Here is a 56,986-nt window from a genome sequence, read left to right on the forward strand (position 1 = left end):
CGGTCGGGGAGGGTGACCTCGCCGGGGCGGTGGTCGAAGGTGTCCATCGTGAACCACTCGTCGAGTTCCGGGTCGAAGAGGTTCTGCAGGCCGAACTGCAACACCTGCCACCACCGGCTCGGGTCCCGCTGGTCGACGTAGATGTCGCCGAGCGCGATCGGGAACCGGAAGAACTCCCCCGGCACGGTGGAGCCGCCGACGACCCCGACCCGCCAGTGGTCGACGTGCCGGTCCGGGTCGCCCTGCAGGATCTCCGGCCCCACGTAGCGGGCGGTCTTCAGCTTGTCGTTGAAGATCTGGCGGTTGAAGAACCCCGGCACCTTGCTGCACGCACGCGGTGGGAACAGCGGGATGTTCGGCCACCTGTAGGTGAGCGTGTAGAGGGTGTTCTCGTAGATCAGGTTCGTGAACCAGATCGGATACTCCGGGCCACCGGCGATCATCTGGCTGTTGCCGTCGCGGCCCTGCCACGAGAACGGCACGTCGATGCCGAGGTCGCGCACGATGTACCGGCCGGTGCCCTGAAAGTCCGCGGGGAGCTGCGGCGGGCGCGGCTCGCGCGCTTCGGGGGCCACCGAACCGTCGGCCTGGGCCGCCCGGGGCAGCGGCGCCGCCGCCGGACCAGGCGCGATCACCCCAAGGGCGAACAGCCCGCCGGCCACGGCCGACACCACCATCCGACGTGTACGCCTCGACGCCACCATTGCCCTCCGCCGGGTGTGAGAGTGCCACCTGCCTTCGGCGCAGCGTATGAGCAGGAAAACGTGAGAGATGGCGAAACGGGTCGGCTCCACCGGACGGGTGAGGCAACGCGCACGGGTCCGGAACCGAAACGGTCCCCGGCCGGCGTCACGCGAACCTGATTACCTGATCAGCTTCCAGGGCGGTGGCGAACAGCGTCAGGGTGAACGCCACCGACGTGAGGAGGCTCGCCGCGACACGGCGGGGCCACCATGCGCTTGAGGGCATGCCAGCGCTCCGGTCTAGGGGTGCTGTGGCACGCCGGTGGGCGCCGCCGTTCAGTGACCCTGCCGGCTGTCGGCGAACTCGCCAGGCGAGCTTGATGAGAACGGGCGCAGCGGGATGAACAGTTAGTTGATCAACTGCGCTCTCCAGCGCGCCATGAGCTGCCCGACCGCTCAGGCGGCGCTGAGCTTCCGTAGGACGTACTGGTTGAGGCTCATGCCATCCTCGGCGGCGTGGATGGCAAGCTCGCGGTGCAGGCTCTCGCCGACGCGCAGGTTGAACTTGCCCGAGTAGCTGCGCTCGGCGAACGGCTGCGGCACCGCCTCGCCCTGCTCCTCCATGTCCGCGATCACTTCACGCAGTAGGTCCTGGAGCCCCTGCAGAGCCTCGATCTGCGAAGGGGCCAGCCAAGAGAGGGACGGGAACTCGGCGCAGGTGGCGACGAACTCGCGGTCCTCGACCGACCACGTAACGCGGTAGGTGTAGTGGGACACCTCAGGATGGGGATCGGTCTGCATCACATGGCCTCCTTCTTGTCGATCGCCTTGAGCACTTGCCGTACCTGGTACGCCTTGGCCTTGCCCTTGTCGTTCTGGATGTTGACGCGTGGGTCGCCCGCCCAGGGCATCTTGAAAACCGCATGGGAGGTGCCGGCCTGCCGCGGCTTCCCGAAGTAGTGCTCGCACACCCCGTAGAGATCGTTGTAGGCGATGTTCTGCTGGCTCTTCCGCATCGCTTCAACGAGCTTGTCTATGGATGGCACGCGTTGATAGTACTGCTAGCGGTACCACCGTCACAACGCTTCGCCGGCTGGGCCTCATGGCGACTCTGGTACGCGAGGACGGCCGAGAGGGGGACGTGTTCAGTCTCATCGACCCGAAGCGGTACGACGCTCCGTGAAGGGACATCGAGTCGCAGGGCTGGATCGCCCCGGCCGAGTGCGTCGAGGTCCGCGTGACGTTGACCGACGCGGAGCGGATGTCGTACGCGACGGCCGAGGCCGAGGAGCGCTACCGGATGGGGCCACCGCCCGAACCAGGCTGCCGGTGGTCAAGGCGCTGGTCGACCGGCACGCGGACGACCAGGTGTTGGTGATCGGCGCGTACATCGACCAGCTGCACCAGCTCGGGGATACCTCGACGCACCGATCGTGCAGGGCTCCACCACCAACAAGGAACGGGAACGGCACTTCGACGCGTCCGCACCGGCGAGATCCGCACGCTGGTGATCTCCAAGGTCGGCAACTTCTCGATCGACCTGCCGGACCCAGGTGTCGAGGACGTTCGGGTCGCGGCAGGAGGCACAGTGGCCGGGGCGGCGCTCAGCGAATAGCTACGCCTGCTCTCCCTGCTCCGTCATGTCAACCCGGGTGCTGGCCCGGCTCAGCGCCCGCGTCGAGCCGGGCGGGGTGACCGTGTCGGCCGAAGACCAGCAGGGCGTACGCCACTGGGTGTTCTGCGAGCTCTCCTCACACAGCGGCGGGGCCGGTCCCGGTAAGGGATCCGGCCCCGCCGAAGTGACGCAGTGGTTACTTGACCACGACGATGTGGTCGGCCCGCGCCGGCAGGAAGGTGGCATCCCCGTCCCAGCGCGCGGTGTACGTGTAGCTGCCCGACGCACCCGGCGTGTCGGTGAAGCGGAAGGTTCCGTCCGAGGCAGGGAACACCGCGGGCAGGATGACCATGGTGGTCTCGTCGCCGTTGAGGGTGCGGTACACCGTCAGCGAGGTGCCGGGGGTGAGGGCCCGGCCCGGGGTGGTCAGCGTCCCGCTGAACCGGAGGTTCCGGGCGAGGTTCGCCGTGGTCGGGCCGGTCAGGCTCAGCGTGGCCGGCTGCCGGGCCACCTCGACGGTCGCGGTGGCCTGGCTCCAGCGGAAGGCCGAGTTGCCGTCCCAGAGCACGTCGTAGTGGACGGTCCCGCCGACCGGCGGCGTGTCGGTGAGACTGAAGGTGCCGTCGGTGGCGGTCGTCACCGGGGCGAGCGTGGCACTGGTGCCGTCCGGGTGCCGGCGCGTCACCACCACCGGCTGCGCACCAGGCACCGACCCGTCGGACAGGGTGAGCCGGCCGGTCACGGTGAGCGGCACGAGCGCGGTCCCGGTGGCCGGGGCGGTCACGGCCACCGAGGACGGCGCCAGGGCGGCACCCCGCAGCCGCCACAGGGTGTAGCGCCCGGTGGACATCTCATACAGGACAGTGAAGGCGTCGGTGCCGGAGAAGGTAAGTGCGCCCTCCACCACCTGTCCGGCCGGGTTGTCGGCGTTGTGCAGCTTCGTGGTGGTCGCCGCGTCGTACACCCCGATGCGGGGGCCGGCGAGCTCGATCCGGTCACGGGAGGATCGGGTGCCGATCACCCGGGTGCCGTCCGCGCTGAGGGCGACGGCGTTCGGGAAGCCGACGAACGTCGGTTCCTCGCCGTACGCGCCGACCCTGGTCAAGCTGGCGGTGTCCCAGATGTCGTAGCGGTACGGCGAGTCGAACGCCGTGATCGCTCTCGAACCGTCCGCCGTGATGGTGATGTCCTTCAGGTACATGACGTTGATGTCGTGGCCGTCGAGCACCCCGCGCAGGGTGGCGGGGGTGGTGCTGACGTCGTACACGAACAGGTCGGCGGGGCTGCTTCCGGTCTCGCCGGCCACCACCGTGGACCCCCCGGCGGCGATCTTCGGCGGGCCGAACAGGCCGCTGGCGATGCGGACCGGCTCCGGCGTCGCCGCGGACAGGTCCAGGCCGACGACGCCGCCGCTCCAGCTGTTGGTGGGGCCGTGCCCGACCCAGAGGCGGTTGCCCGCCAGCGACACGTACGCCGGGTTCGGGTATGCGGTCAGGTCGAACCGTCGGGTGACGGTGAGGGCGGCGGTGTCGATCTCGACGATCTCGTTCGAGGCGTTGAGCGCCGCGTAGAGGCGGCTGCCGTCCGGCGTGACGGCCAGGCCCTGCGGTTCGGCGAGCCCGGTGACGGCGCCGACCGTGCTGCCACTCTCGTCGGTGACGAGGATCTGATTGCTGGCGGAGATGAACAGCCGGCCGTTGGCGGCGGCGATGTCCTTGACGAACTTCACCCCCTGCAGAGCGGTGCTGGTGTCCGCGGCCCGGGCGGGTGCGACGGCGGCGACGAGTCCGGTCGCCGCGATCAGTGTCGATGCCAGGGCCGAGCGGGCCATTCTGCGGAACCGCATACGCGGTCTCCCTTCGGTTGATACCCCGTGGTGCCCGGCGGCCGGCGGCGTGTGCCCGGAGGCCGGTGCCGGGTCGGCGACAAGATCGTCGCTCCTTGGTAGACGGCGATGTCACCGTCCACGGTGTTACGTGGGCCGGCTGAACACGCTTCCGGTGGCGCTTCTGTCTGCGTACACGAAGGGGGTTGGCGGGCCGCTGAGCGCGGCCCGCCAACCCCCGTGGCAGAGCGTGGTTATCCGGCCCCGCCGGCGCGGAACGCCACCCAGGCGTCGCTCATCCGGTCGGCCTGACCCACTGTGAACATGTTCATGCAGGAGTCCTGCGTGTAGTCCATGAAGTTGTGGATCGGGTCGAGCCCGGGCGCGGTGCAGGTGTCCGCACCCACCGGGCAGTTGAACTGCGGAGCCGCCTCGCGCGGGGTGTCCGCGACGAAGTCGCCGGACGCGGAGCAGCCGTGCGCGAAGGTGTGCTCCAGCATCAGCCAGTGCCCGACCTCGTGCGTCAGGGTGTCACCCAGGGCGTACTTGCCGGCCGTGCCGCCCGGCATCGACTCGTCGAGCATCACCACGCCGTCGATGTAGTCGCGGCCGTTGTTGTAGCCCTTCGGGAAGTACGCCCAGCCGAGCAGTCCGCCGCCGATGTTGGCCGCGTACACGTTGAGGGTCTCCGAGTCGCCGGTGTACAGCGCCTTCTTCATGTCCCGCTCGTTCTTGCCGGGCTCGACCCTGTACCAGGCGCTGTTCACCGTCCACGTGGTGTCGACGAGCGAGAACCGGAACGGCGTGTTGGAGGCGTCCGACGCGGTGCGGCCCGCGAACGAGTCGTTGAGCACCGTCATCTGCGCGGCGATCAGGTTGTTCCACCTGGTCGTCTCGGCCGCGGTGAGCGGGTGGTCGGAGATCATGTGGAAGACCGTCGGGATGGTGACGCTGCCGTTCGGCAGGCGCGGCGCGTCCTTGATCACGCCGTAGGCGTTGGCTTCGTTCTTGGAGTACAGCTCCGGCTCCTGGGCGGTGGCGCCCTCGGCGACCCGGGCGGCGCCGTGCGCGTCGGCGCCCGGCTCACACGCGGCGACGCCCGGGGAGGCGGTCGCGGGGGCGGCCGTGGCGAGCGCCCCGGAGGCGCCGCCGGACGCCAGGAACGTGGCGGCGGTGGCGGTGAGGACCGCCAGTCGGAAGGTCGGTCTTCTGCGCATCGGTGCACCTTTCGGTGAGGGAGGCGGTGCGGGGTCGATGACGTCGCTGTTCGGTATGAGAACACGTCGACGGCATCGGCAAAAGACCCTCTGAGCAGGACAGACTGCGATGTAACAGAACCGGATCGGCCAGCGCTGTTGGGGCCGCTCCGGCAGAGTTCAGAGGATGCGGGTGACCTGTTCGGCGGCGACTACCTGTTCCCGCCGCGCCGGGTCGAGGTTCGCGCTGATGACCACTGACGCGCCGGCGGAGAGCGGTGCCAGCAACCACTTCAGAGGCTGCTCGTGCTCGGCGGCGTCGACCAGCAGCCGGTCACCGGCGCGCAGGTCCAGCATCCCGGCGAACTCCTGGGCGAGCGCTCCCCACTGACCGTAGGTGGTGCCGTCCGCGCTGGCCGGATCCGACGGATGGATGGCGGTGTGGTCGGGCGTGACGTCCGGGTGGCGGAGCACCTCGGCGGACCAGTCCAGCCAGCCCAGCGGCACGTCGGTCAGCGGCCCCGGGCCGGTGCCGACGAGGTAGCGGTGCGGGGCGTCCGGCACGTCCTCCAGCCAGTCGTCCTGCCGCTCCGGCGTCACGAACACCGCGTCGAACGGCCGGTCGCCGCCGGATTCGAGCACCGGCAGGCCCGCCGTGGCGCGCGGTCGGAACGACACCGCCAGGCCGCAGGCCCAGGCGCCCAACAACACCGCGGCGGTACGCCAGTGCGGCGGCAGCAGGACCGCTACGCGGCTGCCGGGGCCGAGCCCGCAGCCGTCCCGCAGCAGGCTCGCGCTGCGCGCCGACCAGGCGCCGACCTGCTGTGCGGTCAGGTCGACGCGCTCACCGGTCGCCTCGTCGCGGTAACTGAGCAGCGGGCTCTCGGCGGCGGCCGGCGGGACCATCGGGTCGGCCGTGGCATGTGGCTGCATCTGCGTGCTCCCGGGTGACGACGTCGGCACCACCCTACGCAACGACTTTGGTCGCACCACTCGTCGGCCGATGGCCGTAGCGGCTGGCCGGGTGGCCCGCGCACGGTGACAGGCGACCCCCGCAGCGCCGTCGAGGAGTGCCCATGCCGACCGAACCCGACCCCGCCGACAGCACCGCGACCATCGACCGTGCCGCCAACCGTCTGCCACTGCGTCGGCGACTCCTGCCGGTGATCGCGTTGCTGCTGCTCGCGCCGTGGGCGGCCGAGTGCTCGTGGGGTGGCTTCGCCATCGACGACTTCCCGCTGGTGCTGATCTTCCTGGGCCCGATGTACGGCGGCGCGGCGATCCTCATCCGGGAGACCGCCCGGCACCTCGGCGGGGGCTGGCCGACCATCGTGCTGCTCGCCGCCGTGTTCGGCGTACTCCAGGCCGGCCTGGTCGACCAGTCGCTGTTCAACCCCGACTACCTCGACGACACGCAGTACGCCGACACCCGTGCCGCCGCCGAGGCGTCGCTGGTGCCGGGACTCGGCTTCAGCCTCCGGCAGGCCTTCGACTACGTGGGCAACCACATCGTGCTGACCATCTGCGCTCCGATCGTGCTGATCGAGTCGTTCCTCGGTGCGGACCGCCGGCTGCGGCCATGGCTGGGCCGGCCCGGTCTCGCCGTGGTGGGCGTGATCTACCTGCTCGGCAGCCTGCTGATCTTCTCCGACAGCAGCGGCCGGAAGGGCTTCCTGGCCAGCCCGCTCCAACTGGCCTTCGCCGCCGTCGTGGTCCTCGCCCTGGTCGCGACAGCCCTGCTGCCCCGCTGGCGCCGCACCCGCCCGCGCCGCGTCCGTCGGGTGCCGCATCCGCTCTGGGTGGCTCTGCTGGTCGTCCTCGTCCGTTTCGGCGGCGACCTGGCGCCCGGCTGGGCGGGAGTGACTGTCGCACTGACGCTTGCCGCTGCCGCCGGAGGACTGATCGCGTACTTGTCGTCGGGCAGCGGTTGGGGGCAGCGGCACGTGCTCGCCGCGGGCTCGGCGGGCCTGGTCAGCGCCGCCGCGTTCGCGTACCTGGTGCCGCCGTACTCCCCCGCGAGCCCGGCGGCGGCCCTGGCCGGCGACGTCGCGGTCACCATCATCACCGTGGCCCTGGTCGTTGGCGCCTGGTGGCGTCTGCGCCGCGCTTCGCCCGCTGTTCACGTCGCCGCACGCTGATGCTCTCCGGCGGTGTCGGCCCGGTGCCGACGAGGTAGCGGGTCGGGGCGCGGCCGTTTGCCAGCGCGGCGGCGGCAGCACCGCTACGCGGCTGCCAGCAGCGGACGATGCTCAGGGACTGGTCGCCGGCAGCAGGGCCGGCCGCTTCAACGTGCGCTGCGGCGGGCCCGCCATGTCGATGTGCTGTTGAGCGGTATACCTCAGCGGTATGAATATGACTCTGAGGTATACCGCTCACTGGCGCATCCGCGACGAGGGTGGCCGACGGTCACCTTCGACCTCCGACTGCGCCCACAGCACCAGCCAGGGGATCAGCTCTTGGCCGGCAGTTCCGGGCCGCCGTCGAGCAGTGCGGCCAGCAGGTCGCCGTACTCCTCGACCCGGTCCAGGACCTCGGCGGCGGTGAACTGGCGGACGGCGGGCCTCCGACCGCGCGCGCCGGCCTCGACCTCGTCCCAGGTCAACGGCGTCGACACCGACGGCACCGACTGGGCCCGCAGCGAGTACGGCGCGACTGTGGTCTTCGCCGCGTTGTTCTGACTCCAGTCGATGAAGACCTTGCCCGGGCGCAGGTTCTTCGCCATCTTCGACACGATCAGTTTCGGGTGCGCCTTCTCCAACTCCTGCGCGATCCGCTTGGCGTAGTCGGAGACGACATCGGACGGCTGGTTGCCGGCGATCGGGCAGCAGAGCTGCATGCCCTTCTTGCCGGACGTCTTCGGGTACGAGTCGATGCCGTCGTCGGCGAGCCGGTCGCGCATCAGCACCGCCACCGGGCAGCACTCGGCGAGCCCGGCCGGCGGGCCCGGGTCCAGGTCGACGACCATCATGTCGGGGTGCTCGCCGACCTTCCACTGGGGCGTGTGCAGCTCCAACGCGGCCAGGTTGGCCAGCCAGACCAGGGTGGGCAGGTCGTCGGCGACCACGTAGTCGATGGTCTCCCGGCCCTTCGTCGAGCCGGGCGCGGGCAGCGTCTCCACCCGCACCCAGTCCGGGGTCGCGGCCGGCTTGTTCTTCTCGAAGAAGGACTTGTCGTCCACCCCGTTGGGGAAACGGATCCGGGTGACCGGCCGGTCCCGCAGGTGCGGCAGCAGCACCGGCGAGATCCGGGTGTAGTAGTCGATCACCTCGCCCTTGGTGAAGCCGACCGCCGGATAGAGCACCTTGTCCAGGTTGGAGAGCTCCAGTGGGCGGCCCTCGACGTCCACCCGTAGCCGCTCACCCGGCATCGTCGACCTCCTCCGGCGGCTTGTCCGGGCGCAGCCGCAGCACCCGGGGGAAGCGCAGCCGGCCGTCGGGGGTGCGCTGGCCGTACTTCACCTCCACCACCACCCGGGGTTCTACCCAGATGGCGCCCCGGGCATCCTCGCGCGGCACACCCGCCGCGAACGGCGACGCGCCGGAGCGCAGCGGCTCCAGCTCGGCGAGGAGCGCCCGTTCGATGGCCGCGCCGATCCCGCCGCCGACCCGCCCCCGGTAGACCAACCGGCCGTCCGGCCCGGGCACCCCGACCAGCAGGCCGCCGATCCGGCGCGCTCCCGGCCGCCAGCCGCCCACCACGAAATCGCCTGTCACCTCCAACTTGACCTTCACCCAGTCCGGCGAGCGCACCCCGGGGCGGTAGACGGAGCCGACCCGCTTCGCCATCACCCCCTCCAGGCCGTGCTCACCTGCCGCCTCGTAGGTGGCCGGGCCGTCGGAGAAGACCGGCGGCACCGCCCACCGGGCACCGCCGAGGGCGAGCGCGTCCAGTGCCTCGCGGCGGCGCTCGTACGGCCAGCCGGTCAGGTCGTCGCCGTTCCACCGCAGCAGGTCGAAGATCATGTACGTCACCGGCATGACCGCCGCCAACCGGGCCGCCTTGTTCCGGTCCCGCACGTGCATCCGCTCGGCGAGGGCCGTGAACGACGGCTGCCCACCCTCGCCGAGCAGCACGACCTCGCCGTCGAACACCGCGTCGTCGACCTGCTCGTGCAGCGTGGCCAGCTCCGGGTACGCGGCGGTGATCTCCGCGCCGGAGCGGGCGTACAGGCGCTGAGCACTGTCGGAGATGTCGGCGAGGGCACGGATGCCGTCCCATTTGAACTCGTACACCCAGCCGTCACCGGCCGGGAGCGACCCGGTCATCGCGAGCATCGGCTTGAGCGGCGCGCCGGGCACGACCCGACTGTAGTAGCAGGCCGAACACCTCGCGTCCGGTTCTTTCGGATGCGAGCATGGTCGATACCGGGGAAGGGAGCGCAGGATGCGTGCCATCTGGAAGGGAGCCGTGTCGTTCGGGCTCGTCTCGATCGGGGTGAAGTTGTACTCCGCGACCGAGGAGAAGGACATCCGGTTCCATCAGGTGCACCGCGAGGACGGCGGGCGGATCCGCTACAAGCGCACCTGCTCGGTCTGCGGCGAGGAGGTCACCTACGACGACATCGCCAAGGGCTACGACATCGGCGGCGGCGAGATGGTGATTCTCACCGACGAGGACTTCGCCGACCTGCCGCTGACCAGCTCCCGCGCGATCGACGTGCTGGAGTTCGTCCCCGCCGAGCAGGTCGACCCGATCCTCTACAACAAGGCGTACTTCCTGGAGCCCGAGGGCACGGCCACCAAGCCGTACGTGCTGCTGCGCGACGCGCTAATCGACTCGGAGCGGGTGGCCATCGTCAAGGTGGCGCTGCGCCAGCGGGAGCAGCTCGCCACGCTGCGCGTGCGTGAGGGTGTGCTGCTGCTCAATACGATGCTCTGGCCGGACGAGATCCGTACCCCCGACTTCGGGTTCCTCGACGAGGACCTCAAGGTGCGCCCGCCCGAGCTGGCGATGGCCAGTTCGCTTATCGACTCGATGACCGGCGAGTTCGAGCCGGACGTCTTCACCGACGACTACCGGGCGGCGTTGCAGGAGGTCATCGACGCCAAGGTGGAGGGTCGGGAGGTCGTGCAGCCCGAGGAGGTCGAGGAGGCCCCGGCCGCGGCGGTCGACCTGATGGCCGCGCTGAAGGCATCGGTGGACCGGGCCCGGGCGGCCCGCGGCGAGCAGCCCGCGCGTGCCGGCGGCGGTGGCGAGCCGACGCCCATCTCGTCGGCCCGCTCGGCGCAGAAGACGGCCGAGAAGAAGGCGACCAGGGCGCCCGCGAAGAAGGCCGCCGCGAAGAAGACGGCGGAGAAGAAGACGGCCGAGCCGGCGAAGAAGACCGCCGCCAAGAAGACCCCCGCGAAGAAGGCGGAGCCGGCGAAGAAGACGGCCGCGCGCAAGACCGCACCCCGCAAGAGCGCCTGACCGTACGCCGCACCGGCGGTGTCCGCCGGACCGGGTACGCTCCGCCGGCCAGTGGCCACCGGAGGAGCCCCCATGCCGTACACCCCTGATCTCGGTCGGTTGTTGACGCCCGGCGCCCGTTTCACGGACCAGCACGGCGCGTACCTGATCGAGGTCCATTCGGTGGGCGACATCGCGCTGCCGACCGGCCAGGTGGTCGGGTGTGACCCGCTGGTCCGCCCGGACGCCGAGCCGTTCACGGTGACCGTGCCCCCGGGGCGGCATCCGGCCCGGGCCTGGGTGGCCGCGGTGCTCCGGGAGGACGCCGAGGTGGACCGGCGGGTCGCCGCGCTGGAGCTGGTGATCTCCGACGGGCCGACGGTCCGCTGGGAGCCGGCCGTCGTCGGCGACCAGGACGTCGCAGGCCTCGGCGCCGACGACTACTTCGGGTACGGGGTGGACGCGGGCGCCGGCACCCTGGCCGACCCGACGGCGCTCGCCGTCCTGGAGACCTGGGAAGAGGAGCAGGTCGAGGACGTGTTCATCCCGGCGGAGCTGCCCTCGTCGCCGGTCCCTGGGCTGATCACCGCCGTCCTGGACGAGGCCACCGGCGCGAACGTCGTAACCGTCGCCACCGGCTGGGGTGACGGTTGCTACGGCACCTGGATCGGCCGGGCCGCCGACGGGCGGGTCACCTCGTTCGTGACCGACTTCATGGTCGTCCCGGGATAACCGCCTCCGACGGCGTCCCTGGGCGATCCGTGCCGTCCGGGGCGGGCACGGTGGGCCGCCGGGCGGGTACCGTGTGCGTCGGCTTTCCCCCCGGCACCGGGTGCCGGCCACACCTTCGCAGCAGGGAGTCGACGACGTGAGCGAGCGGACGCAGCAGAACCGGTCGGAGGGCCAGAGCCCGGCGACGAAGGCGGGGCGGCGGCTGGCCGCCCAGCTGGCGGAGCAGAAGGCCGCCGAGGCGAAGCGCCGCCGCAACGCGTGGGCGGGCGGCCTCGCCGGCATCGCCGTGATGGCGCTGCTGATCGGCGGTTTCGTGTGGATCGACAAGACGCGGGGCGACGACGACAAGTCCGCGAACCAGGCCGCCGCGACCCCGACCGCCTCCGCCGCGGCTCCGGACGCGCCCACCGCGCCGCCCGCCCCGCAGCTGCCCGAGGGCGCCGACCCGGCGCTGGGCAGCAAGCCGGCGGTGAAGGCGGGCACCGGCGAGCTGAAGAAGCTCACGGTCACCCCGGTGATCAAGGGGACCGGCCCGGCGGTGAAGCAGGGTCAGACGATCACTACCAACTACGTGGGCGTGTTCTACAAGGACGGCAAGGAGTTCGACTCGTCCTGGAACGCCGGGCAGCCGGCCTCCTTCCCGATCGGCGTCGGTCAGGTCATCCCCGGCTGGGACCAGGGCCTGGTCGGCGTGACCGTGGGCAGCCGGGTGCAGCTCGACATTCCGGGCGAGCTGGCGTACGGCAACGACGAGGCCGCCGCCGGTGGACGCCCGACCGGCCCGCTGCGCTTCGTGGTGGACGTGCTCGCCGCCCAGTGACCTGCCCGGATCGTCCCGGTTGTCGCCGGGACGCGATGGAGTTGTTCACATGGGGCTTCCGGCCCGTCACCCTCCGGCAGTAGGTTCGGCGTCACCCCGGGCGGCCCACCGTCCGGGGTGACCATGCGGACGCGGGACGCGGAGGTGCACGTGACGGACGAGCCTGGGCGCACGGCCCGGTTGATGTGGACGCACTTCGAGCCGGTGCACGCGGTCACCTACTTCCACCCCCGGGCGCGGGCCGCGTACGAGGCGGTCGGGCTGCGCGGCTACTGGCGGGGTTACTTCGCCGGGCGGGCCGCCCCGCTGGGTGCCACCGAGGCAGCGCCGGTGATCTCCGCGTTCTTCACCTTCGCACCGCCGATGGTGACCCGGGCACTGCCGGCGGTGTGGCGGTTGGCCACTCCGCAGGAGGCGCTGCGTGCCCGGCTGACCGGCGCGGTGCAGGCCCTCGCCGAGCTGACGTACGAGCTGCCGGAGACCCATCTGGCGGAGGCCGCCGACCTGTTGGAACGGGCCGCCGCCGCGGCGCAGACGGCCGGGCGGCTGCTCGGCGCGGTAAACGCGGCGCTGCCGATCGGGGAGTACCCCCTGGCCCGGATGTGGCAGGCCGCCACCACGCTGCGCGAACATCGGGGCGACGGGCACGTGGCGGCGCTGGTGGCCGCCGGCCTGGACCCGGTGGAGACGCTGGCCTGGCGGGTCGCCGTGGACATGTCGCCGCAGAACCTGCTGGGCCGGGGCTGGTCCGAGGAGCAGTGGCGGGCCGCCCGCGAGCGGTTGGCGCAGCGGGGCTGGTTGACACCGGACGGCACGGCCACCGAGCACGGCCGGGCCGGCTTCCAGGCGGTCGAGGACGCCACCGACCTGGCCGCCGCCCACCCGTGGCAGGCCCTCGGCCCCGACGACACGGACCGGCTCCGGGAGCTGCTGGAGCCGATCGCCAGGTCCTGCCACACGCTGATCCCGGAGGGCAGCCCGATCGGACTGCCCGCGCTGCCCGGCTGACCGGACACCTCCGGGTCGGGCAGGATGGGCCCGTGGTGGATGCGGTGGTCTTCGACCTGGACGGCGTGATCGTGGATTCCGAGCCGGTGTGGGAGGAGGTCCGGCGGGCGTACGTGGCGGCGCACGGCGGCACGTGGCAACCGGACACGCAGCGCCGGTTGATGGGCATGAGCACCGGTGAGTGGGCGCACTACCTCAGCGGCGAGCTGGGGGTGGGCCGCACCGCCGGGCAGGTCGCCGACGAGGTGGTCGAGGAGATGACCCGGCGTTACCGGGACCACGTACCCCTCATCGACAGCGCCGACGAGGTGGTGCGCCGGCTGGCCGCGCGGTGGCCGCTGGGGCTGGCCAGTTCGTCGCCGACCCGGCTGATCGCGGCGGCGCTGGCCGCCACCGGCCTCACCGACGCGTTCGTGACGACCCTGTCCACCGAGGAGACCGAACGCGGCAAGCCGGCCCCGGACGTGTACCTGAGCGTGGCGCGGCACCTCGGCGTCGACCCGGCCCGCTGCGTGGCGGTGGAGGACTCGTCGAACGGGGTCCGGTCCGCCGCCGCCGCGGGGATGCGGGTGGTGGCGGTGCCGCACGGGTCGTACCCTCTCGACCCGGACGCGGCCGGGCTGGCCGTGGTGTCGCTTGCCGCGATCGGCGAGCTGACCCCCGAGCTGGTGGACGACCTGGGTTGATCGAGGCTGAGCGGGGTACCGCAGCCGCGGTGCTCGGCGCGGATGCCGTGCAGGGTGAGGAGACCACGGATGAAAGCCATCGTGTACGAGCGCACCGGCGATCCTTCGGTGCTGAAGCTGGTCGACCGGCCGGTGCCGGAGCCGGGGGCGGGCGAGGTCCTGGTCCGGGTGGCGGTTTCGGGGGTGAATCCGACGGACTGGAAGTCCCGCCGCAGCGCCGCGCCGGACGGGTGGCAGATCCCCGGGCAGGACGGCGCGGGTGTGGTGGAGGCGGTCGGCGAGGGGGTCGACCGTGAGTTGATCGGCGAGCGGGTCTGGATCTGGGAGGCGGCCTGGCGGCGGCCGTGGGGCACCGCTGCGGAGTACACGCTGGTGCCGGTCCGGCAGGTGGTACGCCTGGGTGACGCCTCGTTCGAGGTGGGGGCCAGCCTGGGCATCCCGTTCCTCACCGCGCACCGCTGCCTGACCGCTGGGGAGTTCATGCCGGACGTGCTGCGCGCCGGCGCCCTGGCCGATCACACGGTGCTGGTGCAGGGCGGGGCGGGCGCGGTCGGCAACGCGGCGATCCAGCTCGCCCGCTGGGCCGACGCCACGGTGATCACCACGGTGAGCAGCGCGGAGAAGGCGCAGCTCGCGGCGGCGGCCGGCGCCTCCCACGTGATCAATTACCTGGAGCAGGACGTGGTCGAGGAGGTCCGCAGGATCGCCCCCGACGGCGTGCACACGATCGTGGAGGTCTCCCCCGCCCGGAACGCCGCGATCGACGTACAGGTGCTGCGGCACGGCGGCGCGGTCTGCATGTACGCCGACGACGGCGGGGGCGAGGTGACCATCCCGGTCCGGCCGATGATGGCGCCGAACGCGCGCTGGCAGTTCGTGCTTGTCTACACCGAGCCGAAGGCGGCCAAGGCGCAGGGGGTGGTCGACGTGGCGGCGGCGGCCAACCAGGGCGGCATCCGGGTCGGCGCGGACGCGGGTCTGCCGCTGCACCGCTATCCGCTGGCCGGGGCGGCCGACGCACACCAGGCGGTGGAGGACTCGGCGGTGGGCAAGGTGCTGATCAGCACCAGCGACGCCTGATCGGGTCGCTCACCACCCTATTTCCCCGTCATCAGGACAGAGACGAACAAGTTTCGCAACAATGACAGTGCGGGTCGCCCCGCGTGGAACGGGCGGCCCCGGCGCGGTGCGAACGCCGGGGCCGCCCCCTGGGGAGGAATGTCAGGAGTAATCCCTCACCCAACAGGCGACGGTGCCCGGAAAAACGTTACGGGGCTGTCAGCTCCCGGACAGTCAGCTCGCCCCCGGCGTACTGCGAACGGACGACCTTCTTGTCGAACTTGCCGACGCTGGTCTTCGGCACCGCGTCGATGAACGCCCACCGCTCGGGCAACTGCCAGCGGGCCACCGAACCGGCCAGGAACTCCCGCAGCTCCTCGGCGGTCACCGAGGCACCCTCCCGGACCACCACGGTCGCCAGGGGCCGCTCGTCCCACCGCTCGTCCGGCACACCCACCACGCATGCCTCAAGCACCGCCGGGTGGGCCATCAGCGCGTTCTCCAGCTCCACCGACGAGATCCACTCACCACCGGACTTGATGACGTCCTTGGCGCGGTCGGTCAACGTGATGTAGCCGTCCGGCGAGAGGGTGCCCACGTCCCCCGTACGCAGCCACCCGTCGCGGAACTTCTCGGAGTCCGGGACGTCGTCACCGACGTACCGCGCGGTCACCCAGGGCCCCCGGACCTCCAGCTCCCCCACGGCCGTGCCGTCGGCGGCCAGCGGCTCGCCCAGCGGGCCGACGATCCGCGCCTGCACCCCCGCCGGCACCCGCCCCTGCGTGTAGCGGTACCGCCACGCCTGCTCACCGCTAGCGCCGGCCGGCGGGCGCGACACCGAGCCGAGCGGGGACATCTCCGTCATCCCCCAGGCATGGATGACGTCGATCCCGTACCGCTCGTCGAACGCGTGCATCAGCGCCGGCGGACAGGCCGACCCGCCGACGATCACCTCGGTGAGCGAGGAGGTGTCCACGTCGTGGTCGTCCAGGTAGGCCAGCAGGTCGGTCCAGATCGTCGGCACCGCGCCGGCCAGGGTGGGCCGCTCCGCGGCGATCATCTCGGCGATCGGGGCGGCCTGGAGGAACCGGTCCGGCATGATCATCGACGCGCCGGAGAGGAACGCCGCGTACGGCAGGCCCCACGACATGGCGTGGAACATCGGCACGATGGCCAGCTCCCGGTCGGTCGGCCCGAGACCGAAACCCTCCGGCATGCAGACCTGCAAGGAGTGAAGGTAGATCGACCGGTGCGAGTACGCCACGCCCTTCGGGTTGCCGGTGGTGCCGGAGGTGTAGCAGAGCGCCGCCGCGTCGCGCTCGTCCACCTCGGGCCAGTCGTACACCTCGGGCCGGTCGGCGAGCAGCGCGTCCCAGTGGTGCACGGTGATCCGGTCACCGGCCGCCGCCACCAGCGGCGCCGGATCGCCACCGCCGACCACCACCACGTGCCGCACCGTGGTCAGCTCGCCGATCACCCGGGCCAGCAGCGGGATGAGGGTGGTGTCGACAAGCACCACCCGGTCCTGCGCGTGGTTGGCGATGTAGACGACCTGGTCGGGAAAGAGCCGGATGTTGAGGGTGTGCAGCACCGCGCCCATGCTCGGCACCGCGAAGTAGGCGACCAGGTGCTCGTTGTTGTTCCACATGAAGGTGGCGACGCGCTCGTCGCCGGTCACCCCGCACTCGTCACGCAGCGCGTGCGCCAGCCGGGCGGCGGTCCGACCCACCTCGGCGTACGTCATCCGGCGGGGTTCGGCGCCGGTCCAGGTGACCACCTCCGCCGTGCCGTGCACGGTGGCGCCGTGGTCGAGGATCCGGGAGACCTGCAGAGGGGCGTCCATCATCGTGCTACGCATGGGTAACAAGCTAGTGTCGCCGGTCACACCTTGGGAACCCCCGTAAATTGTCGCAGGTGAGCATCTCCTGGGCCGATTCGTACGTGGGACAGTTACGCGCGCTCGCCGGGGACCGGACGCTGATGTTCGTCGGCGCCCGTGCCGTGGTCAGCGACAACGCCGGTCGCATCCTGCTGATCCAACGCTCCGACAACGGCCAGTGGGCCATGCCCGCCGGGGCGATGGAGCTGGGCGAGTCGATCGCCGACTGCGCGGTGCGGGAGGTCCGCGAGGAGACCGGACTGCGCGCGCTGCGGGTCTGCGCGTTCGCCCTCTACACCGGCCCGGACCGGACCAGCACCAACATGTACGGGCACACCTACCAGGTCTTCACCACGGCGTTCAAGGTCGAGGAGTGGGACGGGCAGCTCAGCCGGGCCACCGACGAGACCACCGACGCCGGCTTCTTCCCCCGGGACCGGTTCCCTACCCCGCTCTCCACCTCGGTAATGGAAACCCTTGCCGACCTGGACGTCTTCGAGCAGACCAACCGCCTGATCCTCAAGTAGGCCGCACCCGGCCCGGCGGGTGAGACGCCGGACCGGGCTGACGACGTCAGATCATCGTCTGGGACTTGGCCTCCATGTCGGCGGCCGCCTCGTCCTTGGACTCGCGGGTCAGCGGCTTGCCGCCCGGGGCCGGAGCCTCACCGCCGAGCGGGTCGGCACCGCCCTTGGCGCCCTGCGGACCGGCGCCGCGCAGTTCCTTGTTGGGCAGCGCCACCGTCACCACCACGGCCACGATCGCGATCAGGCCGGCGGTCAGGAAGACCATGTCCAGCGCGTCGACGAAGGCGTTCTGGATGGCCGACCGCACCGGCCCGGGCAGGGCCATGATGGTCGCCGGGTCGTTGATCGAGATGTTCGTGCCGCCGCTCGCCGCCACCTGCGCCTGCTGCTGAGGCGGGAGCTGGGCGATCGCGCCGGGCAGCCGGTCGGACAACCCTCCGGCGAGCCTCGCGGAGAGCACCGCGCCGAGGATCGCCACCCCGAACGAACCGCCCAGCGACCGGAAGAACGTCGCCGACGAGGTGCCGGCGCCCAGGTCGCGCACGGAGACCGCGTTCTGCACCGCGAGGACCAGCGACTGCATGCAGAGCCCCAGGCCGACGCCGATCACCACCATGAAGGCGAACGCGAGCCAGAGCGAGGTGCCCACCTTCAACTGGGTGAACAGGAACATGCCGACCAGCAGGGTCACCGACCCGGCGACCGGGAACCACTTGTACCGGCCGATCCGGCTCATCGCCCGCCCGGTGAGAATGGAGGTGACGATGATGCCGGTCATCATGGGCAGCATCAGCAGACCGCTGCGGGTCGGCGAGGCGCCCTTGACGATCTGGAGGTACAGCGGGATGAAGATGATCGACCCGAACATCACCAGACCGAGGACGAACCCGGCCGAGTTGGCGAGTGCGAACGTGGCGCTGCGGAACAGGCGCAGCGGCAGGATGGGTTCGGCGACCCGGGCCTCCTGGAGCACGAAGAGCACGGCGAGCACGGCACCCGCGACGAAGAGTCCGATGATCACCCCGGAGCCCCACGCGTACTCGTTGCCGCCCCAGCTCAGCGCCAGCAGCAGACAGCTCACCCCGGCGACCAGCAGGCCGGCACCGAGCCAGTCGATCGCGTGGTCGCGGCGTTCGAACGGGATCAGTCGCATGACGTGGTAGCAGACCACGATGGCCAGGATCGCCAGCGGCACGTTGATGTAGAAGATCCACCGCCAGTCGGTCTCCGCGAAGTAACCGCCGACCAGCGGACCGGCCACCGACGAGATGCCGAAGACCGCGCCGAACAACCCCTGGTAGCGGCCACGCTCGCGGGGTGACACGACGTCCGAGATGATGGTGAACGCCAACGTCAGCAGACCACCGGCGCCCAGACCCTGGATGCCCCGGGTGACGATCAACTGGGTCATGTTCTGCGACAGTCCCGCCAGCAGCGACCCGACCAGGAACGTGCCGATCGAGAACAGGAACACCGGGCGGCGCCCGTACAGGTCGGCCATCTTGCCGTACAGCGGCGTCGACGCCGTCGAGGCGAGCAGGTACGCGGTCACCACCCACGAGTAGTGGTTGATGCCGCCCAGCTCACCGACGATTGTCGGCAGAGCCGTACCGACGATGGTCTGGTCGAGTGCGGCCAGCAGCATGCCGGTCATCAGACCGAACATGAGCAGCCGGATCTGCTGACGGTTCAGCACCGGCGCGGCGGAGGCTTCGGTGGTCATGTGCCCTTCTATCCGGCAAGCCGCAGAACATGCGCCGAACCGCGAAAAACCCCCAACCCCGCCCCGCCGGCGTTGATCATGAAGTTGTTGCCACGACACGCCGGCCGCGATGGCAACAACTTCATGATCAACAGGGATTCAGGCGAAGGTCTTGGTGATCTGGGCGCAGAAGGCGGGCAGGTCGTCCGGGTTGCGGCTGCTGGTCAGGTTGCCGTCCGTCACGCACTCCTCGTCGACCCAGGTGGCGCCCGCGTTGGTCAGGTCGGTCCGCAGGGTAGGCCAGGAGGTGATCCGCCTGCCCCGCACCACGTCGGCCTCGACAAGCGTCCACGGGCCGTGGCAGATCACCCCGACCGGCTTGCCCGCGTCGAAGAACGCCTTCACGAACCGCACCGCGTCCGGGTCGCCGCGCAGGAAGTCCGGGTTCGCCACCCCGCCGGGCAGCACCAGCGCGTCGTAGCCAGCCGCGTCCGCCTTGTCCGCGGTGACGTCCACGTCGTACGTGCGGGACTTGTCCAGGTGGTTGAACGCCTGGATGGAACCGGGCTTGAGCGAGACCAGCTCGGCCGTCGCGCCGGCCTTCTCGACCGCCTCGCGCGGCTGGACGTACTCGACCTCCTCCACGCCGTCGGCGGCCAGGAAGGCGATCCGCTTGCCCTGAAGTGTCGCTGCCATCTCGGTACATCTCCTTTCCGAGGGGTACCACAGTTCCCTTCCCGGCCCGCAACGCCCGAAACGGCCCCAGCCAGTAAGGAAGGGTGCGACCCGTCGCCGCGCAGGTTTGTCCGGCAGGCCGCTGGGGACCCGGGGCGGCATGGCAGGAGCAGCAGCGGAACAGCGCCGGCTCGCCACCGTCGTGGAGAGCTGGCTCGGACGCCCGGTCCTCGTCGTCGGCGACGCCATGTTGGACGAGTGGCGGTTCGCCGAGTCCGACCGGCTGTGCCGGGAGGCACCCGCCCCGGTCCTCACCCTGCGTCGGCGGATCTCCGCCGCCGGCGGGGCCGCGAACACCGCGGTCAACGTGGCCACCCTGGGCGGTCGGGCGGTGCTTGTCGCACCGGTCGGCGCGGACGTCGCCGGCGACGAACTGCACGACTGCCTGGACCGTGCCGGCGTCTGGGACCGGACGGTCAACCAGCCGGGCCGGCCCACCCCGGTGAAGCGACGGATGCTGGCCGGCAACCAGATCCTGCTCCGGGAGGACTCCGGCGACCCGGACGACGCGCTCGACCCGGACGGCGTGACCCGACTGATCACCGCCCTGGACTGCGCCACCGAGGAGCTGCGGGCCGCAGCCGGCGGGGAGGCGCCGACCCTGGTGGTCTGCGACTACGGCCTCGGCGCGCTGCCCGCGCCGGTGCGCGCCTGGCTGGTCGAGCAGCGGGAGCGGTACGCCACGGTCGCGCTGGACGCCCACGACCTGGCCGACTGGCGGGGCCTCGCGCCCACCGTGGTCACCCCCAGCTTCGCCGAGGCGACCCGCCTGCTGGCCCGCGCCGGCGGTGCGACCCGACCGGCGGCCGGCCCCGGCCTGCACCTGGAACACCCCGACCACGACCCGGCCGACGGCCCGTCCGAACTGAGCGTCGGCGCCGCCCCGGGCGGAGCCCACACCAACGACGACAGCACCGATCGCCCCGGCCCGGTCGGTGAGCCCACACCCGGCGAGGGCCGGGTCGCCCTGACCGGTGACGGGCTCAGCGTCACGGGCACCGGCGTCACCGTGAACACCGAGGCCGGGGCGGGCGTCGACCGGGCCGTACTGGCCGAGTCACGCCTCGCCGAACTGCGCGCCCACACCGGCGCGGACGTGGTCGCGGTGACCCTGGACACCGAGGGCGCGGTGGTCGGCGGCGCCGACGGGGAGCCACGGCGCAGCCACAGCACACCGGTCCCGGCGAGCCACGCCGTGGGGGCCGGCGACGCGTACCTGGCGGCGATGACGCTGGCCCTGGCCGCCGACGCACCGCTGCCCACCGCCGCCCAGCTCGCCCAGCTGGCGGCCACCATCACGGTGTCCGACACCGGCACCTGCGTGTGCCGGCGCGAGGACCTGCTGACCGCGCTCGACCTGCCGCCGGAGACCACCGGGCACCCGTCGCTGGTCGGCACGGACGAGTTGGAGGCGCTCGTCGCCGAGCACCGCGAGGCGGGACGGTCGGTGGTGTTCACCAACGGCTGCTTCGACGTGCTGCACCGGGGACACGTCCGCTACCTGGAGCAGGCCCGCGCCCTGGGCGACCTGCTCATCGTCGCGGTCAACTCGGACGGCAGCGTCCGTCGCCTGAAGGGCCCGGACCGGCCGGTCAACCCGGTCGAGGACCGCGGCGCCCTACTCGCCGCCCTGTCCTGTGTGGACCACGTGGTGGTCTTCGAGGAGGACTCACCCGCCGCGCTGATCGAGGCCGTCCGCCCGGACGTGTACGTCAAGGGTGGCGACTACCCACCGGAGCTGGTGCCCGAGGCGCCGCTGGTGCGCCGGCTGGGTGGTCAGGTGCGCACCCTGGGGTACGTGCCGGACCGGTCCACGTCCGCGATCATCGAACGGATCCGGGCGCACAGCCAGGACCGGGAACCCGAGCCGGCCCGGGAAGCCGACCCGTCGCTGAACACCCGCACCCGCGCGTCGTGAACCGCCCCCTCGACGCCGGCACCCCGGAGGCGTTCCGCACCGATCGGCTGGTCGACGTGCTGATCCCGACCCGCAACCGGCCGGCCGAACTGGCGGTCACCCTGGCCGGGCTCGCCGCCCAGGAAGGGGTGCCCGGCTTCGGGGTGGTGGTCAGCGACCAGTCCGACGCCGAGCCCGCGTACGCCCACCCGGCGGCGGCCACCATGGTCCGGGCGCTGCGGCACCGGGGGCACCCGGTGCTGCTGACCCGCCGGCTGCCCCGACGCGGGCTCGCCGAACACCGCGCGTACCTGCTCGCCGCCTCGGCCGCCCGGTACGTCCTCAACCTCGACGACGACGTCTGGCTGGAACCGGGGGCGCTGCACCGACTGGTCACCGCGATCGGGGAGCTGGGCTGCGGCTTCGTCGGCAACGGCGTGCACGGCCTGTCGTACGTCGACGACGTCCGACCGGAGGCGCACGGGCACTACGAGGAGTGGGCCGGGCCGCCCGCACCGGAGCGGATCCGGCCGGGCACCCCGGAGTGGGACCGGGCCCGGATCCACTCGGCGGCCAACCTGCTGCACGTCACGGATCAGGTGGCGCCGCCGCCCGGCGCATGGCGCGCGTACAAGGTCTCCTGGATCGGCGGGTGCGTGCTCTACGACCGGGCGAAGCTCGTCGACTCCGGGGGGTTCGACTTCTGGCGTCGGGTGCACGAGAAGCACCAGGGCGAGGACGTCGCCGCCCAGCTCGCCGTGCTGGCCCGGCACGGCGGGGCGGGCATCCTGCCCAGCGGCGCCTACCACCTGGAGTCCCCCACCACGGTCACCGAGCGGGACGTGGAGGCGTGGGAGGTCGTCCTCGCCGACGAGGACACCCCGCAGCCGGCCTGAGCGCCCCTACCGGCCGAGCAGGTCCCGCGCGGCCTCCAACACCTCGATGACCGGCACGTCGGTGACGAACGAGTCGCGGTGCGGGCATTCGCCGTCGCCGGGCCGGTGCGGGTAGATGCCAGGCGTGCAGTCCACCCCGCAGACCGGGCAGTGCACCATCCACGAGCTGATCGGCCGGTGGCGGCCACGCAGCGGATGCGCCGTGGTGATCAGGTTGCCGACCCAGAAGATGCCCACCGTGGGCGTGCCCACCGCGGCGGCCAGGTGCACCGGGCCGGTGTCGTTGGAGACGACGAGGGCGCAGTCGGCGTAGCAACCGACGAGGCCGCCGAGGCTGAACGTGCCCACCTGCGGCCGGACCGGCACCCCGGCCGCCGCGACGACCCGGTCCACCACCTCCTGCTCGGTGGGCGTACCGGTCACCAGCACCTCGTACCCGTCGTCGTGCAGCGCGCGGGCCACCTCGGCGAAGCGCTCGGCGGGCCAGCGGCGGCGGGTGTCGGTGGCACCCGGGTGCAGCGCCACCCGGGGCCGGTCGGCCGGCCCGAGCACCCGGGCCGCCTCGGCCCGGTCGTCGTCGGTGACGGCCAGCGTCGGCACGATTGTGGTCGCCGGAGCGCCCACCAACCCCACCACCTCCAGGTAGCGGATCACCTCGTGCTGGTAGTAGATGTACGGCAGACACCGGTTCAGCGGCGGTGCGTCGTCGGCGCGCAGACCCACGGTCAGTCGGGCGCCGAGCCGACTGATGAACGGATTCGAGTTGGCGCCGCCGCCGTGGATCTGCACCGCCACGTCGAAGTCCTCGCCGACGGCGGCGGCCACGAAGTCGTCCATCGACGACTCCGGCTCACCCGGCTCCGGCGTACGGATGCCGGGCGCGGGCGGCACCACGAGGACCCGGTCCACCGGGCCGGGCCGGTCACGCCAGAGCTTCACGTGCCATGGCGCACCGAGCAACACGATCTCCGCCGAGGGGTACGCGGCACGCAGCGCGTCGAGGGCCGGCAACGCGAACACGAAGTCACCGAGCGCGTTCGCGCGCAGCACGGCGATCCGCCGCACGCCGGGGACGAGCCCAGCCGTCGGGCCGAGCAGGGACGGGGTGGCCACGCGGCCGCTACGGCCGGTCGATCTCGCCGACGGTGTCCGGGTGGTGCAGCTCCCGGTCCGCCGCGGGATCGGCCGGCATCGGCGTACCCCCGGAGGCGTTGCCGGAACGCGGCCCGGTGCGGCCGACGGTGATGGTGCGCGGCGTGGGCCGCCTCGCTCGGGGCACCCGGACGCGGAGCAGACCGTGGTCCATCACCGCGTCGATGCCGTCGGGGTCGACCCGGGACGGCAGGTCGATCCGGTACTCGAAGCCACGCGTCTCGAAGCCGCCCGGGATGCCCTGGTCGGCGTTCACCTCCGCCTCGGAACGGGCCCGCACGCACAGCTCCCGGTCGTCCAGCTCGACCGCCACCTCCTCGGGCGCCACCCCGGGCAGCCGGACGACGACCTCCCAGCCGTCGGAGGTCTCGGTCAGCTCGACGTCGGACGACGCGGACCGGCCACCGACCAGGCGACTCAGCTCGGCGCGCAACGACTGCAACTCACCCATCGGGTCCCAGCCCTGCTGGCGGCCTCGCCACCCCCGGCTGAAACCGCCGCTCTGCTGCTCGCTCATCACACCTCTCCGATCCGCTGAGGGGCCGTGGTCGGCCGCAGCGAGCTGGGCGCGTCCAGGCCGGCGTCCCGGTCGACGCCCACGCCGAGCCGGTCGACCAGCTCGCCGCCGAGCCAGGCGCTGATGCCGAGGATCGCCACCGCGACGATCTCGATCGCGATCAGCGCGCCGCCGGCGGCCCGGGAGTCCGCGTTGAGCCGGACCGCCCAGACGGCCGCGAAGAGCAGGATCACCGCGACGTTGGCTCCCGCGTGCAGCAGACCCACCCGCTTGGCGCGGGTGCCGGTCGGGATCGCCAGCAGGTCGAAGGAGCCGGCCGCCGCCGCGAGCAGGCCGCCGATCAGACCGACCGTGATGTTCCAGTACGCGACCTCGCCGAGGAAGTCGGGACCGCCGACCGTGTCCACCACGTCGAACAACACAGCCGTGACCAGCAGCGCGACCGGGAACATGACAAGCATCGGATGGACTGGGTGACCCAGCACCTTGAGTCGGCTCTCCATCTCCCGGCCTCCACGTGTCGGCTGCACTGTGCGACGGTCTCGTACGGCGGGCCGTACCCCCGGCGACCCGGCGCAAACCTCGCGCTGGTCACGGCGGCCTAGGCTGACCACCGGTGGTACCCGCCACCGGCTCAACGGTCGAGGGAGGATCGACGTGACGGTGGAGATCACTTCGCATGAGGAGCTACGCGAGCTGCTCGGGGTGCCCCATCCCCGGGCCGCCAACAAGGACCGCCCCCGCCTGCACGAACGCGACCGCGACTGGCTCGCCGCCGCACCGTTCTGCCTGATGGCCACGGCCGGCGCGGACGGCAGCTGCGACGTGTCGCCCAAGGGCGACCCGGCCGGGTTCGCCCTGGTGCTCGACGACACGACAATCGCGCTGCCCGAGCGGCCGGGCAACAAGCGGGCCGACGGCTACCGCAACATCCTCGACAACCCGCACGTCGGGCTGCTCTTCCTCATCCCCGGCCGCACCGACACGCTGCGGATCAACGGGCGGGCCCGGCTCGTGCGCGACGCGCCCTGGTTCGACGACATGGTGGTCAAGGGACACCGGCCGGTGCTCGCCGTCGTGGTGGAGATCGAGCAGATCTTCTACCACTGCGCGAAGGCGTTCCTGCGCTCCGCGCTGTGGCAGCCGGAGACCTGGCACCCCGACGTGCTGCCGACCCGGGCCCGACTGATCAAAGAGGTCGAGGCGCCGGCGGAGAGCCTGGAAGACCTGGAACGGCACTACGGCCCGGAGTACGTCAAGACCATCTACGCCTGACCGCGGTCACCCGGACCCGCTCACTCCGGGGCGACCGACACCATCCACAGGTGACCGTCCGGGTCGGCGAAGGTGCCCGCGTACCCCCAGGGTTGCGCGGCCGGCTCGGTGACCACCTCGGCGCCGGCGGCGCGCGCCCGCTCGACGAGCGCGTCCGCGTCGGCGGGCGAGGCGACGTCGAGGCTGAGAACGCACTCGCTCTGCCCCCGCGCGGCGACCTCGTTCTTACCGATCACCCAGCCGAAGCCACCGCTCGGGACCAGCATCAGCCGCAGCCCGTCGTTCACCGCGAACTGCAACGGCTCCGGAAGCCCGTCGTCGGCCAGCTCCCCCACCGCGTCGAGCCCGAGCCCGTCGCGGTAGAAGCGGTACGAGGTCGGACGGTCGGCGATGGGCAGGCTGACGATCACCGGCGCGAAGGTCATGGTCGGACGCCTCCAGAAACGTGGACGGGCACGGGCACCGCACCAGCATTCGCTGAATTAGCGTGCCATGGTGACCGTAGACGACTGGTTGGCAGACACCCGCACCTCCTACGACACCGTGGCTGTCGACTACGCGCACCTGGTGCGCGACTTCCTGGCGGAGGCACCGTACGAACGAGCCGCCCTGGCGCTGTTCGCCGAACTCGTGGCCACCACCGGAGGTGGACCGGTCGCCGACGTCGGCTGCGGACCGGGGCGCATCACCGCCCACCTGCACACACTAGGCGTCGACGCCTTCGGGATCGACCTGTCGCCCGGGATGATCGCCGTGGCCCGCCGCGACCACCCGGACCTCAGGTTCGAGGTGGGTTCGATGACCGACCTCGACCTCCCCGAAGACTCAGTCGCCGGCCTGATCGCCTGGTACTCGCTCATCCACATCCCCGACGACCAGCTCGGCGCGGTCCTCGCGCACTTTTGGCGGGTCGTACGCCCCGGCGGCCCGCTGCTGCTCGGCTTCCACGTGGGCGACGAGACGACCCTCAAGACGGAGGGCTATGGCGGCCACCCCATGAAGATCCACGTGCATCGCCGCCAGCCGGCCAAGGTGTCGGCCCGGTTGCGGGAGAGCGGATTCCGGGTCGAGTCGGAGACGACAGTCACCTCACCCGAGAGCAAGCTCGGCGCAATCATCTTCGCCCGCCGCGAGCCCTGACCCAGCCCATTGTCGACCTCGGGAAACGGCGAAGCCCAGGTCTCTGACCTGGGCTTCCGTACCGAGCCGCCTGACGGAATCGAACCGTCGACCTACGCATTACGAGTGCGTCGCTCTAGCCGACTGAGCTAAGGCGGCAACGATCAGCAAGTGTACGGCACCGCTCGCCGACCGGCCGAACGGGATACCCCTCCCCGCCCCCGTACGACCAACCGGACATCGGCCGCCATCTGGCCGTTTACCGGACAGCGCATGATCGGGTCCGGCACTACGCTGCGGCGGGTGAGCGACGAACGCGACCACCCCGAACGGGCCGTCCCACGACCACGCAGCACCGATCCGCTGGAGTTGGGCTTCACGCCGCGCAAGCCGGTGCCGTGGCTGGCACCGTTCCTGCTGATCAGCACGGGCATCCGTACGCTGCTGGCGGTGCTCTTCGGGGCGTACCTGGACAAGCGGGAGTTGCAGAACGCGTTCGGCGACGACGTCTTCCGCCAGGTCGGGCCGGACGGCGGGGTGTGGCTTGACTACGTCGCCGACCTGGGCGACGGCTTCAACGCCACCTACTCCGTGGCGTACCTGCTGGCGCAGGCCGAGCTGACCGTGGACGGGCACCGGCTGCCCCGGGCGCAGACCCTGGTGATGGGCGGCGACCAGGTGTATCCGTCGGCGGCGTACGCCTCGTACGAGGACCGCTGCAAGGGCCCGTACCAGGCCGCGCTGCCGGTGATGCCACCCGAGCAGCCCACGCTGTTCGCGGTGCCCGGCAACCATGACTGGTACGACGGGCTGACCGCTTTCCTGCGGCTGTTCGTCCGCTCCCGGGACCGCAACTTCGCCGGTTGGCGTACCGGGCAGTCACGGTCGTACTTCGCTGTCGAGTTGCCGGCGGGCTGGTGGCTGCTGGGTGTGGACGACCAGTCCGGCTCGTACCTGGACGACCCGCAGCTGGCGTACTTCGACGAGGTGGCCCGCCGGCTCGACCCCGAGTCGAAGGTCATCATCGCGGCGCCGGCACCGACCTGGGTCAAGGCGGCGGACGACCCGACGGCGTACGACTCGATCGACTACTTCATCCGGACGATCATCGACCCGACGGGGGCACAGGTCCGGCTGCTGCTCTCCGGCGATCTGCACCACTACGCCCGCTACGCCGGCACGGACCGGCAGTTGATCACCTGTGGTGGTGGCGGCGCGTATCTCTACCCCACCCACAAGCTGCCGGAGCGCATCGAGGTGCCGCCACGGGACACGCCGACCCGGCGTGCCAGCCGCACCCAGCCGTACGACCTGGTGGCCCGCTACCCGGACGCGGCCCGCTCCCGCCGCTACGGCTGGGGCATCTTCGGCCGGCTGCCGTTCCGCAACCCCGGCTTCGCCACGCTGCTCGGCACCCTGCACACCCTGCTGATGCTGGCGATGGCGGGTACGACCGCGAACTGGGCCGACAGCACCAGCCAGCGGCTGTTCAGCGTTCCGCTTGTGGTGATGGTGCTCGTGACCGTGGTGGCGGCGGCCCTGTTCGCCAAGCCGCCAAGCGTGAGCGGCAAGCGACACGCGCGGCACTGGATCCTCGGCGTCGGCCACGGCGTGACCCATGTGGCGCTGGCCGCGGCGGGCACCTGGGTCTGGTTGTCGCTGCCGTTCTACCACTGGCCGTGGCCACTGCCGGCGGTCGCCGCGGCAGTGCTGTACGGCCCGGTGATCGGGCTGGTGGCCAGCCAACTGGTGGCGGCGTACCTGCTGGTGGCGGGCTGGTTCGGGGTGAACGTCAACGAACTCTTCGCCGGTCAGGGCATCGAGGACTCCAAGGCGTTCCTGCGGCTGCGCATCGACCCGGACGGCACCCTGACCATCTACCCGATCGCGGTGGACCGGGTCTCCCGCGATTGGCAGATCAATCCCGACCAGGCGCCCGCGGCAAGCTGGCTGACCCCGAAGACCCCGCTGACCCCCCGCCTGGCCGAACCCCCGATCACCCTGCCCTGAGCGGCCGGGTGGTCAGGGGGTGTAGTGCTGGTCGTGGGCTTGGCGGGAGCCGCAGACGTCGGCGCGGGAGCACATCGAGCGGGAGCCGTCGGCGTCCAGACGGACCGTCACCGCGTCCCGCGGGACGCTGTGGCCGACCACCCGGCCGTCGCCCTCGGGCGTGGAGACCCGGCTGCCGACCGCCGGGGCGGTCTCCTGGAATCGCTGGTACAGGGGATGTTCGTACTTCAGGCAGCACATCAGCCGACCGCACGCCCCGGAGATGCGCAGCGGGTTCAGGGGTAGGTCCTGGTCCTTGGCCATCCGGATGGTCACCGGCTCGAAGTCGGTGAGGAACGTCGCGCAGCACAGGTCGCGACCGCACGAACCGATACCGCCCTGCACCCGCGCCGAGTCGCGGGCGGAGAGTTGGCGCAGCTCGACCCGGCAGTGCAGGGTGGCGCCCAGGTCGCGGACCAGGGAGCGGAAGTCCACCCGGTGCGGCGCGGTGAAGTAGACGGTGCTGCGCTCACCGCCGCCCTCGGCGGAGCCGAGCACATGGTCGACGGCCACCACCTTCATCGGCAGGCCGTGCGCGCGGATCAGCCGCTTCGCGGCCACCTTCGCCTCGGCCTTACGGCGGCGTAACGCCTCGTCCCGACGCAGGTCGTCGTCGCCGGCCAGCCCCACCAGCCGGGGAAACCCGTCGGTCTCCTCGGTCACCCACTGGGCGGCCCAGACGCACTCGGCCACCTCGGGCCCGTCATCGGTCGGCACGAGCACCCGGTCGCCGACCTGCGGACGCAGGTCACCCGGATCGAGGTAGTAGAGGCGCCCGTACCGGTTGAAGCTGACCGCGCAGAGCATGCCCATCCCCCCACCCTACGACGGGTCACCGCCGAGAGCGCACCGGCCGACCACGTCCCGCTGCCATCCATGACCGTCGACTCGACCTATTGCCCGGCGACCCGTCGTGCCGTTGCTCCTCGCCCGGACGGTTGAATCCCGGCCGGCGCGCAGGACAAACGCGTCCGGGCGGCGTTGAGTGGAGGCAGGCCTGCGGGGGGTGCAGGGGAAAGACCCCGGCGTCGCCGTGGGCGCCGGCTCACGTCGGTGCCCGCGAGCGGCGCCGTGGTCTGTCCGGGACGCGGCTACCAGCCGACCCGGGTGGGCTGCCCGTAGCGGGGTCTGCCGTCCACCGGCGGACGCCAGGCGGACTCGGCCAGACTCGGGGCCCACTGACGCAGCAGCGTCTCCGCGCCGTCGTACGCGACGCAGAGCACCGACAACACCCGTGCGGCGATCTCGGCGGCGTCGACCACCCCGGGCCCGATCGGCCCCGGCGGCAGCGGCGGACCCGCGGCGGTCGCGGCGACCACGGCGACCGCCTCGGCCGAACGGAGCACGTCGGCGAGTGCCCGGGCCAGGGCCAGTCGGCTGCCCTCCACCCAGTCGGCGAGCGCGTCCGCGTACCCGGCTGTGGAGTCGAGCCGGCCGACCAGGCTGTCCGGCCCCTCGTCCAGGTGACGCAGCAGCGCCGCGCGTTCCTGCCCGTACGCGGAGGCGGCCGGACCGGACCACAGCACCGGGTCGGTGAGCGCGGCGCAGACGTCGTCGTACCCCCGCACGAGCCGGCGCACGGCGTGCCCGGCGCCGGCGAGCGGCACCGGATGCAGGTCGAGGAAACCGCGGACCGCGTCGCCCGGCAGCACCTGCATGCGGCGCAGCAGCGGCCAGACCCGGTGCCCCTCGGGGACGCCGGCGGCGAGCAGCGCGTCCACCCTGTGCAGCAGGTCCAGGCCGGGCTCGGCGAGCCGGTCCAGCGGATCCATCACGGCTCCCCGGTGAGCCGGCGGCGGGCGGCCCGGTCGACCTCGCCGTAACGGTCGGCGGCCTCGCGGACGGCGGAGGCGGCGGCGGCCAGCCGCACGGCGGCGGCCCGCGCCTCACGTGCCCGGTCGTCGGTGGCGGCGGTCCACTGCCGGTGCAGTGCCCGGCCGATCTCGCCGGGGCGGCCGGGGGCGTCCGCGCCGAACGCGACCTGGGCCGGATCGCTGGCGGTGACCCGGTGGGACAGGGTGGTGAGGGTGGCGCTCGCCTCGTCCAGCCGGGCGGAGAGCGCGCGCAGCGTGTCCATCTCAGGCCCCCGCGAGCGGTCGGTAGGCGGCGAACGTCTCGTTGTGCAGCTTCTCCCGGGCCCACTCGGCGGCGTCGGCCGCCGCGGTGACCGCCGCCTGCACGGAACCGGCCACGTCGCGCGGGCTGCGGCTGTGCAGTGGGCCGAGGAACCGGACGTCGGTGATCCGCCCACCGGCGGTGACCACCACCTCGACCAGGCCGTCCGGCGACCGGACGGTGACCTCGACGGTCGACACCGCCTGGTCGAACTCGGCCTGGAGGGATTCGATGCGGCGGTAGCGCCGCACCGCCTCCTCGATCCAGGCTTCGTCGATCTCCCCCCGCGGCATCGGCCGACTCCTCCCGGATGACCCTTACTGAGCGTGCCGTCGCCGTCACCACGGCACACCGGACCGTACCGCACAGCAATCGCGCGTGTCGATGCCTGTGGACAACGGCCGGGAGGCGCTTGTCAGCCCTTCCAGAGGGCGAGCATCATCGCCTCGACGGCGATCCGCGGCTTGACGTTCGCCTCGATCGCCGCCCGGCAGGCGAGCACGGCCTCCAGGCGGCGCAGCGACCCCTCGGCGTCCCACTTCTGCGCGCCGGCACCGGCCAGCGCCGCCGTGTCGGTGTGCACCGGGGCGACGGGGGCGCGCAGCGCCATGGTGAGCGCGTCCCGGTAGAAGCCGGCCAGGTCGACGAGCGCCCGGTCCAGCGCGTCACGCTGCGCCCGGGTGGCCCGGGACTTCTGCCGCTTCTCCAACTCCTTGAGCTGGCCTGCGGCGCCCCGTATCGCGCCGGCCGCGCCCCGCCCGGTGCCGCCCGCGCCGAGCGCCGTCTCCAGAGCCGTCCGCTCGGCCGTGTCCGATTCGGCGACCGACGCCTCGGCCTCCGCCTCGGCCGCCTCGATCAGCGCCGACGCCGCGTCGAACGCCGCGCCGACACCGGTCAGCCGGCGAGGAACGGCGAGCACCGCCTCGCGCCGCTTACGGGCCTCCGGGTCGCGGGCCAGCCGGCGGGCCCGACCGACATGCCCCTGCGCGGCCGCCGCCGCCCACTGCGCCACGTCGGGCGCGATGCCGTCCCGACGGACCAGCACCTCGGCCACCGCCGCGGCCGGCGGCTGCCGCAGAGGTACGACACGACAGCGCGACCGGATGGTCACCGAGACGTCGTCCGGGTGGGTGGACGGGGCGCAGAGCAGGAAGACCGTACGCGGTGGTGGCTCCTCGATCGCCTTGAGCAGCGCGTTGCCGGCCGCCTCGGTGAGCCGGTCGGCGTCCTCGATGACCACCACCTGCCACCGCCCACCGGACGGGGTACTGGCCGCGCGCAGCACCAGCGCACGCATCTCCCCGACGCCTATGGACAGCCCCTCGGGCACCACCATCCGCACGTCGGCGTGGGTGCCGCCCATCGTGGTGTGGCAGCCGGGGCACTCGCCGCAGCCGGTGCCGTACGCGCACTGGAGCGCGGCGGCGAAGGCCCGCGCGGCGACCGAGCGGCCGGAGCCGGGCGGGCCGGTGAAGATCCAGGCGTGGGTCATCCCAGTCGACGGGTCCACGCCACCGGGCGCGGCGTCGGCGCCGCTGGCCGGGCCGGCGGCGATCAGCGCGGGCTCCCGGTCGGCGGCACCGGCACGCAGCACGGCCGCTGCTGCGGCGGCGGCCCGGCGCAGCTCGGCGACCGCCTCGTCCTGACCGACCAGGTCGGCGAAGACGTCAGGCATCAGGTCTTGTGCTCCATCGTCACCAGCTCCGCGTCGGATAACTCAGGCTGCACCGACGTGTCCGGGCCCTGCGCCGGGCGTGGGTGCACGATGCCGCCCGGCTTGCCGAGCATCTCCTCGACCCGGCGGACCACCTGCCCGGTGATCTCGTCGACCGGCCTGGCCGCGTCGAGCACCAGGTAGCGCTTCGGGTCGGCGGCGGCGAGGTCGAGGAAGGCGTACCGGACGCGCTCGTGGAACGCGACGGACTCGGCCTCCAGCCGGTCGGTGCCGGTGTTGCGCGAGGCCACCCGGGACAGGCCGGTGCGCGGTTCGACGTCCAGCAGGACCACCAGGTCCGGCTTGAGGCCGCCGGTGGCCCAGGAGGAGAGCCAGGAGACCTCGTCGACCGGGAGCGTGCGCCCCGCACCCTGGTACGCCAGGGACGAGTCGACGTACCTGTCGCTGATCACCACACCACCCCGGACCAGCGCGGGACGGACGACGGTGGCCACGTGGTGCGCCCGGTCGGCGGCGTACAGCAGCGCCTCGGCACGTGGTGACGGCGCGTCGTCGCCGGAGGTGTCCAGCACGAGTGACCGGATCCGCCGACCGATGCCGGTGGCCCCCGGTTCGCGGGTGACGACGACGTCGCGTCCCTGATCGCGCAGCCGCTCGGCGAGCGCGGTGAGCTGGGTGGACTTCCCGGCGCCCTCGCCGCCCTCGAAGACCACGAAGAGCCCGGCGGAGACGAACGGCTCGGCCGGCATGAGCGGGCGACCCCGGATGGAGCCCCAGAGGTCGGCGAGGACCGGCACGCCCTTCTTGTCGTCCATCTGCCCGAACGCGCTGATCCCGGCGAAGATGCCGGCGGCACCGGCGGCCAGCAGCAGCAGTCGGGTGGAGGAGACGGAGATGCCGAGGTCCGCGATTGTCAACTTGCGGGAGCCGCCGACACCGACCAGAAGGCTGCTCAGCCCGATGGCCAGGATCAGCACCAGCCGGGTGCCGATCTGCACCACGGCGAAGACCCGTCCGCGTACCTCGTCCTCGATCTCGCCGCCGAGCAGGGTGGTGCCCGCCAGGAAGGCCATGCCGGCACCGGCGCCGACCAGCACCGCGCCGACGATCGCCATCGACAGGTGGATGGCGAAGGCGAGGGTCATCACGGCGGCGCTGGCCAGCACGATGCTCATGCCGAACCAGCGACGCCGGGACATCTCCTTGACGATCATCGGGCCGAGGCCGATGCCGACGGCCAGGCCGATGAAGATGGCACCGAAGAGCAGGTAGAAGGCGGCGTCACCCGCGCCGAGCGAGGCGGCGAAGAACTTCGCGGTGCCGATCACGATGCCACCGCCGGCGAAGGCGCCGAAGATGCCGAGCACCAGGCCGCGGACGAGCGGCGTCTGGCCGATGTACTTCCAGCCCTCGGCGAACTGGCGCCGCATGCTCTGATCGGTGCGTTCCCGCTCGCCGGTCTGCGCCCGGCTGATCTCCCTGATCCCGAATGCCACCACGAGGGCGGTGGCCAGCCGGGAGAAGGCGTTGACCCAGAGCGCGAGTTGGGCGGGCTCCGCCCAGCCGAGGTCGCCGCCGGCGACGGCCCGGACGCTGCGGTCGAGCACCGCGGCGACGACCGCCGCGAGGATCGGGGTGAGGCCGTACGTGGTGATCAACGTGAGCTGGTTGGCCGCTTCCAGTCGGGCGCGCGGGATCAGGTTGGGGACCGCGGCCTCCTTGGCCGGGATCCAGATCAACGTGATCGACTCGATCAGGAAGGTGGCGACGGTCGCCCACAGGACCACCACCGCACCGCTGGCACCGGCCAGCGCCACCATCGGGATCGAGGCGAACAGGACGAACCGGAGCAGGTCGCAGATGACCATCGTCCAGCGGCGGTCGAAGCGGTCGGCGAGGACACCGGCGATCGGCCCGAGCACCAGCGCGGGCAGCAGCCGGATGGCGATCACGCCACCGAAGGCCGCGCCCTTCGCGGTGTTGCCCTGCACCTGGGAGGCGGCGAAGACGGAGGTGGCCAACAGGCCGAGCCAGTCCCCGAAGGAGGCCGCGCCGAGCACGATCCAGAGCCGGCGGAACGGCCGGATGCGCAGCACCGAGCGGATGGCGGCGTAGCCGGACGCGTCGACCTGGCCGCCGTTGGGCTGGTTGGCGGCGCTTCCCGACTGATCCCCCGGGCGCGACACGCCGGGCGACTCGCCGCTGTTCTGGCTTTCGATGGCCGTACCTCCACGTGCCGGCCCATCGCTGGGCATCCCCGGTGGAACACTCTAGTCCCGGTGGGGGGCCGCCCCACTGGCGACATTCTCCTGCTCGCTGAGCCTAGGCCGCTTGCGGCACCGACCGCAGCCCGGACGTACGCGAGGGTGTTTCGCATTCATCGTCGGACAGTTAGCGTGCACACGTGGCCATCGAAAGCGACAAACTTCGCGAGCGCCTGGACTGGGCGACCACCCACCTCGACCCGCCGTACGCCGTGGTCGACCTCACCGCCTTCGACGCCAACTCGGCCGCGCTGGCCGAACGCGCCGCCGGAAAGCCGGTCCGCCTCGCCAGCAAGTCGGTCCGCAGCCGGGAGTTGATCAGCCGGGCGCTCAGTCGGCGCGGCTGGCGGGGTGTGATGGCGTTCACCCTGCCCGAGGCGATCTGGCTGGTCCGGGCCGGCGTGAGCGACGACGTGCTGGTCGCGTACCCGAGCGCGGACCGGGCGGCGCTCGCCGAACTGGCCGCCGACCCGACACTGGCCGCCGCGATCACCCTGATGATCGACGGCACCGGTCAGCTCGACCTCATCGACGACGTCACGGCCCCCGGGCAGCGCGCCGAGCTGCGGCTCTGCCTGGACCTGGACGCGTCCTGGCGACCGCTGCGCGGGCGGGTGCACGTGGGCGTGCGCCGCTCACCTGTGCACAGCGCCCGGGCGGCCGGCTCGCTCGCCGCCACCGTCGCCGGCCGGGCCGGCTTCCGGCTGGTCGGGCTCATGTCGTACGAGGCGCAGATCGCCGGCCTGGGCGACGCGCCGCCGGGGCAGATGCTGCTGGCCGGCGCGATCAGGCTGGCCCAGCGCGGGTCGTACCGCGAGTTGCTGGCCCGCCGGGGCGCGGCGGTGGCCGCGGTACGCGAACACGCCGACCTGGAGTTCGTCAACGGCGGCGGCACCGGCAGCGTGGCCGCGACCAGCGCCGATCCCGCGGTCACCGAGGTCACCGCGGGATCGGGCCTGTACGGGCCGACGCTGTTCGACGCCTACCGCGCCTGGCGGCCCACCCCGGCGGCGTTCTTCGCCTGCGCGGTGGTCCGTCGGCCGACGCCGGAGCTGGCGACGGTGCTCGGCGGCGGTTGGATCGCCTCCGGTCCGGCCGCCGACAGCCGCCTGCCCCGGCCGTGGCTGCCGGCCGGCCTGAAGCTCGTCGGCACCGAGGGTGCCGGCGAGGTGCAGACCCCGCTGGCCGGCCCGGCCGCGGCCACCCTGAGCATCGGCGACCGGGTGTGGTTCCGGCACGCCAAGGCCGGTGAGCTGTGCGAACGCGTCAACGAGTTGCACCTCGTCGAGGGGGACGCGGTCGTGGCGACCGTGCCCACCTACCGGGGCGAGGGGCAGGCCTTCCTCTGAGGCCGGCCCCGGCGCCGCGTCAGGCGGGTTGCGCCGCCTCGGCCGGCTCGTCGGCGGGCCGGTCGCTGTCCCGGCCGTCGACCTGACGGTGCAGGTACTCCCGGATCAGCGACTTCGCCTCGAGCAGCACCCGCTCGTCACCGTTGGACTTGCGGCGGAAGGCCAGCTTGATCAGCGCGTCCGCCGCCTCCACCGCGATCTCCAGCACGAAGCGCAGCTTCGGTACGTCGGTGAGGCCGAAACGCTCGGTGAGCACCCGGGCCAACTGGTCGGCGATCACGCCGTTGTTGTCCCGTTGCTCGTCGAGCAGGTGCAGGTCGACCACGTCGCCGAAGTGCAGGGTACGGAAGCCGGGGACGGTGCGGTGCATCGTGATGTACTCGTCGATGCCCGCGTCGACGCCGTCCCACCAGTGGGTCATCTCGTTGGAGGCGAACCGCTCGTCGAGCCGCTGGAGGTAGGACTCCATCGTGCGCAGCGTCAACGCCTGCACGATCGCCCGCTTGTCCGGGAAGAACTGGTAGACCGACCCGATCGCCACCTCGGCACGCTCGGCGAGCAGGGTGGTGGTCAGCCCCTCGTACCCCACCTCGTCGACGAGTTCGGCGCAGGCATCCAACATGCGCTGTACCCGCGCGACACTTCGACCCTGCACCGGTACGCGGCGCAGCGGCCCGGTCGTGGCGGCTGGTGTGGACACTCGGCGCCACCCCCCTTCGACGGATGAACATATCTACACGTCACGAGTCCGTGACTACCGGTACAACGAGCGGACCTCGATTGCGGTATTTACCAGGTACAACGTTCCTGATATGAAGTCAGTTCATATTCATGAATGAGGAGCGCGCATGGTCGGCACCGCACCGCTCACCGCCCGTTGGTCCAACTGGGCCGGCAACCAGCGTGGCTCCGCCACCGCCATCCTCCGCCCCGGCTCGGTGGCCGACGTCACCGAGGCCGTCCGCGCCGCCGCCGCCGACGGCCGCCGGATCAGGGTGACCGGCAGCGGCCACTCCTTCACCGCCATCGCGCTCGCCGACGACCGGCGGATGGACCTGTCCGAGCTGACCACCACCGTCAGCGTCGACGTCGCGAACCGGCTCGTCACCGTACCGGCGGGAATGACCCTGCACACGCTCAACGGGCTGCTCGCCCGGCACGGCCTCGCACTGCCCAACCTCGGTGACATCGACGCGCAGACCGTGGCCGGGGCGATCTCCACCGGCACCCACGGCACCGGCGCCGGCTACGGCTGCCTGTCCACCTTCGTCGAGGCCGTCACCCTGGTCACCGGCACCGGAGAGGTGCTGCGCTGCTCGGCGGACGAACACCCGGACGTCCTCGCCGCCGCCCGGGTGTCCCTCGGCGCGCTCGGCGTCCTGGTCGAGGTCACCCTGCGCTGCGTCGACGCCTTCGTCCTGCACGCCCACGAACGGCCCGCCGCGCTGGCCGATGTGCTCGCCGACCTGCCCACTCTGATCGGCGGCCACGACCACGCCGAGTTCTACTGGTTCCCCTACACCGCGCGCGTCCAGGTCAAGACCAACGACCGGGTACCCGCCAACGACCAGCCGCTGCCCCGCTGGCGCGGCTGGCTGGACGACGACTTCCTGTCCAACACCGTCTTCGCCGGCGCCTGCCGCCTCGGCCGGGCCGTGCCGGCGCTGGCACCCGGCATCAGCGCCGTCTCCGCCCGCGCACTCACTGAACGGCAGTACACCGGGCGCTCCGACCGGGTGTTCTGCACCCCACGCCGGGTCCGCTTCGTCGAGATGGAGTACGGCCTGCCCCGCGAGGCGCTGCCCGACGCGCTCGCCGCGCTCCAACGGATCGTGGACGGGCTGCCGTTCAAGGTGCTCTTCCCGGTCGAGGTGCGGTTCACCGCCGCCGACGACATCTGGCTGTCGCACGGCTACGGTCGGGACTCCGCGTACATCGCCGTGCACCAGTACGTCGGCATGCCGTACGAGCCGTACTTCCGGGCCTTCGAGGAGGTGGCCGCCGGGCTGGGTGGCCGCCCGCACTGGGGCAAGCTGCACTACCGTGACGCCGCCAGCCTGGCCCCCGCCTACCCGAGGTTCGCCGACTTCCTGGCCGTACGCGACCGCCTGGACCCCGACCACCGGTTCGCCAACGCCCACCTCGACCGCGTCCTCGGCGGCGGCGCTCAGCCGCCCGACGCCACCACCTGGTCCGCGCCGGCACCGAGGGCCCGGACGTAGCCGAGCACCCGCTGGTACGCCGCCCGGTAGTCGCCCCGCAGACCTGGCGGGGTGCCCGGGTCGGCGAGCGCTGCGGTCAGGTCAACCAGCCGGAGGGCCGGTGCCAGGTCGGTCCAGGTTGGCAGTGCCTCCATCCGGGTCACCGTCCAGCGCCCCGGGGCGGTCTCGGTGAAGGTCGCCCGGGCCATCACGCCCTCGCGGTTGTCGTCGATCGGCTCCTCGTGCCGGGCCAGTTCGTTGCCCATGCCGAAGACCACCCACTTGTCGCCGAAGCGCTGGAACGGCTGCACCGCGTGGGCGTGATGGCCCAGGATGAGATCCACGTCGGGCGAGGAGATCAGCTGCTGGGCCCAGGCCCGCTGGTCGGCGTCCGGCAGGTGCTGATACTCCGTACCCCAGTGCAGGCTGAGCACGACGATGTCGGCGCCGGCGGCGCGCGCCTCGTGGGCGGCGGCGAGGATCTCAGGCGGATCGATCAGGTTGGCCAGCCACGGCTGGCCCGGGGGGCGGCTCAGCCCGTTGAAGTTCAGGCTGTACGCCAGGTGGGCGACGCGGACGTCGCCGACCTGGTAGATCCGGGGCCTGGCCGCTTCGGCGGCGCTACGGGCGCTGCCGGTGTGCCCGAGCCCGGCGGCGTCGAGTGCGCGGATTGTCCGGGCCACCCCGTCGGCGCCCTGGTCGAGGGTGTGGTTGGAGGCGGTCGAGCAGCCGTCGAATCCGGTGGCGCGCAGCCCGTCGAGCACCTGCGGGGGCGCGTTGAACGACGGATAGCCGGCGAACGGGCCGGCGGGATCGGCCAGTGGCGTCTCAAGGTGGCACAGCGCCAGGTCGGCGCCGCGGACCGCCGGGGCGACCCCGGCGAACATCGGGGCGAAGTCCATGCCGCCGGCACGGGCACCGTCCCGGCGCGCCTGGTCGGTCACCGCTGGATGGATCAGAACGTCACCCGCGGCGACGAGTCGCACGGTCCGCCGGTTGGCGGGATCCCGGGTCGGCCCGGTGGACGACCCGGGGGCGACCGTCTGCGGGGGAGCGTGCGACGCGGTGGCGCCGGCCGGCGAGGGGCTGTCCGCGTCCATCGTCCGGATGCCGACCGCGCCCACGGCGAGCAGCAGCGCACCCGCCGCAGCGCCGACGAGGACGCGGCGGCGCGAAACAGGGGCTGCGAACATCCCCTCACGTTAGGCAGTCCAGACCAGAGCCACGCCACCGAATTGGACATTTAACCCATTAGGGGCGGCCCGTTGGCTGTCACTCCTCGGCAGGACTGGCGGTGGCCTTCTTCGGGGCCGCCTTCTTCGCCGGAGCCTTCTTCGCCGTCGCCTTGGCGGTGGTTGTCTTCTTCGCGGCGGTGGACTTGCTGGCGGCCGCCGTCTTCTTGGTCGCCGTGGCCTTCTTCGCCGGTGCCTTCTTGGCCGCCGCCTTCTTGCGCGGCGCCGGACCCTTGGCCCGCTTCTCGGCGAGCATCTCCGAGGCTTCCTCGAGGCTCAACGCCTCCGGGGTCTGCCCGCGCCGCAGCGACGCGTTGAACTCCCCGTCGGTGACGTACGGGCCGAAACGCCCATCCTTGATCACCAGCGGCTTCTCGGTCGCCGGGTCGACGCCCATCTCCCGCAGCGGGGGCGCGGCGGCGCGACGGCCACGGGTCTTCGGGGCGGCCAGCAGGGCCAGCGCCTCGTCCAGGGTGACCGTGAACATCTTGTCCTCGGAGTCCAGCGATCGGAACTCCTCGCCCCGCTTGACGTACGGGCCGTAGCGGCCGTTGTTGGCGAACACCTCGACGCCGTCCGGCGCGACACCGACCAGCCGGGGAAGGCTGAGCAGCTTGAGCGCCTCGTCCAGGGTCAGCGAGTCAGGTGTCTGCGTCCGCAGCAGCGACGACTTGCGCTCGCCGCTGGACACGTACGGGCCGAACCGGCCGGACTTGAGCACGATCGGCTCGCCGGTGGCGGGGTCGTCGCCGAGCTTGCGCTCACCGCCGCCGCCGAGGAACAGCTCGTGGACCTTCTCCGGGGTCAACTCGTCCGGGGCGAGACCCTCGGGGATCGGCGCCCGGTCGCCCTGGGTGCCGCCCTCCTCGCCGTCGCCCGAAGGCGGAGCGGCGGAGGGCTGCTCGCCGCCGGGCAGCTCCCGTTGCAGGTACGGCCCGTACCGGCCGACCCGCACCACGACCTCGCGGCCGTCGTCGTCGGTGAAGAGGGGGATCGAGTTGACGCTGCGCGCGTCGATGTCGCTCAGGTTCTCGGTGACCAGCTTCTTCAACCCACCGGAGCGGGCGATGTCCTGGTCGCCGGCGCCGTTGGAGCTGCCGAAGTAGAACGCGGTGAGGAAGTCGACAGCGGCGTGGTCACCGCCGGCGATCTCGTCCAGCTCGTTCTCCATGGTGGCGGTGAAGTCGTAGTCGATGAGGCGGGGGTAGTGCCGCTCCATCAGTCCGATCACCGCGAACGCCAGGAAGGTCGGGATCATCGCCTGACCGCGCTTGGTGACGTACCCCCGGTCCTGGATCGTCTGCATGATCGACGCGTACGTGGACGGGCGGCCGATGCCCAACTCTTCCAGGGCCTTGACCAGCGACGCTTCGGTGTAACGCGACGGCGGCTGGGTGTGGTGACCCTGCGCGGCCAACTCGTCGGCGGTCAGCGGCTGGTCCTTGACCAGGGTGGGCAGCCGGCGTTCGGCGTCCTCGGCCTCGGCGTTCTCGTCGTCGCTGGACTCGACGTACGCGCGCAGGAAGCCCGGGTCGGTGATGGTCTTGCCGGTCGCGCCGAAGTCGGCCTCCTCCTGCGAGGTGGAGACCGCGCGGATGCGCACCGACACGCTGGAACCGACCGCGTCGGTCATCTGCGAGGCGATGGTCCGCCGCCAGATCAGCTCGTAGAGCTTGAACTCCTCGGCGGACAGCTCCTTGGCCACCTCGCCCGGGGTGCGGAAGTTGTCCCCCGCCGGGCGGATCGCCTCGTGCGCCTCCTGCGCGTTCTTCACCTTGCCCGTGTAGCGGCGCGGCTCCGGCGGCACGCTGCGCTCGCCGTACAGCTCGACGATCTGCCGGCGGGCCGCCGAGATGGCGGTCTCGGACAGGTTCACCGAGTCGGTACGCATATAGGTGATGTAGCCGTTCTCGTACAGGCGCTGCGCGGTGCGCATCGTCTGCTGCGAGGACAGGCGCAGCTTGCGGGCCGCCTCCTGCTGGAGGGTGGAGGTGATGAACGGCGCGTACGGGCGGCGGCGGTAGGGCTTCTCCTCGACCCGGGTGACAGTGAACGGCCGCCCGTCGAGGCGGGCCGCGAGCCCACGGGCGCCGCTCTCGTCGAGGTGGACGACCCCGGCGCCGGCGCGGACGCGGCCCGTGGTCGGCTCGAAGTCCTTGCCGGTGGCGATCCGGTCGCCGTTCAACGCGATAAGCGTGGCGTTGAAGTTTCGCGGACCCTCGCCGGCGTTCGCCACGGCGAGGGTGGCCAGGATGTCCCAGTACTCGGCGGTGCGGAAGGCCATCCGCTGCCGCTCCCGCTCGACCACGATCCGGGTCGCCACGGACTGGACACGGCCGGCCGAGAGCCTCGGCATGACCTTCTTCCACAGGACCGGCGAGACTTCGTAGCCGTAGAGCCGGTCGAGGATCCGCCGGGCCTCCTGGGCGTCGACCAGGTCGCGGTCGATCTCCCGGGGGTTGGCCACCGCCGCCTGGATCGCCGGCTTGGTGATCTCGTGGAAGACCATCCGCTTGACCGGCACCTTGGGCTTGAGCGTCTCCACCAGGTGCCAGGCGATCGCCTCGCCCTCGCGGTCCTCATCCGTCGCCAGGAAGATCTCGTCGACCTCCTTGGACAGCTTCACCAGCTTGCTGATCTGCTGCTTGCGGTCGGCGGAGACGACGTAGAGGGCGTGGAAGCCGTTGTCCACGTCCACGCCGAGGCGGGCCCAGGACTCGCCCTTGTACTTGGCCGGCACGTCGGCGGCGTTGCGCGGCAGGTCGCGGACGTGACCGAAGCTGGCCTCCACGACGTACCCCGGGCCGAGGTAGCCCGAGATCGTCTTGGCCTTCGCCGGTGACTCGACGATGACCAGACGGGTGGTTCCAGCGTTGCTCGGCACGTCTCTCCCCGACCTCACTCCTGCTCGTGGTCTGCCGGCGCCCGGACAGCGACCGCTCTCGACCCCGCCGTCGCACCGGCGGTCCGGATGTCCAACGTAACGCGCCGTCCGCGTTTCGGGTTTCGCGGGCGGCAAACCGCCACCGCGCGGCGGTCAACTCCCGCTCCGCCGCGCTCGGCACTGCCGGACGGCGCCACCGTACACCGTGGGTAGGCCCCGAAGCGGGTCACTGTGACGATGGCGGACCGTCGGCCGAGGTCCGACCCGCCCGTTTTCCGCCTGGATCGACCCGCCGGACTGTCCTACACCGGACACCGCGCCGCCCAGGCCCGCTCCCGCCCGAGCAAGGGGTCAGGAACGTACCGGCCAGGCGTCGGCCGGCGTGGCTGGCGGGGGGCCGCCGACCAGCTCGGCGAGCCGGGCCAGGCGGCGGCGGCCGGTGATCCGGTACGCCGGTCCGCCCTCGTCCGGGCCGATGAACGTGCCGGCCAGCCCGGCGGCGGCGAGCGCCGCGCCCACCGGTTCCCAACACTCCTGGTCGCTCTCCCCGAGCCGCAGCAGGAACCCGCCGGGCGGCTCCGGCGTCCCGGCGGCGGCGAGCCACAGCCGCAGCCGCCGGCCGGTGAGATGGAAGGTGGCCGGTGGGCGTTTCGCCGGGCCGTGCAGCCACGCCGCCGCGAGCGGTTTCAAGACCCGGGTGTACGACGTACGGACGGCGTGTCGCTCGTCCCCGGTCGGCTCCCAGCTCGCCGCCAGCCCGCGCTGTCCCAGTTCGGCGACGAGCACGTGCACCCGCCAGGCGGAGTCCACCCGTACCGAGAGGCGTGCGGTGCCGCCCATCCGCACCACCTCACCCGGACCGGCGAGCAGTCCGGCCAGGTCGGCGACCGTCGGCTCGGCCGCGTCGGCGCCGAAGAAGACCAGTTGCCGGCCGGCGTCGTCAGCCGGGACCTGTGGGTCGGGGTGGGTTGGGACGCCGCGCCGCCGCGCGGGCACTGACACGTCGGGCTCGGGCGCGGGGAACAGCGCCGGGGGCGGTTGCGCCTTCCCGGGGTCACCGAGCCCGCTCAGCGACACTCCGGCACCTCGTCGAAGGCCTGTTTCAGCTCCTCGGAGTTGAGCTGGCTGGTGTCCAGGGCGCTGGCGTCGTACTCCTTGTTGAGCGTCTCGACGGCGGCCCGCACGCCGGCGTAGAAGGCGGTCGGCTCGTTGGTGCTCAGCTTGTCGATGGTGTCCCGGGCCCGGCCGTAGGCGTCCCGCATCTTCTCCAGGGAGCCACGGAAACCGGCGGAGATCACCTCGCCGTTGTCGGTCTCCGGCACGCCGGCCTGCTCCACCTTGCGGCGTGCGGTCTCGCTGGCCTGCTCCGCCCCGCCGAAGAGCCGCACCAGGTTCTCCTTGGCCTGCGCCGGGGTCGTCTGCGCGGTCATCTGCTCATCCGTGCTGCTGGTCAACTTGTCGATCTCGGAGCGCCACGGGGTGAGCGCACCGCAGACGGTTGCCGCCCAGGCCCGGGGGCTGGGGTTTCCTCCGCAGCCGGTGAGCACGACGACGATCGTGGCCAGGACCACCGTGAACTTTCCGGCGGCAGACGCCCGGCACGTACGCATGCGTTGCAGCGTACGACCTTTGGCCAGGCGTGGCACCGGTCCGGATGGCCGGGGTCCCCGGTCGACGCGTACGTCGACCGGGGACCCCGGTGCCGTCGACGGTCAGGCGCTGACCGTCTCCGGGCGGTGGTCCGTGCTGCCCGCGCCGGTGCTGCCACCGGCGTCGGAGTCGTCCATCGCGATGCCCTTGCGCTTGCTGAACACCACCGACGCCACGATGATCGCCGTCGCCACCAGCGCGACGGTCACCCGCAGACCGACGTTCCGGTCGTCGCCGACGCTCCACGCCACCACGGCCGGCGCGATCAGCAGCGAGACCAGGTTCATCACCTTGATCAGCGGGTTGATCGCCGGGCCCGCGGTGTCCTTGAACGGGTCACCGACCGTGTCGCCGATGACCGTCGCGGAGTGCGCCTCGGAGCCCTTGCCGCCGTACGCGCCATCCTCGACGAGCTTCTTGGCGTTGTCCCAGGCGCCACCGGAGTTGGCCAGGAAGACCGCCATCAGGGTGCCCGCCCCGATCGCCCCGGCCAGGTACGACGCCAGCGCGCCGGGCCCGAGACCGAAGCCGACCGCGATCGGCGCCAGGATGGCGAGCAGACCGGGGGTCATCAGCTCGCGCTGCGCGTCCCGGGTGCAGATGTCCACGACCTTGCCGTACTCCGGGCGCTGGGTGCGGTCCATGATGCCGGGCAGCTCACGGAACTGCCGGCGGACCTCCATCACCACGGCGCCGGCCGAGCGGGACACCGCGTTGATGGCAAGCCCGGAGAAGAGGAAGACCACAGCCGCGCCGATGATGAGGCCGACCAGGTTGCGCGGGTTGGCCACGTTCAGCGAGTTGAGGATCTCCGACCCCACGTCGCCCACCCCGGCGTCCGCGTACGCGGTGCGCAGCGAGTCGGTGTACGAGCCGAACAACGCGGTGGCGGCCAGCACCGCCGTGGCGATCGCGATGCCCTTGGTGATCGCCTTGGTGGTGTTGCCGACCGCGTCCAGCTCGGTGAGCGTCCGCGCGCCGTGCTCGTCGATGTCGCCGGACATCTCCGCGATGCCCTGGGCGTTGTCCGAGATCGGCCCGAAGGTGTCCATGGCGACGATCACGCCGACCGTGGTGAGCAGGCCGGTGCCGGCCAGTGCCACCGCGAACAGCGAGAGGGTGATCGAGCTGCCGCCGAGCAGGAACGCGCCGAACACACCGGCGCCGATGAGCAGCGCCGAGTAGACCGCCGACTCCAGGCCGATGCTGATGCCGGCGAGGATGACGGTGGCCGCACCCGTCTGGGAGCTCTTGCCGATGTCCTGCACCGGACGGCGGTTGGTCTCGGTGAAGTAGCCGGTCAGCGCCTGGATCGCGGCGGCCAGCACGATGCCGATCACCACCGCGCCGATGGCCACCAGCCGTGGGTTGCGGTCGACGTCGGTGAGCCCGCCTTCCAGACCGGCGAAGGTCGCCGGCAGGTACGCGTACGCGGCGATCGCCACAAGCACCGCGGAGAGGACCGCGGAGAGGTAGAAGGCCCGGTTGATCGCGGTAAGCGCGTTGCGGTCCGCCGCACGCAGGCGGGTGATGAAGACGCCGACGATCGCGACGAGCACACCGATCGTGGAGATGATCAGCGGGAAGACCAGGCCGTCCTCGCCGAACGCGGCCCGGCCGAGGATGAGCGCGGCGACAAGCGTCACCGCGTACGACTCGAACAGGTCGGCGGCCATGCCGGCGCAGTCACCGACGTTGTCGCCCACGTTGTCGGCGATGGTGGCGGCGTTGCGCGGGTCGTCCTCCGGGATGCCCTGCTCGACCTTGCCGACCAGGTCGGCGCCGACGTCGGCGGCCTTGGTGAAGATGCCTCCGCCGACCCGCATGAACATGGCCAGCAGCGCGGCGCCGAAGCCGAAGCCCTCCAGCACGGTCGGCGCGTCACCCCGGTAGACCAGGACGACGAGCGCCGCGCCGAAGAGGCCCAGGCCGACGGTGAGGAAGCCGACCACGCCGCCGGTCCGGAAGGCGATCTTCATGGCGGCCTCGCGGCCACCCTGTCGCTCCCGGGCGGCGGCGGCGACGCGCAGGTTGGCGCGGGTGGCCAACCACATGCCGGCGCCGCCGATGAACGCGCTGAACAGGGCGCCCACCACGAAGAAGAGCGAGCGGCCGATCTTCACGGCCGTCTCGCTGCCGTCGGTGTCGTGCACCGGCAGCAGGAAGAGCAGCACCACGGCGATCACGACGAAGATCGCCAGGGTGCGGAATTGGCGGAGCAGGTAGGCGGAGGCGCCCTCCTGGACCGCCCCCGAGATCTCCTGCATGTTTGTGGTGCCCTTGCCGGCTGCCAGCACCGCCTTTGTGAGGGCGGCGGCGAAGACGAGCGCCACCAGCGCGATCACCGCGGCGATGACGACGTACGTCACATTGCTTCCGGTAAGGGAAAGCCCGCCGCCGTCGGCGGCCAAGGTCTCGGACATCTGCGTCCTCCTGTTACCGAACACTCGCGCCGGTGGGTGGAGACGCACCGACCAGCGCCTGGATGCGGAATCGCAAGCGCGCCAACCCACACCAGCGGACCAGCGATGACCACCCATTCCCGCTGGCTGCGGGATGGATCACTTGCTGACAACCCGGGTACTGTAGCCCTCCACAGTGTTGGAGGTCACACGCAGGTGGCACCGTGTCTCGATGATCTTCATCGCTGTGTTATGAAACGAAATCTGATATAGGGATCGGTCCATGACAGGAAGGCCGCATCCCGACGGGGATGCGGCCTTCGTGCAGCAGTCGTGGATCAGCGGCCGACCGGCCACACCATGCGTACCTCGGTGCCGACGCCCTCGTCGACGGGTCGCACCTGGAGGTCCTCGACGAATCCGGCGAGCAGTGCGAAGCCGACGCCTGTGGTCAACGCCTCGTCGGTGAGCGACTCGTTGGCCAGCTCGTCCGGCGGCAGCGCAGCCAACCCGATGCTGGCCTCGATAGGCGCCCGGTCGACCACGCGCACCGCGTACGAGCCGCCGTCGGACATCTCCACCAGCACCGGATCGGGCAGGCCGTACTGCCGGTGCAGGGCGACCGCCCGGGTGCACGCCTCGCCGATGGCCAGCCGCACCTCGTCCAGCAGGTCCTCACGGACCCCGGCGCGCCGGGCGACGGCGACGCCGACCAGCCGGGCGGTGCGCACGTGCACCGGCGCCGGGGAGAAGGAGAGCCGGACTGTCGCCATCACGCGTTGGCGCCGCTCGGCTCCGCGCCGACCGCGGCATCAACCGTGGGATGCAGCGGGAACACCTGGTCCAACGCGGTGATCCGGAAGATCTTGAGCAGTGGCTCCTTGTCGCAGACCAGGGCGAACGAGCCGCCGGCCGTACGCAGCCGCTTGAGCGCGCCGACCAGCACACCCAGCCCGGTGGAGTCGAGGAAGTCCACCCGACCGAGGTCGACCACCACGTGCCGGGCGCCGCCGTCGATCAGTTCGAGAAGCCGTTCGCGGAGCCGGGGCGCGGTGTAGACGTCCACCTCACCGCCGACCTCGAGCACCGTGTGCTCACCCACGGTGCGGGTCGCCAGTGACAGCTCCATCGGACCTCCTCGCCAGAGCCGTAAACTCTTCTGGGCATCTAACCACTACCGCCGGGCCGGCCTGCGGTCGCCGGCGGAGGCTTCCCCTTACCCCCCGGCCCGACTTTTCATCTCCGAACACCAGTGCGAGAGTGCAGGGCGTGACCTCCGACGACTTCAGCTCCGCGCGTCTGTCGCCGCGGCACGACCTGGAGCCGTCGGCCAGCGCCACCGTATCCGCAGGTCCAGGCTTCGGGCCAACGCCTGTCGACCTGCTGCGTCGGCTGCGTGCCCGGAGCGCCGGCGACCCGGTCACCCACGTCGAACGGGTGCCGGCCCGCCCCGGGGTGCCCACGCCGTGGCCACCGTGGGCACCGCCGGAGCTGCGCGACGCGTTCGCCCGTCGCGGCGTGGCCGCGCCCTGGCGGCACCAGGCCGAGGCGGCCACCCTGGCGTACGACGGCGGGCACGTCGTCGTCGCCACCGGCACCGCGTCCGGCAAGTCGATGGCGTACCAGCTCCCGGCGCTGGCGACCCTGCTCGCCGACCCCCGGGCAACCGTGCTCTACCTGGCGCCGACCAAGGCGCTCGCCGCCGACCAGTTGCGGGCCGTCGCCGGTCTGGAGCTGGAGGGGGTACGCCCCGCCTGCTACGACGGGGACACTCCGCGCGCCGAGCGGGAGTGGATCCGCCGACACTCCCGGTTCGTGCTGACCAATCCGGACATGCTGCACCACGGCATCCTGCCCGGGCACGCCCAGTGGTCCGGTTTCCTACGCCGGCTCGCGTACGTCGTGATCGACGAGTGCCACACCTACCGGGGGGTCTTCGGCTCGCACGTGGCGCACGTGCTGCGTCGGCTGCGCCGGCAGTGCGCCCGGTTCGGGGCCACCCCCGTGTTCGTGCTCGCCTCGGCGACCTCCGGCGACCCGGCGACCGCGGCCGGGCGGCTGACCGGCCTGCCCGTGACGGCTGTCACCGAGGACGCCTCACCGCGCGGCGGGGTCACCTTCGCGCTCTGGGAGCCACCGCTGCTGCCACCGGACTCGGGTTCCGCACCCCCGGTCCCGCCGCAGGCCACCGGCGACCACGACGACCTCCACCAGGTCCGTCGATCGGCGCTGCGCGAGACCGCGGACCTGCTCGCCGACACGGTCGCCGAGGGGGTACGCACACTCGCGTTCGTCCGCTCCCGCAAGGGCGCCGAGGTGGTGGCGGCCAACGCGCGTCGGGCACTGGACGACGCGGTGCCGGGGCTCGGCGACCGGGTGGCCGCCTACCGGGGTGGCTACCTGCGCGAGGAGCGGCGCGAGCTGGAACGGGCGCTGCTGCACGGCGACCTGCTCGGCCTGGCCTCCACGAACGCGCTGGAGCTGGGCGTCGACCTGATCGGGCTGGACGCCGTGCTGATCTGCGGGTATCCGGGCACCCGGGCGTCACTGTGGCAGCAGGCGGGCCGCGCCGGGCGCTCCGGGCAGGAGGCCCTCGCCGTGCTGGTGGCCCGGGACGACCCGCTCGACACCTACCTCGTGCACCACCCGGAGGCGATCTTCGGGGCGCCTGTGGAGGCGACGGTGCTCGACCCGGCCAACCCGTACGTGCTGGCTCCGCAGCTGGCCTGCGCCGCGGTCGAGGCGCCCCTCACCCCGGCCGACCTGGCGCTCTTCGGCGACGGGGCGAAGGAGGCGATCGACGAGCTGGTGGCGGCCGGGGCGCTGCGGCAGCGGCCCACCGGCTGGTACTGGCGGCACCGGGAACGCCCCGAGGTGGACCTGCGCGGCGAGGGCGGCGCGCCGGTCTGCGTCGTGGAGTCGGCCACCGGCCGGCTGCTCGGCACGGTCGACGGCGGTTCGTCGCACTTCCTGCTGCACCCCGGCGCTGTCTACCTGCACCAGGGCGTCTCGTACGTCGTCGACGGCCTCGACCTCGCCGACGGCTGCGCGCTTGTGCACGTCGAGGAACCGGACTGGTCCACCCACGCGCGGGACGTCACGGACCTGTCCGTGGTGTCGGTGCGCTCCTACGTGGACGCCGGCCCGGTCGGCATGTTCCTCGGCGAGGTGGACGTGACCAGCCAGGTGGTGTCGTACCAGCGGCGGCGGATCGCCACCGGCGAGGTGATCGACACCCGGCCGCTCGACCTGCCCACCCGGGAGCTGCGCACGGTGGCGGTGTGGTTCACGCTGTCGCCCCAGTCGTTGGCCTCCGCCGGGGTCCAGCCGGCCGACGTGCCGGGTGCGCTGCACGCCGCCGAACACGCGGCGATCGGCCTGCTGCCGCTGATGGCCACCTGTGACAGGTGGGACATCGGAGGGCTCTCCACGGCCGTGCACCCGGACACGGAGGCGCCGACCGTGTTCGTCTACGACGGGCATCCGGGTGGCGCGGGTTTCGCGGAGCGGGCGTACGGGACGGCGTCGGCGTGGCTGCGGGCGACCCGGGACGCGATAGCGGAGTGCGGCTGCGAGGCCGGCTGCCCGTCGTGTGTGCAGTCACCGAAGTGCGGCAACGGCAACAACCCGTTGTCCAAGCTGGACGCGGTCCGGGTGCTCGACATGGTCCTCGCGAACCTGCCCGCCTGATCGACCTTGCATGATTCCACCCGGCACGGGGCACAATGCATGGGAGCGCTTCCATCGATGCCTGTCCTGCTGTTCACCCCCGCGCCCTGAGGAGGAGCCGTGGCCGACACCATCGCCGAGACCGTCGACCTGCTCTACACCATCGACCAGGAACAACTCACCCTCGACCAGCAGATCGCGCTCGGCTCCGCGCTGGCCGCGCTGGCCCAGGCGGAACGACTGGAGCAGATCAACGAACGGCTGCGCGGCATCCACCAGGTCCTCAACACGTGGGCGCTCCGCGCCGCCACGGCCGAGAGCCGCTGACGGCCGACTCGACCCGGGCGTCGAGGGCCGCTGCCGCCACCGTTCGTCGCCGGCACCGGTGGTGAGAGCGGGGGCGCGCTGGGTTGCCGGGCTGTGCGAGACTCCGGCGCATCATTTCCCTGAGGAGATCAGATGCAGCTCGACAACTTGCAGAGCCAGCAGCAGTTCCACGTCCGCCAGCGGCTGCGGATGATGGTCAACCAGTACGAGGTCCGGGCGGTCTCCCCGGACGGCACCGAGGGTGAGCTGCTCGCGTTCGCGCAGCAGAAGCGGCTCGCCTTCAAGGAGCAGGTGACGATCTACACGGATGACTCGAAGCAGCAGCCCCTGCTCGGCTTCAAGGCCCGTCAGCGCCTCGACCTCGGTGCCACGTACGACGTCACCGACGCCGCCGGCAACGCGATCGGCCTGTTCCGCAAGGACTTCGCCCAGTCGCTGCTGCGGTCCACCTGGCACGTCGAGCAGGCCGGCCTGCCGCAGGTGACGGGTCAGGAGCGCAGCCTGCCGGTGGCGCTGCTGCGCCGGTTCGTCGACTCGCTGTCCTGGCTGCCGTACCACTTCGACTTCACCGCTGGCGGCCAGCCGGCCTTCACCGTGGTGAAGAAGTGGGGCCTGCGCGACAAGTACGTCGTCGAGGTGCAGAACCCGCAGCTCGACCGCCGCCTCGTCATCGCGATGGCCGTGGCGCTCGACGCGCTCCAGTCCCGCTGACAGACCGGCCCTGCGCACCGCCCGCCGCTGATCCGCGGCGGGCGGCGCGTTGGCGTCAAGGGGTTCCAGCTCAGCCGCGCAGCGGGCCGGCCCGGGCAGTCGACGCCGCGACCCGGGACATTCCGGGTAGGGGCGTGAACGCCACCTCGACGGTCACCAGCACGTCCAGCCCGTCGAGGTGACAACCGACCAGCCGACCGCCGTTGCGTCCGGCGATGTCACCGGCTGACCCGCAGGCCTTCTCGTCGCCGTCGAGCGCCCGGGCGGCACCGGCCAGGGCGCCGAGATCGGCTGCCACCGCCGCCCGCTGACGCGCCATCCCGGCTGCGGCGACGGCGGCGCCGAACGTCCCGAACAGCACGAAGACCAGCCCGATCGCCAGGAGCAGGACGGTGGCACCACCTCGCTCCGCCGCCAGCCGACCATCGTCGAGTCGCTCGGCATCCGGTCCGTGGTCGAAGCGGCCCGGCGAACCGTCAGTTCGGCGCACTGTCGACTCCCTCGGGGGCGCCCGGTTCCATCGCGGCGACGGCGGTGGCGGACACGGTGATCCGCCCCAGCCGGCCGCCCAGCGTCCGGACGGGCGCGCGGACCGTCGCCCGCACCCGCTCGCCGTCGATCGTCACCGACACCTCCGCCCCCGACGGTCCCGACGACCCACCTCCCGCACCTCGGGCGGCGGCCAGTGCCGCCTCCCGGGCCGCGTGTAGACAGCTCGCCTGGGTGCTGACGGCGTTGACCGCGGTCAGCCCGGCCAGCAGGAGCAGAAGCAGCGCCGGCAGGCCGGCCGCCAGTTCGGCGGTGAACGACCCCCGGTCCCCGCCGGCGGCCCGTGCCGCAGCGCGGAAGCTCCATCCCCCACCACCAGCCGCACGCCCGGAACGGTCGGACCTCCGATCGCGGCCGGCCTGCCGGCGCCCGATCACTTCAACGCCCGGTCGATGACGGCCGTCAACGCCGACTGGACGTTGCCGGAGGTCAGCACCTTCAACAGAATCCCGGCGAACGCGACAGCGGCGAGCGTGCCGACGGCGTACTCGGCCGTGTTCATCCCGGCGTCGCCCCTCAGGCGGCTGATGAGTTTGCGCATGGCTGTTCCCTTTCTCGATGGGTCAGAGCACGTCGCCGAGGACAGCGACGATCACCGGCACCAGGCCGGCGAGAATGAACGCCGGCAGGAAGCAGAGCCCCAACGGCAGCACGATGAGCACGCCCGCCCGGCGGGCCGACGCCTCGGCGGCGGTGGCCCGGTCGGCGCGCAGGTCGTCGGCGAGCCGGGTCAGCGCGCCGGCCAGGGCGGCGCCACTGTTGGCCGAGCGCAACGCGGCCGCCGCCAACCGCTCCGCTCCCGGCACCCCGTCCAGCGCGGACCACGCCTCCGCCGGACCACCACCGAGCAGCAGGGTGCGACCGACCCGGGCCAGCCTGCCGGCGAGCGGGCCGTCCAACGCCTCGGCGACGGCCAGCACCGAACGGTCCACCGGAGCACCAGCCCGCATCGCCGCGGCCAACAGGTCGGCGGCGAGCGGCAGGTCGGCGGCCTCCCGAAGCCGGCGTCTGCGGACGGCCGGTGGCTCGATCCGCCGCAGCCCCACGTCCAGCAGGTACGCCGTCAGGACCCCGCCGAGCAGCCCGAACCACCCTTCGATCACCACGACCACGGCGATCCCACCCAGGCCTGCGGCAAGCCGGATGATGTCCGGCCGCCGGCGGCTGCCTGTCGGCCTCCGGTCGACCGGTCCGAGCGCGGTTGCCGGCCCACTCACCGGTCCGCGCCGGTTCGCCGGTCCCCTTTCGCTCGCCGGCCCGAGCTGGCTTGCCGGCCCGCGCTGGCTCGTCGGCCCCCTTTCGCTCGCCGGCCCGAGCTGGCTTGCCGGCCCGCGCTGGCTTGCCGGTCCGGGTCGGGATGCCGGTCCGCGCTGGCGTAGTCGGAGTGGCGCGACGAGCAGGGCAGTGATCACCAGGCCGATGGCCACGAGCACCACCGGGGACATCAGCCGGCCCGCCCCGGCGCTCCGCCCAGCCGCTCGGCCCAGAGCAGGCCGACGACCTGAAGTGCCACCGCGACGATCGCGCAGATCCCGCCGACCGTGTCGTGCAGGAGCACCGCCACGGGATCGACGCCGATCCCGTACCCGAGCCCGATCCCACCGACCGGCAGGGCCGCCAACAGCCAGGCCGTGGCCCTGGCGCCGGCCGCCTGCGCCGCGGCGGCGGCGAGCCCTCGATCGGTGGCCCGCGCGTCCGCCTCGATCCGCTCGACGAGTTCCGCCAGCGGTGCGCCCGTCCGGTCCGCCAACCGCACCGCAGCCGAGGTCAGCTGGCGGAGCCGGTCCGCGCCGGCGGTTGAGGCGATGTCGATGACCGGCGGCACGGGCAGGCCGGCCCGCAGGTCAGCCGCGAGACCGCAGAGCTGGTCCAACCCGCGCCGCCGGACCCGCTCGGCGCGCCGGTTGGCCCGCCGACGCAACAGGCCGCGCACGACAAACGTGCCGTACCCGCCCATCGCGACACCGGCGACCGGACCGGCGACCACGGCACCGACACCGGCCCCCACCAGGCAGACCAGCAGCAGTAGGCGCGCCGGCCCGCGCACACCGGCGGTCGCGCTCGGCGCTCCGCCTTCCCGGTCGTCGGGGTCGGTGACCTGTGGGTCACCGTTGTCGACATGGCCGGGCCGGACCGTCGACATCGCAGCCGCGCTGCGGCTCAGATCGTCCGCGTCCAGGGCCCTGCGACTGTCGACCGCGTCGACAGTCGCAGGGCCAACCAGACGATCGACCTCAGGCTTTCCGACACCGGTCGCAGGCACGGCCATGGAACTGCCGGCATGCGGATCCAGGTCCAGGATCACCGCTCCTGGCCGGGTGGTGCCGGCGGGGCGACGGAGATCCCGACGGCTCGGCGGACGGGCCGGGCCCGGCGGACGCGTCGGTCCCACCGCCGCCCCCGCCCACCTCGTGCCGCTCAGAGTGTCCCCGGTGGATCGGGCGGCCAGCGTCTGCCCGCCACCGGCGGTCGACGACTGCGGCGAAACGGTGGTCGGCCGGCCAGAAGTTGGCGGATCTCCAGGCGTGCGGCCCAGCTCCCTCACCCACTGCACTAAGGCCTCGTCCGGATCACCGCCAGCGGTGCCGGCACCCACGGCCAGCACCCGACGGCGGCGGGCCCGGATGGTCCGCACAGGCCACGCCACTAGGACCGCGGCACCCACGAGCAGCGCCACCACCAGCATCGACCCGGCGTTCATGCCGGACCCGCCGTTCCGGGCCACGGCTCACCGAGGATCGGTGGCACCGCCACGCCCCGCTCGCGCAACAGTGCCCCCAGCGCCCGCGCCGCCTGCCCCAGGCCACGACCACGCACCCAGGCGGGAACCACGGTGACCAGCCGATCCGGCCCCTCCGGCAGCAGCAGACAGATCGACTCCAGGACGCGTCCACGGTCGCCACGTCGTACCTGAAAAAGGACCTGCAACGCGGCGACCACCTGGGCGTGCAGCGCGGCACGGGGCAGTCCGCCCAGCATGCCGAGCGCCTCCAGCCGCGCCGGTACGTCGGACGGCGCGTTGGCGTGCAACGTGCCGGCACCGCCGTCGTGACCGGTGTTGAGCGCGGCCAGCAGGTCGACCACCTCACCGCCCCGGCACTCACCCACCACCAACCGGTCCGGCCGCATCCGCAGCGCCTGCCGGACCAGGTCGCCGAGGCTGACCACGCCCGACCCCTCGACGTTCGCGGTACGTGCCTGGAGCCCCACCACGTGCGGATGCCCCGGCCGCAGCTCGGCGGCGTCCTCCACCAGCACGATCCGCTCGGTCGCCGGCACCAGCGCGAGCAGCGTGTTGAGCAGGGTCGTCTTGCCCGATCCGGTGCCACCGGTCACCAGGTACGCCAGCCGGGCGGCGACGACGGCGGCGAGCACGGGCGCCACCGGACGGGGCACCGTCCCCTGGCGCACCAGCTCGTCGAGGGTGAACGGCCGGTGCCGGAAGGTGCGCAGCGACAGGTAGGGCCCCTCGGTCGCCACCGGCGGCAGCACGGCGTGCAGCCGGGTGCCGTCGGCGAGCCGGGCGTCCGCGTACGGGGAGCCGTCGTCGAGCCGACGTCCGGCGCTGGCGATCAGCCGCTGCGCCAACCGGCGGACGTCCTCCACGGTGCCCACCGGCACCGGGACCTGGTGCAGCCCCGCTCCCCGGTCGACCCACACGCGAACGCCGTTGACCAGCACGTCGGTGACCTCCGGGTCGGCCAGCAGCGGTGCCAGCGGCCCGGCGCCGACGAGGTCGTCGTGCACCCGGTCCGCGATGCGCAGCACGGCGGTGTCGCCGAGCACCGCGGCGGCGGGTTCCGCGCGTACCGCGGACACGATCGCCGCCGGCGTGACCGGGGTGGTGGCACCGGCGATGCGCTGCCGCACCCGGGCTGCGAGGGAGGGGTCGTCCGGCCGGCCCGTCATGCCGCACCTGTCGCGGGTACGCCGGTGAGGTCGGCGACGATCCGTTGGCAGAGCGCCGCCAGCGGACCCTTCCCGGCGGCGGCCGGCGCCTCGCCCCGTTCCAATCCTCGACACAGCCCCGGCTCGGGGCGCAGCGTGCCGGCGAGGGGAAGCCCGAGCGCCCGAGCGACCTCGGTGGCACGTAATCGGCCCGGGGCGGGCCCGCGCACCACCACCGAGAGCGCGGCGCAGTGCGGGGCGGTGGCGGCCACCACCCGGGCGGCAGCGGCGACAGCGCGCAACTCCGCCGGTACGACGACGTACGCCTGGTCAGCCGCCTGCAACGCGACCACGGCGGCGTCGTCCAACTGCCGGGGCAGGTCGATGACCACGAAGTCCCGGCCACGTCGGGCGGCATCGACGGTCGCCGCCATCGCCGACGCGGGCAACGCCAGCAGGTCGCCGCGATCCCAGGAGAGCACCACCAGGTCACCCCGGCTGGGTAGCGCCCGGACCAGCGCAGGGGCGTCGACCCTCCCGTCGGCACCACTCAGCGACGGCCAGCGCAGCCCCTCCAACTGCTCCCAACCGAGTACGAGGTCGAGGCCGCCGCCGAGCGGATCGGCGTCGACCAGCAGGGTGCGCAGCCGCGCCCGCGCCGCGGTGACGGCCAGCCCACCGGCGAGCACACTCGCGCCGGCACCACCCCGCCCGCCGAGCAGCGCGACGATCCGCGCGCCGGAGCCGTCGGCGTCACCGGGGCCCTGCTCGGCGAACCGGTCCACCAGCCACGGTTCGGCAGTCGGCAACGTGGCGACATGCTCGGCGCCGATCAGCTCGGCGATCTGCCAGCCTGGGTCGAGCTGACCGGCCCGGCCCACCAGCACCAGCCGGGGCCGATGGGGCAGCCGGGCCCGCAGGCACGACTGCGCCTGGTCGGCGCCGAGCAGGACGAGAGGCGCGGGAAGCCAGCGGGTACGGGCCGCCGCCGGATCGGCGGCCAACTCCACCTCGGTGCCGCCGGCAGCGGCGAGCCGGAGCAGATCGTCGAGCAGGTCATCGTCGCCGGTGACGAGCAGGGGAAGCCGGCGGATCGGGGGCGGAACGGAGGTACGGGGTGGCATCGCGGCCTCCAGCGGTCGGGCTCGGTTGTGCCGCCGACACTGCTCTCGCTCGGTCCCGCTCACCGTCCTTGAAGGGCGCCCTGTGGATAACGCAGGCACCTGTGGACAACGCCCGCCGAAAGGGTGGATCTGCTATGCGCGAGGGTCGCCGCGCAGCCAGCGCGGCTGCGTGCACAATGCGGCAAG

At 72.3% G+C, this 56,986-nt stretch carries 53 protein-coding genes, 1 tRNA gene and 2 pseudogenes; 19 read left to right on the forward strand and 37 right to left on the reverse strand.

All coding sequences use genetic code 11. From position 1 onward, the window contains the following. The 3 genes from FHG89_RS07850 to FHG89_RS07860 all read right to left on the reverse strand — a co-directional run. Positions 1-677, reverse strand: a 677-nt coding sequence (locus tag FHG89_RS07850) for a hypothetical protein (protein ID WP_167517359.1), incomplete at its 3' end; no start/stop codon positions are given. 462 nt (positions 678-1,139) lie between these two features. Further along, positions 1,140-1,484: a type II toxin-antitoxin system HicB family antitoxin gene (locus FHG89_RS07855; protein ID WP_139583698.1), complete on the reverse strand. Its 345-nt coding sequence runs from the start codon at positions 1,482-1,484 to the stop codon at positions 1,140-1,142. Further along, positions 1,484-1,729, reverse strand: a complete 246-nt coding sequence (locus tag FHG89_RS07860) for a toxin HicA (protein ID WP_244295241.1) — start codon at positions 1,727-1,729, stop codon at positions 1,484-1,486. The genes FHG89_RS07855 and FHG89_RS07860 overlap by 1 nt, the downstream gene beginning before the upstream one ends. A gap of 41 nt (positions 1,730-1,770) precedes the next feature. On the opposite strand from FHG89_RS07860, the pseudogene FHG89_RS07865 reads away from it, so the two are divergent. Beyond that, positions 1,771-2,284 (forward strand): annotated as a pseudogene (locus FHG89_RS07865) (helicase-related protein); the annotation flags it as partial. Between the two features lie 210 nt (positions 2,285-2,494). Here the strand turns inward: FHG89_RS07865 and FHG89_RS07870 are convergent. The 3 genes from FHG89_RS07870 to FHG89_RS07880 form a co-directional block, all read right to left on the reverse strand. After that, positions 2,495-4,144, reverse strand: coding sequence for a hypothetical protein (locus FHG89_RS07870; RefSeq protein WP_139583699.1), 1,650 nt, complete (start codon positions 4,142-4,144; stop codon positions 2,495-2,497). A 233-nt stretch (positions 4,145-4,377) separates the two neighbouring features. Then, positions 4,378-5,340 (reverse strand): zinc metalloprotease, encoded by a 963-nt coding sequence (locus tag FHG89_RS07875; protein ID WP_139583700.1) that lies wholly within the window; start codon positions 5,338-5,340, stop codon positions 4,378-4,380. A 159-nt stretch (positions 5,341-5,499) separates the two neighbouring features. Beyond that, a complete protein-coding gene (locus tag FHG89_RS07880; protein ID WP_139583701.1) occupies positions 5,500-6,252 on the reverse strand; it encodes a TIGR03089 family protein in 753 nt (250 codons plus the stop codon). A 143-nt stretch (positions 6,253-6,395) separates the two neighbouring features. On the opposite strand from FHG89_RS07880, the gene FHG89_RS07885 reads away from it, so the two are divergent. Then, positions 6,396-7,457 carry a hypothetical protein gene (locus tag FHG89_RS07885; RefSeq protein WP_139583702.1) on the forward strand — a complete coding sequence of 354 codons (1,062 nt, stop codon included), beginning with the start codon at positions 6,396-6,398 and terminating at the stop codon, positions 7,455-7,457. A 311-nt stretch (positions 7,458-7,768) separates the two neighbouring features. On the opposite strand, the gene ligD (FHG89_RS07890) is transcribed toward FHG89_RS07885, so the two are convergent. Then, complete coding sequence (ligD, locus tag FHG89_RS07890; RefSeq protein ID WP_139583703.1) at positions 7,769-8,686, reverse strand: non-homologous end-joining DNA ligase; 918 nt, start codon at positions 8,684-8,686, stop codon at positions 7,769-7,771. Beyond that, the gene (gene ligD / locus FHG89_RS07895; RefSeq protein ID WP_139583704.1) at positions 8,676-9,617 is read right to left on the reverse strand and encodes a non-homologous end-joining DNA ligase; all 942 of its coding nucleotides are present in this window, start codon (positions 9,615-9,617) and stop codon (positions 8,676-8,678) included. Before ligD (FHG89_RS07895) ends, ligD (FHG89_RS07890) begins: the two co-directional genes overlap by 11 nt. Positions 9,618-9,702: 85 nt before the next feature. Between ligD (FHG89_RS07895) and ku the strand changes: the two genes are divergently transcribed. From ku to FHG89_RS07925, 6 genes are all read left to right on the forward strand, one after another. Further along, positions 9,703-10,728, forward strand: coding sequence for a non-homologous end joining protein Ku (gene ku / locus FHG89_RS07900; protein WP_139583705.1), 1,026 nt, complete (start codon positions 9,703-9,705; stop codon positions 10,726-10,728). Positions 10,729-10,800: 72 nt separating this feature from the next. Continuing rightward, complete coding sequence (locus tag FHG89_RS07905; RefSeq protein ID WP_139583706.1) at positions 10,801-11,439, forward strand: DUF4241 domain-containing protein; 639 nt, start codon at positions 10,801-10,803, stop codon at positions 11,437-11,439. A 100-nt stretch (positions 11,440-11,539) separates the two neighbouring features. Next, positions 11,540-12,259 carry an FKBP-type peptidyl-prolyl cis-trans isomerase gene (locus FHG89_RS07910; protein WP_139583707.1) on the forward strand — a complete coding sequence of 240 codons (720 nt, stop codon included), beginning with the start codon at positions 11,540-11,542 and terminating at the stop codon, positions 12,257-12,259. A gap of 150 nt (positions 12,260-12,409) precedes the next feature. Beyond that, positions 12,410-13,267 carry an SCO6745 family protein gene (locus FHG89_RS07915; RefSeq protein ID WP_139583708.1) on the forward strand — a complete coding sequence of 286 codons (858 nt, stop codon included), beginning with the start codon at positions 12,410-12,412 and terminating at the stop codon, positions 13,265-13,267. Between the two features lie 32 nt (positions 13,268-13,299). Further along, entirely contained in the window at positions 13,300-13,953 is a 654-nt protein-coding gene (locus tag FHG89_RS07920) for an HAD family hydrolase (protein WP_139583709.1), read from the forward strand. A 69-nt stretch (positions 13,954-14,022) separates the two neighbouring features. Then, positions 14,023-15,033, forward strand: a complete 1,011-nt coding sequence (locus tag FHG89_RS07925; protein WP_139583710.1) for an NADPH:quinone reductase — start codon at positions 14,023-14,025, stop codon at positions 15,031-15,033. A 187-nt stretch (positions 15,034-15,220) separates the two neighbouring features. Here the strand turns inward: FHG89_RS07925 and FHG89_RS07930 are convergent, their stop codons facing one another. After that, positions 15,221-16,855 (reverse strand): fatty acid--CoA ligase, encoded by a 1,635-nt coding sequence (locus FHG89_RS07930; RefSeq protein ID WP_208760899.1) that lies wholly within the window; start codon positions 16,853-16,855, stop codon positions 15,221-15,223. 71 nt (positions 16,856-16,926) lie between these two features. Between FHG89_RS07930 and FHG89_RS07935 the strand changes: the two genes are divergently transcribed. Continuing rightward, positions 16,927-17,418, forward strand: a complete 492-nt coding sequence (locus FHG89_RS07935) for an NUDIX domain-containing protein (RefSeq protein ID WP_139583712.1) — start codon at positions 16,927-16,929, stop codon at positions 17,416-17,418. A gap of 46 nt (positions 17,419-17,464) precedes the next feature. Here FHG89_RS07935 and FHG89_RS07940 read toward each other — a convergent pair whose 3' ends face one another. Both FHG89_RS07940 and FHG89_RS07945 read right to left on the reverse strand, forming a co-directional pair. Continuing rightward, the gene (locus FHG89_RS07940; protein WP_139583713.1) at positions 17,465-19,141 is read right to left on the reverse strand and encodes an MDR family MFS transporter; all 1,677 of its coding nucleotides are present in this window, start codon (positions 19,139-19,141) and stop codon (positions 17,465-17,467) included. 138 nt (positions 19,142-19,279) lie between these two features. Beyond that, a complete protein-coding gene (locus FHG89_RS07945) occupies positions 19,280-19,816 on the reverse strand; it encodes a type 1 glutamine amidotransferase domain-containing protein (RefSeq protein ID WP_139583714.1) in 537 nt (178 codons plus the stop codon). A 139-nt stretch (positions 19,817-19,955) separates the two neighbouring features. Between FHG89_RS07945 and rfaE2 the strand changes: the two genes are divergently transcribed. Next, entirely contained in the window at positions 19,956-21,773 is a 1,818-nt protein-coding gene (gene rfaE2 / locus FHG89_RS07950; protein WP_139583715.1) for a D-glycero-beta-D-manno-heptose 1-phosphate adenylyltransferase, read from the forward strand. Continuing rightward, positions 21,770-22,648 (forward strand): glycosyltransferase family 2 protein, encoded by an 879-nt coding sequence (locus FHG89_RS07955; protein WP_139583716.1) that lies wholly within the window; start codon positions 21,770-21,772, stop codon positions 22,646-22,648. Before rfaE2 ends, FHG89_RS07955 begins: the two co-directional genes overlap by 4 nt. Before the next feature lie 6 nt (positions 22,649-22,654). Here FHG89_RS07955 and FHG89_RS07960 read toward each other — a convergent pair whose 3' ends face one another. From FHG89_RS07960 to FHG89_RS07970, 3 genes are read right to left on the reverse strand one after another with little or no spacing between them, the layout of a single operon-like run. Then, on the reverse strand, positions 22,655-23,761 hold the full coding sequence (locus FHG89_RS07960; RefSeq protein WP_139583717.1) for a glycosyltransferase family 9 protein: 1,107 nt from the start codon (positions 23,759-23,761) through the stop codon (positions 22,655-22,657). A 7-nt stretch (positions 23,762-23,768) separates the two neighbouring features. Further along, positions 23,769-24,317 carry an Hsp20/alpha crystallin family protein gene (locus FHG89_RS07965; RefSeq protein ID WP_139583718.1) on the reverse strand — a complete coding sequence of 183 codons (549 nt, stop codon included), beginning with the start codon at positions 24,315-24,317 and terminating at the stop codon, positions 23,769-23,771. After that, complete coding sequence (locus tag FHG89_RS07970; protein WP_139583719.1) at positions 24,317-24,820, reverse strand: DUF2231 domain-containing protein; 504 nt, start codon at positions 24,818-24,820, stop codon at positions 24,317-24,319. The genes FHG89_RS07965 and FHG89_RS07970 overlap by 1 nt, the downstream gene beginning before the upstream one ends. Before the next feature lie 154 nt (positions 24,821-24,974). Between FHG89_RS07970 and FHG89_RS07975 the strand changes: the two genes are divergently transcribed. Continuing rightward, entirely contained in the window at positions 24,975-25,592 is a 618-nt protein-coding gene (locus FHG89_RS07975; protein WP_139583720.1) for a pyridoxamine 5'-phosphate oxidase family protein, read from the forward strand. Between the two features lie 20 nt (positions 25,593-25,612). Here FHG89_RS07975 and FHG89_RS07980 read toward each other — a convergent pair whose 3' ends face one another. After that, positions 25,613-26,017 (reverse strand): VOC family protein, encoded by a 405-nt coding sequence (locus tag FHG89_RS07980; protein WP_139583721.1) that lies wholly within the window; start codon positions 26,015-26,017, stop codon positions 25,613-25,615. Between the two features lie 70 nt (positions 26,018-26,087). Between FHG89_RS07980 and FHG89_RS07985 the strand changes: the two genes are divergently transcribed. Next, positions 26,088-26,732 (forward strand): class I SAM-dependent methyltransferase, encoded by a 645-nt coding sequence (locus FHG89_RS07985; protein ID WP_139583722.1) that lies wholly within the window; start codon positions 26,088-26,090, stop codon positions 26,730-26,732. A 64-nt stretch (positions 26,733-26,796) separates the two neighbouring features. Here the strand turns inward: FHG89_RS07985 and FHG89_RS07990 are convergent. Further along, a tRNA-Thr gene (locus tag FHG89_RS07990) sits at positions 26,797-26,870 on the reverse strand. Between the two features lie 144 nt (positions 26,871-27,014). Between FHG89_RS07990 and FHG89_RS07995 the strand changes: the two genes are divergently transcribed. Continuing rightward, on the forward strand, positions 27,015-28,721 hold the full coding sequence (locus FHG89_RS07995; RefSeq protein ID WP_244295243.1) for a metallophosphoesterase family protein: 1,707 nt from the start codon (positions 27,015-27,017) through the stop codon (positions 28,719-28,721). Positions 28,722-28,733: 12 nt separating this feature from the next. On the opposite strand, the gene FHG89_RS08000 is transcribed toward FHG89_RS07995, so the two are convergent. The 6 genes from FHG89_RS08000 to tmk form a co-directional block, all read right to left on the reverse strand. Next, positions 28,734-29,573: a PSP1 domain-containing protein gene (locus tag FHG89_RS08000; RefSeq protein ID WP_139583724.1), complete on the reverse strand. Its 840-nt coding sequence runs from the start codon at positions 29,571-29,573 to the stop codon at positions 28,734-28,736. A gap of 278 nt (positions 29,574-29,851) precedes the next feature. Then, positions 29,852-30,532, reverse strand: a complete 681-nt coding sequence (locus tag FHG89_RS08005) for a hypothetical protein (RefSeq protein WP_139583725.1) — start codon at positions 30,530-30,532, stop codon at positions 29,852-29,854. Further along, on the reverse strand, positions 30,532-30,837 hold the full coding sequence (locus FHG89_RS08010) for a hypothetical protein (protein WP_139583726.1): 306 nt from the start codon (positions 30,835-30,837) through the stop codon (positions 30,532-30,534). The genes FHG89_RS08005 and FHG89_RS08010 overlap by 1 nt, the downstream gene beginning before the upstream one ends. 1 nt (position 30,838) lies before the next feature. After that, complete coding sequence (locus tag FHG89_RS08015) at positions 30,839-31,168, reverse strand: YbaB/EbfC family nucleoid-associated protein (RefSeq protein WP_053659404.1); 330 nt, start codon at positions 31,166-31,168, stop codon at positions 30,839-30,841. A gap of 122 nt (positions 31,169-31,290) precedes the next feature. Further along, complete coding sequence (locus FHG89_RS08020; protein WP_139583727.1) at positions 31,291-32,550, reverse strand: DNA polymerase III subunit delta'; 1,260 nt, start codon at positions 32,548-32,550, stop codon at positions 31,291-31,293. Next, positions 32,550-34,610: a dTMP kinase gene (gene tmk, locus FHG89_RS08025; RefSeq protein WP_244295249.1), complete on the reverse strand. Its 2,061-nt coding sequence runs from the start codon at positions 34,608-34,610 to the stop codon at positions 32,550-32,552. Before tmk ends, FHG89_RS08020 begins: the two co-directional genes overlap by 1 nt. Before the next feature lie 344 nt (positions 34,611-34,954). Here tmk and FHG89_RS08030 point away from each other — a divergent pair, with 344 nt between their 5' ends. Then, positions 34,955-36,163 (forward strand): amino acid deaminase/aldolase, encoded by a 1,209-nt coding sequence (locus FHG89_RS08030; protein ID WP_139583728.1) that lies wholly within the window; start codon positions 34,955-34,957, stop codon positions 36,161-36,163. Positions 36,164-36,182: 19 nt separating this feature from the next. On the opposite strand, the gene FHG89_RS08035 is transcribed toward FHG89_RS08030, so the two are convergent. After that, positions 36,183-36,785 carry a TetR/AcrR family transcriptional regulator gene (locus FHG89_RS08035; RefSeq protein WP_139583743.1) on the reverse strand — a complete coding sequence of 201 codons (603 nt, stop codon included), beginning with the start codon at positions 36,783-36,785 and terminating at the stop codon, positions 36,183-36,185. Positions 36,786-37,011: 226 nt separating this feature from the next. Between FHG89_RS08035 and FHG89_RS08040 the strand changes: the two are divergent. Continuing rightward, a pseudogene (locus FHG89_RS08040) lies at positions 37,012-38,322 on the forward strand (D-arabinono-1,4-lactone oxidase); the annotation flags it as partial. Between the two features lie 8 nt (positions 38,323-38,330). Here the strand turns inward: FHG89_RS08040 and FHG89_RS08045 are convergent. From FHG89_RS08045 to FHG89_RS08075, 7 genes are all read right to left on the reverse strand, one after another. Next, complete coding sequence (locus tag FHG89_RS08045) at positions 38,331-39,557, reverse strand: CapA family protein (protein WP_244295245.1); 1,227 nt, start codon at positions 39,555-39,557, stop codon at positions 38,331-38,333. Between the two features lie 79 nt (positions 39,558-39,636). Further along, positions 39,637-42,480 (reverse strand): type I DNA topoisomerase, encoded by a 2,844-nt coding sequence (topA, locus tag FHG89_RS08050; protein WP_139583729.1) that lies wholly within the window; start codon positions 42,478-42,480, stop codon positions 39,637-39,639. A gap of 351 nt (positions 42,481-42,831) precedes the next feature. After that, a complete protein-coding gene (locus FHG89_RS08055) occupies positions 42,832-43,476 on the reverse strand; it encodes a hypothetical protein (RefSeq protein ID WP_425280159.1) in 645 nt (214 codons plus the stop codon). A gap of 71 nt (positions 43,477-43,547) precedes the next feature. Continuing rightward, complete coding sequence (locus tag FHG89_RS08060) at positions 43,548-44,090, reverse strand: hypothetical protein (RefSeq protein WP_139583730.1); 543 nt, start codon at positions 44,088-44,090, stop codon at positions 43,548-43,550. A gap of 102 nt (positions 44,091-44,192) precedes the next feature. Further along, positions 44,193-46,553 carry a sodium-translocating pyrophosphatase gene (locus FHG89_RS08065; protein WP_139583731.1) on the reverse strand — a complete coding sequence of 787 codons (2,361 nt, stop codon included), beginning with the start codon at positions 46,551-46,553 and terminating at the stop codon, positions 44,193-44,195. Positions 46,554-46,870: 317 nt separating this feature from the next. After that, positions 46,871-47,308 carry an ATP-binding protein gene (locus FHG89_RS08070; RefSeq protein ID WP_139583732.1) on the reverse strand — a complete coding sequence of 146 codons (438 nt, stop codon included), beginning with the start codon at positions 47,306-47,308 and terminating at the stop codon, positions 46,871-46,873. Beyond that, complete coding sequence (locus tag FHG89_RS08075; RefSeq protein ID WP_139583733.1) at positions 47,305-47,661, reverse strand: STAS domain-containing protein; 357 nt, start codon at positions 47,659-47,661, stop codon at positions 47,305-47,307. Before FHG89_RS08075 ends, FHG89_RS08070 begins: the two co-directional genes overlap by 4 nt. A gap of 140 nt (positions 47,662-47,801) precedes the next feature. Here FHG89_RS08075 and FHG89_RS08080 point away from each other — a divergent pair, with 140 nt between their 5' ends. The 3 genes from FHG89_RS08080 to FHG89_RS08090 all read left to right on the forward strand — a co-directional run bounded on the left by FHG89_RS08080 (position 47,802) and on the right by FHG89_RS08090 (position 51,239). Next, complete coding sequence (locus FHG89_RS08080) at positions 47,802-50,222, forward strand: DEAD/DEAH box helicase (protein WP_244295247.1); 2,421 nt, start codon at positions 47,802-47,804, stop codon at positions 50,220-50,222. 99 nt (positions 50,223-50,321) lie between these two features. Further along, complete coding sequence (locus FHG89_RS08085; RefSeq protein WP_139583734.1) at positions 50,322-50,528, forward strand: hypothetical protein; 207 nt, start codon at positions 50,322-50,324, stop codon at positions 50,526-50,528. Between the two features lie 132 nt (positions 50,529-50,660). Further along, positions 50,661-51,239, forward strand: coding sequence for an LURP-one-related family protein (locus tag FHG89_RS08090; RefSeq protein WP_139583735.1), 579 nt, complete (start codon positions 50,661-50,663; stop codon positions 51,237-51,239). Between the two features lie 70 nt (positions 51,240-51,309). Here FHG89_RS08090 and FHG89_RS08095 read toward each other — a convergent pair whose 3' ends face one another. From FHG89_RS08095 to ssd, 7 genes are all read right to left on the reverse strand, one after another. Next, positions 51,310-51,729 carry an Rv3654c family TadE-like protein gene (locus FHG89_RS08095; protein ID WP_139583736.1) on the reverse strand — a complete coding sequence of 140 codons (420 nt, stop codon included), beginning with the start codon at positions 51,727-51,729 and terminating at the stop codon, positions 51,310-51,312. Continuing rightward, the gene (locus FHG89_RS08100) at positions 51,716-52,165 is read right to left on the reverse strand and encodes a TadE family type IV pilus minor pilin (RefSeq protein WP_280116056.1); all 450 of its coding nucleotides are present in this window, start codon (positions 52,163-52,165) and stop codon (positions 51,716-51,718) included. The genes FHG89_RS08095 and FHG89_RS08100 overlap by 14 nt, the downstream gene beginning before the upstream one ends. After that, positions 52,162-52,329, reverse strand: coding sequence for a DUF4244 domain-containing protein (locus FHG89_RS08105; protein WP_139583737.1), 168 nt, complete (start codon positions 52,327-52,329; stop codon positions 52,162-52,164). Before FHG89_RS08105 ends, FHG89_RS08100 begins: the two co-directional genes overlap by 4 nt. 22 nt (positions 52,330-52,351) lie before the next feature. Continuing rightward, entirely contained in the window at positions 52,352-53,005 is a 654-nt protein-coding gene (locus FHG89_RS08110) for a type II secretion system F family protein (protein WP_139583738.1), read from the reverse strand. A 227-nt stretch (positions 53,006-53,232) separates the two neighbouring features. Then, on the reverse strand, positions 53,233-53,931 hold the full coding sequence (locus tag FHG89_RS08115; protein ID WP_425280158.1) for a hypothetical protein: 699 nt from the start codon (positions 53,929-53,931) through the stop codon (positions 53,233-53,235). Between the two features lie 554 nt (positions 53,932-54,485). Then, complete coding sequence (locus FHG89_RS08120; protein WP_139583739.1) at positions 54,486-55,697, reverse strand: TadA family conjugal transfer-associated ATPase; 1,212 nt, start codon at positions 55,695-55,697, stop codon at positions 54,486-54,488. After that, positions 55,694-56,800, reverse strand: a complete 1,107-nt coding sequence (ssd, locus tag FHG89_RS08125; protein ID WP_139583740.1) for a septum site-determining protein Ssd — start codon at positions 56,798-56,800, stop codon at positions 55,694-55,696. Before ssd ends, FHG89_RS08120 begins: the two co-directional genes overlap by 4 nt. Between the last annotated feature and the right edge of the window lie 186 nt (positions 56,801-56,986).

It is taken from the genome of Micromonospora orduensis (assembly GCF_006228125.1).
Classification (GTDB): domain Bacteria; phylum Actinomycetota; class Actinomycetes; order Mycobacteriales; family Micromonosporaceae; genus Micromonospora; species Micromonospora orduensis.

Excerpts from the sequence above, each read along its gene's own strand:
- ligD (WP_139583703.1), bottom strand. The coding sequence starts at position 8,686 with ATGCCGGGTGAGCGGCTACGGGTGGACGTCGAGGGCCGCCCACTGGAG.
- FHG89_RS08005 (WP_139583725.1), bottom strand. The coding sequence starts at position 30,532 with ATGGATCCGCTGGACCGGCTCGCCGAGCCCGGCCTGGACCTGCTGCAC.
- FHG89_RS08020 (WP_139583727.1), bottom strand. The coding sequence starts at position 32,550 with ATGCCTGACGTCTTCGCCGACCTGGTCGGTCAGGACGAGGCGGTCGCC.
- FHG89_RS08105 (WP_139583737.1), bottom strand. The coding sequence starts at position 52,329 with ATGCGCAAACTCATCAGCCGCCTGAGGGGCGACGCCGGGATGAACACG.
- FHG89_RS07970 (WP_139583719.1), bottom strand. The coding sequence starts at position 24,820 with ATGGAGAGCCGACTCAAGGTGCTGGGTCACCCAGTCCATCCGATGCTT.
- ku (WP_139583705.1), top strand. The coding sequence starts at position 9,703 with ATGCGTGCCATCTGGAAGGGAGCCGTGTCGTTCGGGCTCGTCTCGATC.
- FHG89_RS08075 (WP_139583733.1), bottom strand. The coding sequence starts at position 47,661 with ATGGAGCTGTCACTGGCGACCCGCACCGTGGGTGAGCACACGGTGCTC.
- FHG89_RS07930 (WP_208760899.1), bottom strand. The coding sequence starts at position 16,855 with ATGGACGCCCCTCTGCAGGTCTCCCGGATCCTCGACCACGGCGCCACC.
- FHG89_RS08000 (WP_139583724.1), bottom strand. The coding sequence starts at position 29,573 with ATGGGCATGCTCTGCGCGGTCAGCTTCAACCGGTACGGGCGCCTCTAC.
- FHG89_RS07855 (WP_139583698.1), bottom strand. The coding sequence starts at position 1,484 with ATGCAGACCGATCCCCATCCTGAGGTGTCCCACTACACCTACCGCGTT.
- FHG89_RS07945 (WP_139583714.1), bottom strand. The coding sequence starts at position 19,816 with ATGGCAGCGACACTTCAGGGCAAGCGGATCGCCTTCCTGGCCGCCGAC.
- FHG89_RS08065 (WP_139583731.1), bottom strand. The coding sequence starts at position 46,553 with ATGTCCGAGACCTTGGCCGCCGACGGCGGCGGGCTTTCCCTTACCGGA.
- FHG89_RS08090 (WP_139583735.1), top strand. The coding sequence starts at position 50,661 with ATGCAGCTCGACAACTTGCAGAGCCAGCAGCAGTTCCACGTCCGCCAG.
- FHG89_RS07980 (WP_139583721.1), bottom strand. The coding sequence starts at position 26,017 with ATGACCTTCGCGCCGGTGATCGTCAGCCTGCCCATCGCCGACCGTCCG.
- FHG89_RS07885 (WP_139583702.1), top strand. The coding sequence starts at position 6,396 with ATGCCGACCGAACCCGACCCCGCCGACAGCACCGCGACCATCGACCGT.
- FHG89_RS08015 (WP_053659404.1), bottom strand. The coding sequence starts at position 31,168 with ATGCCGCGGGGGGAGATCGACGAAGCCTGGATCGAGGAGGCGGTGCGG.
- FHG89_RS08120 (WP_139583739.1), bottom strand. The coding sequence starts at position 55,697 with ATGACGGGCCGGCCGGACGACCCCTCCCTCGCAGCCCGGGTGCGGCAG.
- FHG89_RS07870 (WP_139583699.1), bottom strand. The coding sequence starts at position 4,144 with ATGCGGTTCCGCAGAATGGCCCGCTCGGCCCTGGCATCGACACTGATC.
- FHG89_RS08115 (WP_425280158.1), bottom strand. The coding sequence starts at position 53,931 with ATGTCGACGGTCCGGCCCGGCCATGTCGACAACGGTGACCCACAGGTC.
- FHG89_RS08045 (WP_244295245.1), bottom strand. The coding sequence starts at position 39,557 with ATGTTCGCAGCCCCTGTTTCGCGCCGCCGCGTCCTCGTCGGCGCTGCG.
- FHG89_RS07940 (WP_139583713.1), bottom strand. The coding sequence starts at position 19,141 with ATGACCACCGAAGCCTCCGCCGCGCCGGTGCTGAACCGTCAGCAGATC.
- FHG89_RS07880 (WP_139583701.1), bottom strand. The coding sequence starts at position 6,252 with ATGCAGCCACATGCCACGGCCGACCCGATGGTCCCGCCGGCCGCCGCC.
- FHG89_RS08060 (WP_139583730.1), bottom strand. The coding sequence starts at position 44,090 with ATGCGTACGTGCCGGGCGTCTGCCGCCGGAAAGTTCACGGTGGTCCTG.
- FHG89_RS07905 (WP_139583706.1), top strand. The coding sequence starts at position 10,801 with ATGCCGTACACCCCTGATCTCGGTCGGTTGTTGACGCCCGGCGCCCGT.
- FHG89_RS07925 (WP_139583710.1), top strand. The coding sequence starts at position 14,023 with ATGAAAGCCATCGTGTACGAGCGCACCGGCGATCCTTCGGTGCTGAAG.
- ssd (WP_139583740.1), bottom strand. The coding sequence starts at position 56,800 with ATGCCACCCCGTACCTCCGTTCCGCCCCCGATCCGCCGGCTTCCCCTG.
- FHG89_RS07965 (WP_139583718.1), bottom strand. The coding sequence starts at position 24,317 with ATGAGCGAGCAGCAGAGCGGCGGTTTCAGCCGGGGGTGGCGAGGCCGC.
- FHG89_RS07875 (WP_139583700.1), bottom strand. The coding sequence starts at position 5,340 with ATGCGCAGAAGACCGACCTTCCGACTGGCGGTCCTCACCGCCACCGCC.
- FHG89_RS08035 (WP_139583743.1), bottom strand. The coding sequence starts at position 36,785 with ATGTTGGATGCCTGCGCCGAACTCGTCGACGAGGTGGGGTACGAGGGG.
- rfaE2 (WP_139583715.1), top strand. The coding sequence starts at position 19,956 with ATGGCAGGAGCAGCAGCGGAACAGCGCCGGCTCGCCACCGTCGTGGAG.
- FHG89_RS08010 (WP_139583726.1), bottom strand. The coding sequence starts at position 30,837 with ATGGACACGCTGCGCGCGCTCTCCGCCCGGCTGGACGAGGCGAGCGCC.